57 protein-coding genes (1 of these 57 cut by a window edge) are annotated in these 54,949 nt (G+C 69.4%); 32 read left to right on the forward strand and 25 right to left on the reverse strand.

The window, feature by feature from the left end; translation table 11 throughout:
- Positions 1-157: 157 nt before the first annotated feature.
- The 11 genes from tal (at position 158) to xylB (ending at position 12,971) form a co-directional block, all read left to right on the forward strand.
- Entirely contained in the window at positions 158-1,108 is a 951-nt protein-coding gene (tal, locus tag A9977_RS17275; protein WP_183026107.1) for a transaldolase, read from the forward strand.
- The gene (gene pgi / locus A9977_RS17280) at positions 1,105-2,658 is read left to right on the forward strand and encodes a glucose-6-phosphate isomerase (protein ID WP_183026108.1); all 1,554 of its coding nucleotides are present in this window, start codon (positions 1,105-1,107) and stop codon (positions 2,656-2,658) included. The genes tal and pgi overlap by 4 nt, the downstream gene beginning before the upstream one ends.
- A gap of 228 nt (positions 2,659-2,886) precedes the next feature.
- Positions 2,887-4,197 carry a sugar ABC transporter substrate-binding protein gene (locus A9977_RS17285; protein ID WP_183026109.1) on the forward strand — a complete coding sequence of 437 codons (1,311 nt, stop codon included), beginning with the start codon at positions 2,887-2,889 and terminating at the stop codon, positions 4,195-4,197.
- 144 nt (positions 4,198-4,341) lie between these two features.
- The gene (locus A9977_RS17290; RefSeq protein ID WP_183026110.1) at positions 4,342-5,199 is read left to right on the forward strand and encodes a carbohydrate ABC transporter permease; all 858 of its coding nucleotides are present in this window, start codon (positions 4,342-4,344) and stop codon (positions 5,197-5,199) included.
- A gap of 136 nt (positions 5,200-5,335) precedes the next feature.
- A complete protein-coding gene (locus A9977_RS17295; protein WP_183026111.1) occupies positions 5,336-6,157 on the forward strand; it encodes a carbohydrate ABC transporter permease in 822 nt (273 codons plus the stop codon).
- A gap of 14 nt (positions 6,158-6,171) precedes the next feature.
- On the forward strand, positions 6,172-7,203 hold the full coding sequence (locus A9977_RS17300; RefSeq protein ID WP_183026112.1) for an ABC transporter ATP-binding protein: 1,032 nt from the start codon (positions 6,172-6,174) through the stop codon (positions 7,201-7,203).
- A gap of 72 nt (positions 7,204-7,275) precedes the next feature.
- Positions 7,276-8,661 (forward strand): D-arabinitol 4-dehydrogenase, encoded by a 1,386-nt coding sequence (gene dalD / locus A9977_RS17305; protein WP_183026165.1) that lies wholly within the window; start codon positions 7,276-7,278, stop codon positions 8,659-8,661.
- A gap of 3 nt (positions 8,662-8,664) precedes the next feature.
- Positions 8,665-9,627 carry a carbohydrate kinase gene (locus A9977_RS17310; RefSeq protein ID WP_183026113.1) on the forward strand — a complete coding sequence of 321 codons (963 nt, stop codon included), beginning with the start codon at positions 8,665-8,667 and terminating at the stop codon, positions 9,625-9,627.
- Positions 9,624-10,424 (forward strand): L-iditol 2-dehydrogenase, encoded by an 801-nt coding sequence (locus A9977_RS17315; protein WP_183026114.1) that lies wholly within the window; start codon positions 9,624-9,626, stop codon positions 10,422-10,424. Before A9977_RS17310 ends, A9977_RS17315 begins: the two co-directional genes overlap by 4 nt.
- A 25-nt stretch (positions 10,425-10,449) precedes the next feature.
- Positions 10,450-11,373: an AraC family transcriptional regulator gene (locus A9977_RS17320; protein ID WP_183026115.1), complete on the forward strand. Its 924-nt coding sequence runs from the start codon at positions 10,450-10,452 to the stop codon at positions 11,371-11,373.
- A gap of 140 nt (positions 11,374-11,513) precedes the next feature.
- Positions 11,514-12,971, forward strand: coding sequence for a xylulokinase (gene xylB / locus A9977_RS17325; RefSeq protein WP_183026116.1), 1,458 nt, complete (start codon positions 11,514-11,516; stop codon positions 12,969-12,971).
- A 12-nt stretch (positions 12,972-12,983) separates the two neighbouring features.
- Here xylB and msrA read toward each other — a convergent pair whose 3' ends face one another.
- The 4 genes from msrA to A9977_RS17345 form a co-directional block, all read right to left on the reverse strand.
- Positions 12,984-13,712: a peptide-methionine (S)-S-oxide reductase MsrA gene (gene msrA / locus A9977_RS17330; RefSeq protein ID WP_183026117.1), complete on the reverse strand. Its 729-nt coding sequence runs from the start codon at positions 13,710-13,712 to the stop codon at positions 12,984-12,986.
- Between the two features lie 409 nt (positions 13,713-14,121).
- Complete coding sequence (gene groL, locus A9977_RS17335) at positions 14,122-15,774, reverse strand: chaperonin GroEL (RefSeq protein WP_183026118.1); 1,653 nt, start codon at positions 15,772-15,774, stop codon at positions 14,122-14,124.
- Between the two features lie 51 nt (positions 15,775-15,825).
- Positions 15,826-16,116 (reverse strand): co-chaperone GroES, encoded by a 291-nt coding sequence (locus tag A9977_RS17340; protein ID WP_183026119.1) that lies wholly within the window; start codon positions 16,114-16,116, stop codon positions 15,826-15,828.
- Positions 16,117-16,292: 176 nt separating this feature from the next.
- Positions 16,293-17,252 carry a DMT family transporter gene (locus tag A9977_RS17345; RefSeq protein WP_183026120.1) on the reverse strand — a complete coding sequence of 320 codons (960 nt, stop codon included), beginning with the start codon at positions 17,250-17,252 and terminating at the stop codon, positions 16,293-16,295.
- A 90-nt stretch (positions 17,253-17,342) separates the two neighbouring features.
- Between A9977_RS17345 and A9977_RS17350 the strand changes: the two genes are divergently transcribed.
- Complete coding sequence (locus A9977_RS17350) at positions 17,343-18,260, forward strand: LysR family transcriptional regulator (RefSeq protein ID WP_310936155.1); 918 nt, start codon at positions 17,343-17,345, stop codon at positions 18,258-18,260.
- A 21-nt stretch (positions 18,261-18,281) separates the two neighbouring features.
- Here A9977_RS17350 and A9977_RS17355 read toward each other — a convergent pair whose 3' ends face one another.
- From A9977_RS17355 to A9977_RS17380, 6 genes are all read right to left on the reverse strand, one after another.
- Positions 18,282-20,213, reverse strand: coding sequence for a S8 family serine peptidase (locus A9977_RS17355; protein WP_220811868.1), 1,932 nt, complete (start codon positions 20,211-20,213; stop codon positions 18,282-18,284).
- A 244-nt stretch (positions 20,214-20,457) separates the two neighbouring features.
- Entirely contained in the window at positions 20,458-21,060 is a 603-nt protein-coding gene (locus A9977_RS17360; RefSeq protein WP_310936156.1) for a 2OG-Fe(II) oxygenase, read from the reverse strand.
- Positions 21,061-21,062: 2 nt separating this feature from the next.
- Positions 21,063-22,151, reverse strand: coding sequence for a bifunctional DNA-binding transcriptional regulator/O6-methylguanine-DNA methyltransferase Ada (ada, locus tag A9977_RS17365; protein WP_183026121.1), 1,089 nt, complete (start codon positions 22,149-22,151; stop codon positions 21,063-21,065).
- An 85-nt stretch (positions 22,152-22,236) separates the two neighbouring features.
- On the reverse strand, positions 22,237-22,887 hold the full coding sequence (gene alkB, locus A9977_RS17370; protein ID WP_183026122.1) for a DNA oxidative demethylase AlkB: 651 nt from the start codon (positions 22,885-22,887) through the stop codon (positions 22,237-22,239).
- Positions 22,887-23,600, reverse strand: coding sequence for a 2OG-Fe(II) oxygenase (locus A9977_RS17375; protein ID WP_183026123.1), 714 nt, complete (start codon positions 23,598-23,600; stop codon positions 22,887-22,889). Before A9977_RS17375 ends, alkB begins: the two co-directional genes overlap by 1 nt.
- A 73-nt stretch (positions 23,601-23,673) precedes the next feature.
- Complete coding sequence (locus tag A9977_RS17380; protein WP_183026124.1) at positions 23,674-24,321, reverse strand: ABATE domain-containing protein; 648 nt, start codon at positions 24,319-24,321, stop codon at positions 23,674-23,676.
- 182 nt (positions 24,322-24,503) lie between these two features.
- On the opposite strand from A9977_RS17380, the gene A9977_RS17385 reads away from it, so the two are divergent.
- Genes A9977_RS17385 through A9977_RS17405 form a run of 5 tightly spaced genes read left to right on the forward strand, consistent with a single transcriptional unit; the run spans position 24,504 to position 29,132 of the window.
- Complete coding sequence (locus A9977_RS17385) at positions 24,504-25,334, forward strand: ABC transporter permease (protein ID WP_183026125.1); 831 nt, start codon at positions 24,504-24,506, stop codon at positions 25,332-25,334.
- 37 nt (positions 25,335-25,371) lie between these two features.
- Positions 25,372-26,247 (forward strand): ABC transporter substrate-binding protein, encoded by an 876-nt coding sequence (locus tag A9977_RS17390; RefSeq protein WP_183026126.1) that lies wholly within the window; start codon positions 25,372-25,374, stop codon positions 26,245-26,247.
- Between the two features lie 17 nt (positions 26,248-26,264).
- Entirely contained in the window at positions 26,265-27,389 is a 1,125-nt protein-coding gene (locus A9977_RS17395) for an LLM class flavin-dependent oxidoreductase (RefSeq protein WP_183026127.1), read from the forward strand.
- Entirely contained in the window at positions 27,386-28,420 is a 1,035-nt protein-coding gene (locus A9977_RS17400) for an ABC transporter substrate-binding protein (RefSeq protein WP_183026128.1), read from the forward strand. Before A9977_RS17395 ends, A9977_RS17400 begins: the two co-directional genes overlap by 4 nt.
- The gene (locus A9977_RS17405; protein ID WP_183026129.1) at positions 28,404-29,132 is read left to right on the forward strand and encodes an ABC transporter ATP-binding protein; all 729 of its coding nucleotides are present in this window, start codon (positions 28,404-28,406) and stop codon (positions 29,130-29,132) included. The genes A9977_RS17400 and A9977_RS17405 overlap by 17 nt, the downstream gene beginning before the upstream one ends.
- 1 nt (position 29,133) lies before the next feature.
- On the opposite strand, the gene rutD is transcribed toward A9977_RS17405, so the two are convergent.
- The 9 genes from rutD to A9977_RS17450 form a co-directional block, all read right to left on the reverse strand.
- Positions 29,134-29,919, reverse strand: coding sequence for a pyrimidine utilization protein D (rutD, locus tag A9977_RS17410; RefSeq protein WP_183026130.1), 786 nt, complete (start codon positions 29,917-29,919; stop codon positions 29,134-29,136).
- Entirely contained in the window at positions 29,916-30,701 is a 786-nt protein-coding gene (locus A9977_RS17415) for an ABC transporter ATP-binding protein (protein ID WP_183026131.1), read from the reverse strand. The genes rutD and A9977_RS17415 overlap by 4 nt, the downstream gene beginning before the upstream one ends.
- A complete protein-coding gene (locus A9977_RS17420) occupies positions 30,698-31,522 on the reverse strand; it encodes an alpha/beta fold hydrolase (protein ID WP_183026132.1) in 825 nt (274 codons plus the stop codon). Before A9977_RS17420 ends, A9977_RS17415 begins: the two co-directional genes overlap by 4 nt.
- Positions 31,523-31,532: 10 nt before the next feature.
- A complete protein-coding gene (locus tag A9977_RS17425; RefSeq protein WP_183026133.1) occupies positions 31,533-32,369 on the reverse strand; it encodes an ABC transporter permease in 837 nt (278 codons plus the stop codon).
- 31 nt (positions 32,370-32,400) lie between these two features.
- Positions 32,401-32,787 (reverse strand): Rid family hydrolase, encoded by a 387-nt coding sequence (locus tag A9977_RS17430; RefSeq protein ID WP_183026134.1) that lies wholly within the window; start codon positions 32,785-32,787, stop codon positions 32,401-32,403.
- Between the two features lie 45 nt (positions 32,788-32,832).
- Positions 32,833-33,519, reverse strand: a complete 687-nt coding sequence (locus tag A9977_RS17435; RefSeq protein WP_183026135.1) for an isochorismatase family protein — start codon at positions 33,517-33,519, stop codon at positions 32,833-32,835.
- Positions 33,520-33,536: 17 nt separating this feature from the next.
- A complete protein-coding gene (locus tag A9977_RS17440; RefSeq protein ID WP_183026136.1) occupies positions 33,537-34,613 on the reverse strand; it encodes an ABC transporter substrate-binding protein in 1,077 nt (358 codons plus the stop codon).
- A gap of 133 nt (positions 34,614-34,746) precedes the next feature.
- The gene (locus tag A9977_RS17445; protein ID WP_183026137.1) at positions 34,747-35,670 is read right to left on the reverse strand and encodes a LysR family transcriptional regulator; all 924 of its coding nucleotides are present in this window, start codon (positions 35,668-35,670) and stop codon (positions 34,747-34,749) included.
- 222 nt (positions 35,671-35,892) lie between these two features.
- Positions 35,893-36,504, reverse strand: coding sequence for a hypothetical protein (locus A9977_RS17450; RefSeq protein WP_183026138.1), 612 nt, complete (start codon positions 36,502-36,504; stop codon positions 35,893-35,895).
- Between the two features lie 124 nt (positions 36,505-36,628).
- Between A9977_RS17450 and A9977_RS17455 the strand changes: the two genes are divergently transcribed.
- A complete protein-coding gene (locus tag A9977_RS17455; protein WP_183026169.1) occupies positions 36,629-37,636 on the forward strand; it encodes a tripartite tricarboxylate transporter substrate binding protein in 1,008 nt (335 codons plus the stop codon).
- On the opposite strand, the gene A9977_RS17460 is transcribed toward A9977_RS17455, so the two are convergent.
- Complete coding sequence (locus tag A9977_RS17460) at positions 37,633-38,646, reverse strand: sensor domain-containing diguanylate cyclase (protein WP_183026139.1); 1,014 nt, start codon at positions 38,644-38,646, stop codon at positions 37,633-37,635. The genes A9977_RS17455 and A9977_RS17460 overlap by 4 nt on opposite strands.
- Positions 38,647-38,883: 237 nt before the next feature.
- On the opposite strand from A9977_RS17460, the gene A9977_RS17465 reads away from it, so the two are divergent.
- Positions 38,884-39,870, forward strand: coding sequence for a glycosyltransferase (locus A9977_RS17465; RefSeq protein WP_183026140.1), 987 nt, complete (start codon positions 38,884-38,886; stop codon positions 39,868-39,870).
- A 15-nt stretch (positions 39,871-39,885) separates the two neighbouring features.
- On the opposite strand, the gene A9977_RS17470 is transcribed toward A9977_RS17465, so the two are convergent.
- The 3 genes from A9977_RS17470 to A9977_RS17480 form a co-directional block, all read right to left on the reverse strand.
- On the reverse strand, positions 39,886-40,245 hold the full coding sequence (locus A9977_RS17470) for an HPF/RaiA family ribosome-associated protein (protein ID WP_183026141.1): 360 nt from the start codon (positions 40,243-40,245) through the stop codon (positions 39,886-39,888).
- A 155-nt stretch (positions 40,246-40,400) separates the two neighbouring features.
- Entirely contained in the window at positions 40,401-41,228 is an 828-nt protein-coding gene (locus tag A9977_RS17475) for a MetQ/NlpA family ABC transporter substrate-binding protein (RefSeq protein WP_183026142.1), read from the reverse strand.
- A 112-nt stretch (positions 41,229-41,340) separates the two neighbouring features.
- Positions 41,341-42,267: a LysR family transcriptional regulator gene (locus A9977_RS17480; protein WP_183026143.1), complete on the reverse strand. Its 927-nt coding sequence runs from the start codon at positions 42,265-42,267 to the stop codon at positions 41,341-41,343.
- A 133-nt stretch (positions 42,268-42,400) separates the two neighbouring features.
- Between A9977_RS17480 and A9977_RS17485 the strand changes: the two genes are divergently transcribed.
- The 10 genes from A9977_RS17485 (at position 42,401) to A9977_RS17530 (ending at position 50,927) form a co-directional block, all read left to right on the forward strand.
- On the forward strand, positions 42,401-42,808 hold the full coding sequence (locus A9977_RS17485; RefSeq protein WP_183026144.1) for a Rid family hydrolase: 408 nt from the start codon (positions 42,401-42,403) through the stop codon (positions 42,806-42,808).
- A gap of 40 nt (positions 42,809-42,848) precedes the next feature.
- The gene (locus tag A9977_RS17490) at positions 42,849-43,628 is read left to right on the forward strand and encodes a tRNA-uridine aminocarboxypropyltransferase (protein WP_183026145.1); all 780 of its coding nucleotides are present in this window, start codon (positions 42,849-42,851) and stop codon (positions 43,626-43,628) included.
- A 102-nt stretch (positions 43,629-43,730) separates the two neighbouring features.
- The gene (locus A9977_RS17495) at positions 43,731-44,606 is read left to right on the forward strand and encodes a methionine ABC transporter ATP-binding protein (protein WP_183026146.1); all 876 of its coding nucleotides are present in this window, start codon (positions 43,731-43,733) and stop codon (positions 44,604-44,606) included.
- Positions 44,599-45,261 carry a methionine ABC transporter permease gene (locus A9977_RS17500; RefSeq protein WP_183026147.1) on the forward strand — a complete coding sequence of 221 codons (663 nt, stop codon included), beginning with the start codon at positions 44,599-44,601 and terminating at the stop codon, positions 45,259-45,261. Before A9977_RS17495 ends, A9977_RS17500 begins: the two co-directional genes overlap by 8 nt.
- 143 nt (positions 45,262-45,404) lie before the next feature.
- The gene (locus tag A9977_RS17505) at positions 45,405-46,229 is read left to right on the forward strand and encodes a MetQ/NlpA family ABC transporter substrate-binding protein (RefSeq protein ID WP_183026148.1); all 825 of its coding nucleotides are present in this window, start codon (positions 45,405-45,407) and stop codon (positions 46,227-46,229) included.
- A gap of 12 nt (positions 46,230-46,241) precedes the next feature.
- A complete protein-coding gene (locus A9977_RS17510) occupies positions 46,242-46,823 on the forward strand; it encodes a hypothetical protein (RefSeq protein ID WP_183026149.1) in 582 nt (193 codons plus the stop codon).
- Between the two features lie 144 nt (positions 46,824-46,967).
- Positions 46,968-47,879: a TauD/TfdA family dioxygenase gene (locus A9977_RS17515; protein WP_183026150.1), complete on the forward strand. Its 912-nt coding sequence runs from the start codon at positions 46,968-46,970 to the stop codon at positions 47,877-47,879.
- Between the two features lie 141 nt (positions 47,880-48,020).
- The gene (locus A9977_RS17520; RefSeq protein ID WP_183026151.1) at positions 48,021-49,031 is read left to right on the forward strand and encodes an ABC transporter substrate-binding protein; all 1,011 of its coding nucleotides are present in this window, start codon (positions 48,021-48,023) and stop codon (positions 49,029-49,031) included.
- Entirely contained in the window at positions 49,031-49,942 is a 912-nt protein-coding gene (locus tag A9977_RS17525) for an ABC transporter ATP-binding protein (protein ID WP_405054690.1), read from the forward strand. Before A9977_RS17520 ends, A9977_RS17525 begins: the two co-directional genes overlap by 1 nt.
- A gap of 115 nt (positions 49,943-50,057) precedes the next feature.
- On the forward strand, positions 50,058-50,927 hold the full coding sequence (locus A9977_RS17530; protein WP_183026152.1) for an ABC transporter permease: 870 nt from the start codon (positions 50,058-50,060) through the stop codon (positions 50,925-50,927).
- Here A9977_RS17530 and A9977_RS17535 read toward each other — a convergent pair.
- Both A9977_RS17535 and A9977_RS17540 read right to left on the reverse strand, forming a co-directional pair.
- Positions 50,896-51,891 carry a CysB family HTH-type transcriptional regulator gene (locus tag A9977_RS17535; RefSeq protein WP_183026153.1) on the reverse strand — a complete coding sequence of 332 codons (996 nt, stop codon included), beginning with the start codon at positions 51,889-51,891 and terminating at the stop codon, positions 50,896-50,898. The two genes, A9977_RS17530 and A9977_RS17535, sit on opposite strands and share 32 nt — an antisense overlap.
- A 146-nt stretch (positions 51,892-52,037) precedes the next feature.
- Positions 52,038-52,280, reverse strand: coding sequence for a hypothetical protein (locus A9977_RS17540; protein WP_183026154.1), 243 nt, complete (start codon positions 52,278-52,280; stop codon positions 52,038-52,040).
- A gap of 244 nt (positions 52,281-52,524) precedes the next feature.
- Here A9977_RS17540 and A9977_RS17545 point away from each other — a divergent pair, with 244 nt between their 5' ends.
- From A9977_RS17545 to A9977_RS17555, 3 genes are all read left to right on the forward strand, one after another.
- A complete protein-coding gene (locus A9977_RS17545) occupies positions 52,525-53,502 on the forward strand; it encodes a PA2169 family four-helix-bundle protein (protein WP_183026155.1) in 978 nt (325 codons plus the stop codon).
- Between the two features lie 156 nt (positions 53,503-53,658).
- The gene (locus tag A9977_RS17550; RefSeq protein WP_183026156.1) at positions 53,659-54,204 is read left to right on the forward strand and encodes a (2Fe-2S)-binding protein; all 546 of its coding nucleotides are present in this window, start codon (positions 53,659-53,661) and stop codon (positions 54,202-54,204) included.
- Positions 54,201-54,949, forward strand: partial view of a xanthine dehydrogenase family protein subunit M gene (locus A9977_RS17555; protein WP_183026157.1) — the 5' portion only. It continues 286 nt past the right edge of the window; only the first 749 of its 1,035 coding nucleotides appear in the window; it begins with the start codon at positions 54,201-54,203; its stop codon lies beyond the right edge, outside the window. The genes A9977_RS17550 and A9977_RS17555 overlap by 4 nt, the downstream gene beginning before the upstream one ends.

Consider the following 54,949-nt stretch of genomic DNA (forward strand, 5'->3'; position numbering starts at 1 on the left):
CGTCCGGGGAGGGGGGCGAAGGGGCATGGAGTTCTCCAAAGGCGGTCCTCGACCCTAAGCCGCATCGTGGGCCGCGTCCGTCAGCCATGGACCACAGGCGCTGTAGTTTGGGCGGAGAGTACCGATACCGTCGTTTTGCAGCGGGATAATGGCCGGTATGAACCAACTCGATGCCCTCCGCCAATGGACCACCGTGGTTGCCGACACCGGTGACTTTCATCAGCTCGCCCAGTTCAAGCCGCAGGATGCGACGACCAACCCGTCGCTGATCCTCAAGGCCGTGCAGAAGCCCGACTACCGGCCGCTGCTCGACGAGGCCGTGCGCGCCCACAAGGGCCGCCCGGTGGACGAGGTGATCGACCGGCTGCTGGTGCGCTTCGGCACCGAGATCCTGTCGCTGGTGCCCGGCCGCGTGTCGACCGAGGTCGACGCCCGCCTGAGCTTCGACACCGCCGCCACGCTGGCCCGCGCCGACCGCATCGTGGCGCTGTACCGCGCCGAAGGCATCGACCCCGAGAAGCGGCTGCTGATCAAGATCGCCGCCACCTGGGAAGGCATCGAGGCCGCCAAGCAGCTCGAGCAGAAGGGCATCCACACCAACCTCACGCTGCTGTTCTCCTTCGCCCAGGCCGTGGCCTGCGGCGCGGCCGGCGTGAAGCTGATCTCGCCCTTCGTCGGCCGGATCTACGACTGGCACAAGAAGTCCGCCGGCAGCGCCTGGAACGAGGCCGCCAGCGCTGGCGCCAAAGATCCCGGCGTGCAGTCGGTGCGCCAGATCTTCGACTACTACAAGCACCACGGCATCGCGACCGAGGTCATGGGCGCGAGCTTCCGCAACGTCGGCCAGATCGCCGCGCTCGCGGGCTGCGACCTGCTGACCATCAGCCCCGACCTGCTGGCCGAACTGGCCGCCAGCGACGCGCCGCTGGCCCATGCGCTGGACGCCGAGGCCGCCAAGGCGCGCGAGATTCCGCGCGTGGTGCTCGACGAGCCGGCCTTCCGCTTCGCGCTCAACGAGGACGCGATGGCGACCGAGAAACTGGCCGAGGGCATCCGCGCCTTCGCCGTCGACGCGGTCAAGCTCGAGAAGCTGATGGAGGCGCAATGAGCGCCCGCACGGGCACGCGTTGCGACCGCACCGCGGCCTGGAAGCAGCTGCAGGCGCACTACGCCGAGACCGGCCGTGCCTTCGACGTGCGCGAAGCTTTCGCCGCCGAAGGCGCGGCGCGCTTCGAGGCGCTGAGCGAATCGGCACCGCACGTCTTCGCCGACCTGTCGAAGAACCGCATCGACGCGCGCACCGAAGAGCTGCTGCTGGCGCTGGCGCGCGAGTCCGGCCTCGAAGCCCACCGCGACGCGATGTTCGCGGGCGAGCCCATCAACGGCACCGAGGACCGGGCCGTGATGCACTTTTTGCTGCGCGCGCCGGCCGATGCCGTGACCACGCGCAAGGCCGAACTGGCCGAGGTGCACGCCACGCTCGACGCGATGCTGGCGTACGCCGAAGCGGTGCGGGCCGACCACACGATCACCGACGTGGTCAACATCGGCATCGGCGGCTCCGACCTGGGCCCGCAGATGGCGGTGCTGGCGCTCGATGCCTTCACCGCGCCGGGCAAGCGCTTCCACTTCGTCTCCAACGTCGACGGCCATGAACTGGCCGGCGTGCTCAAGGGTCTGGCGCCCGAGCACACGCTGTTCGTCATCGCATCCAAGACCTTCACCACCGCCGAGACGCTGGCCAATGCGCAGTCGGCCAAGCGCTGGTTCACGCAATCGGGCGGCGTCGACGTGGCACGGCACTTCGCCGCGCTCACCACCAACGTCGAGGCCGCGCGTGCCTTCGGCATCGAGAAGACCTTCGGCTTCTGGGACTGGGTGGGCGGGCGCTACTCGCTGTGGTCGGCCATCGGCCTGCCCATCGCGCTGGCGATCGGCGCCGAGGGCTTTCGCCAGATGCTGGCCGGCGCGCATGCGATGGACGAGCATTTCCGCACCACGCCGCTGGCGCAGAACCTGCCGGTGCGCCTGGGCCTGCTCGACGTCTGGTACCGCAACTTCCACGGCTTCACCAGCCGCAGCATCGCGCCGTACCACAGCGCCCTCAAGCGCCTGCCGGCCTACCTGCAGCAGCTCGAGATGGAGAGCAACGGCAAGCAGGTCGACGCCAGCGGCGCGCCGTTGCCCTTCGGCACCTCGCCGGTGCTGTGGGGCGAGCCGGGCACCAACGGCCAGCACGCCTACTTCCAGATGCTGCACCAGGGCACCGACGTGATCCCGCTGGAGTTCGTCGCGGTGCGCGAGGCCACGCACGATCTCGAAGGGCATCACGCCAAGCTGCTGGCCAATGCGCTGGCGCAGGCACAGGCGCTGATGGTCGGCCAGGTGGATGAAGGCGGCCACAAGAATTTTCCGGGCAACCGGCCCAGCACCTTCTTCGTGCTGGACCAGCTCACGCCGGCCTCGCTGGGGGCCTTCCTCGCGATGTACGAGCACCGCGTGTTCACCAGCGGCGCGCTGTGGGGCATCAACAGCTTCGACCAGTGGGGCGTGGAGCTGGGCAAGGTGCTGGCGCGCGACATCGAGCCGCGGCTGGCTTCGGGCGACGTCGCGGGGCTCGATCCGTCGACCGCGGGGTTGCTTCAGCGCCTGCGCTGAGGCGTTTCCGAACGTTCCCGAAGAGGCCGCGACAGCGGCCTTTTTTGCGTCTGCCGCCTGTGCTGTCTCAGCGCCGATTCAATGCTGTCTTGCTGGATATAGGGAATCCACTAGCCTTTCGATGCATAAAAGTATCAACAGCCTTCTTTGGCGTACCGATACCGACGCGCCGTCTCTCCAGAATCGGCTTCGGCGGCAGACGGCCGCGAGAACCACAGGAGACAAGTCATGAAGCGTTGTTATCTCAAGGCGGGCGTTGCGCTCGCGATCGCCGGCGCGGGCTTCGCCCACGCCGCCACAGAGCTGGTCATCGCCACCGTCAACAACGGCCACATGATCGAGATGCAGAAACTCACGCCCTTCTTCGAGAAGGCCAACCCCGACATCAAGCTCAAGTGGGTCACGCTGGAGGAGGGCACGCTGCGCCAGCGCGTGACCACCGACATCGCCACCAAGGGCGGCCAGTTCGACGTGATGACCATCGGCCTGTACGAGGCGCCGATCTGGTCGAAGAAGGGCTGGCTCAAGCCCATCGCCACCGATGCGGCCTACGACGTGGACGACCTGCTGCCCGCCATCCGCAACGGCCTGTCGACCGACGGCAAGCTCTACGCCGCGCCCTTCTACGGCGAGAGCTCGATGCTCATGTACCGCAAGGACCTGGCCGACAAGGCCGGCATCAAGTTCTCCGACCAGCCGACCTGGGCGGAGGTCAAGGCCTTCGCCGACAAGGCCAACGACCCAAAGGCCGGCGTCTACGGCATGTGCCTGCGCGGCAAGCCGGGCTGGGGCGACAACATGGCCTTCCTGAGCACGCTGGTCAACACCAACGGCGGCCAGTGGTTCGACATGCAGTGGAAGCCGCAGATCGACACCAAGGCCTGGAAGGACGCGATCACCTTCTACGTCGACCTGATGAAGAAGGACGGCCCGCCCGGCGCCTCGGCCAACAGCTTCAACGAGAACCTCGCGCTGTTCAACGAAGGCAAGTGCGCGGCCTGGGTCGACGCGACCATCGCGGCCTCCTTCATCAGCGACCCCAAGCAGTCGAAGGTGGCCGACAAGGTGGCGTTCGCGCAGGCACCGACCGCCAGCACGCCCAAGGGCGCCAACTGGCTGTGGTCGTGGAACCTGGCGATCCCGGCCAGCTCGACCAAGGACGAGGCGGCGCAGAAGTTCATCAAGTGGGCCACCTCCAAGGACTACATCAATCTCGTGGCCAAGGAAACCGGCTGGGCCTCGGTGCCCACCGGCACGCGCAAGTCGACCTATGCCAACCCCGAGTTCCAGAAGGTCGCGAAGTTCGCCGAGGCCGAGAAGAAGGCCATCGACAGCGCCAACCTCACCGACAGCACCCTGCCCAAGTCGCCCTACGTCGGCGTGCAGTACGCGGCCATTCCCGAGTTCCAGGCCATCGGCGTGGCGGTGGGCCAGCAGATGAGCGCGGCCCTGTCGGGCAAGGTCACGGTCGACCAGGCGCTCAAGACCTCGCAGACGGCGGCGGAGCGGGAGATGAAGAAGGCCGGGTACTACAAGTAAGTCGTCCCTCTCCCTCCCCCGCCGGGGGAGGGCCGGGGTGGGGGCCCGCGGCGCATCGATCGCTGCAGTGATCGATGGGGAGCCCCCATCCCCGCCTTCCCCCAAAGGGGGAAGGAGCCCGAGACAACAAGAAGGGACCTGCTCATGAACCGACTCCTGCCCCGCGCCCTCATGGCGCCCGCGGTGCTCACGCTCCTGCTCTGGATGATCGTGCCGCTGGCGATGACGATCTACTTCTCCTTCGTCAGCTACAACCTGATGCAGCCGGGCGAGCACCCCTTCGCCGGCTTCGAGAACTTCCACTACTTCGTGACCGATCCGGACTTCTGGCCGGCGGTCTCGAACACCCTGCTGCTGATCGGCAGCGTGATCGTCATCACCGTGGTGGGCGGCGTGCTGCTGGCGCTGCTGGTCAACGAACCCTTCCCGGGCCGCGGCATCGTGCGGGTGCTGCTGATCTCGCCCTTCTTCGTCATGCCGGCGGTCAACGCGCTGCTGTGGAAGCACATGATGATGAACCCGATCTACGGCGTGCTGGCCGACCTGTGGCGCTTCTTCGGTGCCACACCGATCGACTGGCTCACCGACGTGCCGCTGCTGTCGGTGATCATCATGGTGGCCTGGCAGTGGCTGCCCTTCGCCTGCCTGATCTTCATCACCTCGCTGCAGTCGCTCGACCGCGAGCAGATGGAGGCCGCGCGCATGGACGGCGCCTCGGCGCCGCAGCGCTTCTTCTACCTCACCATCCCGCACCTGGGCCGGCCGATGGCGGTGGTGATCATGATCGAGATGATCTTCCTGCTCAGCGTGTTCGCCGAGATCGCCATCACCACCAACGGCGGTCCGGGCAACGAGAGCACCAACCTCACCTACATGATCTTCAAGCAGTCGCTGATGAACTTCGACGTGGGCGTGGCCTCGGCCGGCGCGCTGTTCGCGGTGGTGCTGGCCAACATCGTGGCGGCCTTCCTCATCCGCATCGTCGGCAAGAACCTGGATTAGACATGGCTCTCCCCCAGTCTTCGCGCACTTCGTGTCGCTTCGCCAACCCCCTCGCCGGGGGCAACACCAGCGGCCCGGCAAAGCCGGTTCCGCGGTGTTCCACGAAGGTGCTCCGGCGCCATTGAAAGGCTCTGTCATGCAACCCAACCCCCTGCTCCAGAGCCTGCGCACCCTCGGTGCCTGGGCCGCCGCGCTGCTGCTGTTCTTCCCGCTGGGCTGGCTGTTCCTCACGGCCTTCAAGACCGAGCTGCAGGCCATCGCGGTGCCGCCGCTGTTCGTGTTCGAACCCACGCTCGACAACTTCGCCGAAGTGCAGCGCCGCAGCGACTACCTGCTGTACGCGCGCAACTCGCTGATCACCAGCCTGGGCTCGACCGTGCTCGGCCTGCTGATCGCGGCACCGGCCGCGTACTCGATGGCCTTCTTCCGCACCAGGCGCACGCGCGACATCCTGATGTGGATGCTCTCGACCAAGATGATGCCGGCGGTCGGCGCGCTGGTGCCGATCTACGTGCTGGCGCAGAGCGCGGGCCTGCTCGATTCGCTGAGCGCGCTGACCCTCGTGTTCACGCTGTCGAACCTGCCGATCATGGTCTGGATGCTCTACACCAGCTACAAGGACATCCCCAACGAGATCCTCGAGGCCGCGCGCATGGACGGCGCCAGCCTCTGGACCGAGTTCCGCCACGTGGTGCTGCCACTGTCGGTGGGCGGGCTCGCGTCGACCGGCCTGCTGTGCCTGGTGCTGAGCTGGAACGAGGCCTTCTGGGCGCTCAACCTGGTCTCGGCCAAGGCCGGCACGTTGGCCACGCTGATCTCGCAGTACTCGAGCCCCGAAGGCCTGTTCTGGGCCAAGCTGTCCGCGGCCTCGCTGATGGCCATCGCGCCGATCGTGGTGTTCGGCTGGTTCAGCCAAAAACAACTGGTGCAAGGCCTGACCTTCGGCGCCGTCAAGTGATCAAGGAGCATTGAATGGCCTACCTCGAACTCAAGAACATCCAGAAGAGCTTCGGCGACGCGAACATCATCCGCGGCGTGAACCTCGAGATCCAGAAGGGCGAGTTCATCGTCTTCGTCGGGCCCTCGGGCTGCGGCAAGTCGACGCTGCTGCGGCTGATCGCCGGGCTCGAGCCCACCACCAGCGGCCAGCTGATGCTCGACGGCAAGGACATCACGAACCTGGCCTCGGGCAAGCGCGACCTGGCGATGGTGTTCCAGAGCTATGCGCTCTATCCGCACATGAGCGTGGCCGACAACATGTCCTTCGCGCTCAAGCTGGCGGGCGTGCCCAAGGACGAGATCCGCAGGAAGGTCGCGCATGCGGCCGAGCAGCTCAACCTCACGCAGTACCTCGCGCGCACGCCCAAGGAACTCTCGGGCGGCCAGCGCCAGCGCGTGGCCATCGGCCGCGCGATCGTGCGCGCGCCCAAGGTCTTCCTGTTCGACGAGCCGCTGTCCAACCTCGACGCGGCGCTGCGCGGCAACACGCGGGTCGAGATCCACAAGCTGCACGTCGCCCTGGGCGCGACCAGCATCTACGTGACGCACGACCAGGTCGAGGCCATGACGCTGGCCGACCGCGTGGTGGTGCTCAAGGACGGCGTGATCGAGCAGGTCGGCACGCCGATGGAGCTCTACGACCACCCGGTCAACCGCTTCGTCGCGCAGTTCATCGGCATGCCCTCGATGAACATGGTGCCGGCCGCGGCCATCCCCAGCTTCTCTTCGAAGACCGGCGGCCGGCTGCCGACCGACGGCTTCCTCGGCGTGCGGCCCGAGGGCCTGCAGGTGCACCCGGGCCACGGTGCGGGCGTGCCCGGCCGGGTCGACCTGGTCGAGGCGCTGGGCGCCGACACGCTGATCCATGTCGACGTCGACGGCGTGCCGCTGATCGCGCGCCAGAACGAGCGCACGCCGCTGCGCGTGGGCGACGACGTGGGCGTCGAGCTCGACCCCACGGTGCTGCACCTGTTCGACCGCCAGGGCCAGGCGCTCGCGGCCTGAATTCCTTTTGTCTTCTTCTTCATCCGAAAGCTCGACGTGACACTTGCAACCGTGCCGGACACCGACCTCGTGGTGCTGCACCTGGGGCTGGGCTCCTTCCACCGCGCCCACCAGGCGGTCTACCTGCAGCGGCTCATCGACCAGGGCGACACGCGCTGGTCGCTGGTCGGCGCCAACCTGCGCGCCGACATGGCCGAGGTGCTGGCCGCGCTGCAGGCCCAGGGCGGCGCCTACACGCTGGAGACCGTGACACCGGCCGGCGCCTACCACTACGAACGCATCACGGCGATCCGCCGCGTGCTGCCTTACGAGCCCACGCTGGCCGCGGTGATCGCCTGCGGTGCCGATCCCGCGACCCGCATCGTCTCCTTCACCGTGACCGAGGCCGGCTACTACCTCGATGCCAAGGGCGCACTGGACCTGTCCTTCGCCGAGCTGGCCGTCGACATCGAGCGCGCGCGCCGAGGCGAAGCCGGCCAGACGGTCTATGGCGCGCTCTGCGCGCTGCTGCGCGCGCGCCGCGCGGCCGATGCGGGCCCGCTCACGCTGCTCAACTGCGACAACCTGCGCCACAACGGCGAGCGCTTCCGCCACGGCCTGCTCGAGTTCATCGCGCGCAGCGGCGACACCGCCTTGCGCGACTGGGTGCAGGCGAACACCACCTGCCCCAACGCGATGGTCGACCGCATCACGCCGCGGCCACCGCCCGAGCTGCGCGAACGCGTGCGCACGGCCACGGGCATGGACGATGCCGCACCGGTCACGGCCGAGAGCTTCATCCAGTGGGTGATCGAGGACGACTTCGCAGCGGGCCGGCCCGCCTGGGAGCGGGTGGGCGTCGAGCTGGTGGCTTCGGTCCAGCCCTACGAGGAGGCCAAGATCCGGCTGCTCAACGCCACCCACAGCTGCATCGCCTGGGCCGGCACCCTGGTCGGCCTGCAGTTCATCCACGAAGGCACGCACCGGCCCGCGATCCGTCGGATGGCCTACGACTACGTCACCGACGACGTGATCCCGGTGCTGGGCGCGCCCGACGCACCGAGCCCGGTCGACCTGCCGGCCTACCGCGACGTGGTGCTCGAGCGCTTCGGCAACCCCGCCATCCGCGACACCAACCAGCGCGTCGCGATGGACGGCTTCTCGAAGATCCCCGGCTTCATCGCGCCCACGGTGCGCGAGCGGCTCGCGCGCGGCGAGACCATCGACAGCGTGGCCATGCTGCCCGCGCTGTTCCTGGCCTTCCTGCAGCGCTGGCATGCGGGGCAGCTGCCCTACGTCTACCAGGACCAGGGCATGGACCCGGCGCTGGCGCACGCGATCTGCAATGCGGCCGACCCGGTGGCCGCCTTCGGCGCCGACCGCGCGCTGTGGGGCCCGCTGGCCAGCGACCCGCGGCTGGTCGATGCGCTGCGGCGCGCGAGCCGGCGCGTGGACGCCTTCGTCGCGCAGGAGGGCTGAGCCATGCGCATCGCATTCGTGGGCGAGGCCCTGATCGATTTCACCGCCATCGAAGGCCTGCGCTTCGAAGGCCACGAGGGCGGCGCGCCCGCCAACGGCGCCATCGCCGCGGCGCGCCTGGGCGAGCCCACGGGCTTCATCACGCAGCTCTCGACCGACCTGTTCGGCGAGCGGCTGCTGCAGCACCTGGAGCGCAACGGCGTCGACACGCGCTTCGTGCTGCGCAGCGACGCGCCGTCGACGCTGGCCTTCGTCGAACGCACGCCAGAGACCAACCGCTACGCCTTCTACACGCAGGGCACGGCCGACACGCGCTGGGCGCCCGATCCGCTGCCCGCCTTGCCCGACAGCTGCCGCTACCTGCACTTCGGCGCCATCTCGCTGCTGACCGAACCCGCGGCCGGCCGCATCACGGCGCTGGTCGAGGCCCAGCGCGGACAGCGCATCGTGCTCTTCGATCCCAACGTGCGGCCCAGCCTGATCCCCGACATGGCGGGCTACCGTGCCCAACTGCCGCGCTGGGTCGCGGCCTGCGACCTGCTCAAGCTCAGCGACGAGGACGCCGCGCACATCGCGCCGGGCCGCGCCCCGGGCGATGCGGCCGCGAGCCTGCTGGCATCGAACGAGAGCCCGCGCGCGGTGCTGCTCACGCGCGGCGGCGAGGGCGTCACCCTGTACCGCGCGGGCCGGGCGCCGATCGACGTCCGGCCGCCTTCCGTGCAGGTGGTCGACACCATCGGCGCGGGCGATGCCTTCGCGGCCGCGCTGTCGGTCGCGTTGCTGGCGCAAGGCGTCGAACACGCCGCGCAGCTCGATGCGCTGGGCGACGAAGCCTGGCACACCGTGCTGCGCTTCGCCGTCACCGCGGCCGCGCTCAACTGCACGCGCGCGGGCGCGGCGCCGCCCACGCGGGCCGAACTCGACGCGGCACTGAATCACTTTTCCAACAAGGAACAACAGGCATGACGAATTCCCCCATCGGCCGCCTGGCCGGCCGCCACGTGCTGGTGACCGGCGCGGGCGGCGGCATCGGCCTCGCGATCGTGCAGGCCTGCCTGGCCGAAGGCGCGCGCTGCAGCGTGGTCGACCGCGAGGCCGAAGCGCCCGCGGCGGTGCGCACGCTCGCGGCCAGCCATCCCGACACGCTGGCCTACATCGCGGCCGACGTGACCGACCGCGCGGCCGTGGCCCGCATGCTGGCCGCCGCGCAGGCCCGCTTCGGCGCGCTGCACACGCTGGTCAACAACGCGGCGGTGTTCGACATGGCGCCGCTGCTCGAGAGCGACGAAGCCTCCTTCGACCGGCTGTTCGCCGTCAACGTCAAGGGCATGTTCTTCACCATGCAGGCGGTGCTGCAGCACATGGTCGAGGCCGGCACGCCGGGCGCGTCGGTGGTCAACCTGGCCTCGCAGGCCGGGCGCCGCGGCGAGGCGCTGGTGTCGCACTACTGCGCGACCAAGGCCGCGGTGATCAGCTACACGCAGAGCGCGGCGCTGGCGATGGCGCCGCACGGCATCCGCGTCAACGGCATCGCGCCGGGCGTGGTCGACACGCCCATGTGGGCCGGCGTGGACGCGCTGTTCGCCCGTTACGAGAAGCTGCCGCTGGGCGAGAAGAAGCGCCAGGTCGGCCTGGCGGTGCCGCTGGGCCGCATGGGCACGCCCGGCGACATGGCGGGCGCGGTGGTGTTCCTGGCCAGCGACGAGGCCCGCTACATCACGGCGCAGACACTCAACGTCGACGGTGGTAGTGTGATGAGCTGAGCACGGCCCGGCAGCCCCGCAACCTATGCGATCCCTTCCCCGTCAGCGCGAACCCGAACTCGAGCATGACCTCGCGCGCTCGCCGGCGCTCGGCTACGAGGCGCCCGCGGAAGCCGGCTGGGTGCGCTGCCTGGCGCACGGCTACCCCAGCCCGCTGGCGCGCTGGCACTGCCACGACGAGTACGAGCTGCACCTGATCACCTCGACCTCCGGCAAGGCCTTCGTCGGCGACTGGATCGGCCCCTTTCAGCCCGGCCACCTGGTGCTGTGCGGGCCGCGGCTGCCGCACAACTGGATCTCGCTCGACACGCCCAATGCCGGCGTGCCCACCCGCGACCTGGTGATCCAGTTCCGCCACGACCCGGTGGCCGAGGCCGCGCGCCAGATTCCCGAGCTGGGCGAGGTGCAGCTGCTGCTCGAGCGCGCGCGGCACGGCATCGAGTTCTTCGGCGTGTCGGAGCAGGCCGAGCGTCACTGGCACCAGGTCAAGGCCACGCACGGCCTGCGCCGGCTCGCGGCCTTCTGCGAGTTCCTGGCCGACCTGGCCGACTGCACCGACTACCGGCTGCTGTCGAGCGTGCAGATGAAGGGCGCGGAGGGCGACGCCGAGGTCGATCGCATCAACGCCATCGTCAACCGCATCACCGACAACGTGGCCGAGCCGATCGCGATGGCCGAGGTGGCGGCCGAGCTGGGCATGAGCGAGAGCCGCTTCAGCCGCTACTTCCGCCGCGCCACCGGCAACAGCTTCACCGACTTCGTGAACCGGGTGCGCATCAACAACGCCTGCCACCTGCTGATGCAGACCGACCACTACGTGACCGACATCTGCTACCAGGTGGGCTTCAACAACGTCGCCAATTTCAACCGGCGCTTCCTCGAGGTGAAGGGCATGACGCCGAGCGAATTCCGTCGCCAGGCGGACAGCCGCTTCGGCGGCAACACTTAGCCCGCCCCCGAGGGCTCGGGCACTGCGTGTCGCTTCGCCTTCCCCCGTCCGGGGGCAACACCAGCGGGCCGGCGGAGCCGGACCCGCGGTGTTTCACGAACAGACAGGATGACAGGGCCCCGGTGGCCCAAGGAATTTCGATGTACCTGGGACTCGACCTCGGCACCTCCGAGCTGAAGGCGCTGCTGCTCGCGGACGATCACCGCATCGTCGGCGTGGCGCGCGCACCCTTGACCGTCAGCCGGCCGCAGGCGCTGTGGTCGGAGCAGGACCCTGCGCAATGGTGGGACGCGCTCGAGACCGTGATGCAGGCGCTGCGCGCCGCGCATGCCGAGGCGCTGGCGCAGGTGCGCGCGATCGGCCTGTCGGGCCAGATGCACGGCGCCGTGCTGCTCGATGCGGCCGGCGAGGTGCTGCGCCCCGCGATCCTCTGGAACGACGGCCGCAGCGCCGCGCAGTGCGATGAACTCGCCGCCGCGGTGCCGCGGCTGGGCGAGATCGCGGGCAACCTCGCGATGCCCGGCTTCACCGCGCCCAAGCTGCTGTGGGTGCGTGCACACGAGCCCGCGCTGTTCGCGCGCACCGCACACGTGCTGCTGCCCAAGGACTGGCTGCGCTGGCGCCTGAGCGGCGAAATGGTGAGCGACATGTCCGACGCGGCCGGCACCTTGTGGCTCGACGTGGGCGCGCGCGACTGGTCGGACGAACTGCTGGCCGCGACCGGGCTCACGCGCGCGCACATGCCGCGGCTGGTCGAAGGCAGTGCGGTGTCGGCCGTGCTGTCGCCCGACCTGGCCGCGCGCTGGGGCCTGGGCCCGCAGGTCGCGATCGCCGGTGGCGCGGGTGACAACGCGGCCAGCGCGATCGGCATGGGCCTGGTGGCACCGGGGCAGGGCTTCGTCTCGCTGGGCACCTCGGGTGTGATCTTCGTCGCCACCGATCGCTTCGCGCCCAACCCGGCACAGGCGGTGCACGCCTTCTGCCATGCGCTGCCGGGCCGCTGGCACCAGATGTCGGTGATGCTGTCGGCCGCCAGCGCGCTGAGCTGGGCGGTGCGCGCCTTCGGTTTCGCCGACGAGGCCGCGCTGCTGGTGTCCGCGGCCGGGCTCGATGCACCCGCGCGCGCCGCGGCGCCGCTGTTCCTGCCCTACCTCTCGGGCGAGCGTTCGCCGCACAACGATGCGCAGGCGCAGGGCCTGCTCTTCGGCCTCACGCATGCGCATGGCCCGGCCGACATCGCCTACGCGGTGGCTGAGGGCGTGAGCTTCGGCCTGCACGACGGCCTCGACACGCTGCAGCCGCCGCAGGGCGACCTGGCGCTGGTCGGCGGCGGCGCGCGCAGCGCCTGGTGGGCGCAGCTGCTGGCCGACATCCTCGAGGTGCCGCTGGCGCTGGGCGAAGGCGGCGAGGCCGGCGGCGCCCTCGGTGCCGCGCGGCTGGCCTGGCTGGCCGATGGCGGCCGCGTCGAGGCGGTGTGCCGTGCGCCCGAACTGCGCCAGCGCTTCGTGCCCGAGGCCGCGCAGCTGGCAGGGCACCGCGCGCGGCATGCGCGCTTCCAGGCGCTCTACCGCGCGCTCAGGCCCTGCTTCCCGCGCTGAGCCAGAAGAGGCTCAGGCGCTCCTACCGACCAGCGCGGGTTGCGCGCGGTAGGCCTGGGGGAACAGTCGCTTGAGATCAGCGATCTTCGGCAGGTCGTTGGTCACGATGTAGGGATCGTCGGGGTGCCGCGTCAGGTAGTCCTGGTGGTAGGCCTCGGCGGGGAAGAAGCGCTTCTGCAGCTCGATGGTGGTCACGATCGGCAGGTTGCCGAAGGTGCGGGCCTGCGTCAGCTGCGCGATGTAGGCCTGCACGATGCGCGCCTGCTCGAGGTTCTGCGCGAACACGGTCGAGCGGTACTGCGTGCCGGTGTCGGGCCCTTGCCGGTCGAGCTGCGTCGGGTCGTGCGCCACCGAGAAGAAGATCTGCAGCAGCCGCGCGAAGCTGATCTGGCGCGGGTCGTAGCGGATGCGCACCGCCTCGGCATGGCCGGTGTCGCCCAGGCCCACGGCCTCGTACTTGGCCGTGTGCTCCGCGCCGCCCGCATAGCCCGACACCGCGCTGCTCACGCCCTTGACGCGCTGGAACACCCCCTGCACCCCCCAGAAGCAGCCGCCCGCCAGCACCGCGACCGCCTCGGTGTCGCCCGAGGCCACGGCCGGGTCGGTGGTGGGCGCCGGCACCACGGTCGCGGCCTCAGCGGCCAGTGCCGCCCGCGCGACCAGCCAGCCCGCGCCGCCGGCGAGCAGCACGGTCAGCAGGGACCGGCGAAGTGGAAGCGAAGGAAGGGTTCGGGTGCGCATGCGTGTCTCCGTCGTTGGAATGCGAAGTGTCCCGCAAGCCGACGCCCGATCCGCGCGCCCATGAAAAAAGCCCTGCAGCTTGCGCTGCAGGGCTTTCGGATCGCTAGGACCGCAATAGCTGCCCCCTTTTTCGTGGAACACCGCGGAACCGGCTTTGCCGGGCCGCTGGTGTTGCCCCCGGAAGGGGGAGGGCGTAGGCGACACGAAGTGCCGCGCTCGCCTTGGCGATGACCAAAGAAAAAGCCCTGCAGCTTGCGCTGCAGGGCTTTCGGGTCGGAAGACCGCAATCAACTCATCCCCCTTCGTGGAACACCGCGGAACCGGCTTCGCCGGGCCGCAGGTGTTGCCCCCCGGTAGGGGGGAGGGCAAGGCGACACGAAGTGCGCCGCCGCCTCGGGGGGCGAGCCAATCACATCCCCATGCCGCCCATGCCGCCCATGCCACCCATGTCGGGCATGCCGCCGCCGGCGCCAGCTTCGTCCTTCGGTGCTTCGGCGACCATGGCTTCGGTCGTCAGCAGCAGCGAGGAGACCGAAGCTGCGTTCTGCAGTGCGGTGCGGGTGACCTTCGTCGGGTCCAGGATGCCCAGTTCGAGCATGTCGCCGTAGGTGTCGTTCGCAGCGTTGAAGCCGTAGTTGCCCTTGCCGGCCAAGACAGCGTTCACCACCACCGAAGCTTCGCCACCGGCGTTATTCACGATTTCGCGCAGGGGTGCTTCGACGGCCTTGAGCACCAGCTTGATGCCGGCGTCCTGGTCGGCGTTGTCGCCCTTGATCGAGTCGCCCACGGCTTGCTTGGCACGCAGCAGTGCCACGCCGCCGCCAGCCACGACGCCTTCTTCCACTGCAGCGCGGGTGGCGTGCAGGGCGTCTTCGACGCGAGCCTTCTTTTCCTTCATTTCGACTTCGGTGGCAGCGCCGACCTTGATCACTGCCACGCCGCCGGCCAGCTTGGCCACGCGCTCTTGCAGCTTTTCACGGTCGTAGTCGCTCGAAGCTTCTTCGATCTGGATGCGCACTTGCTTGACGCGGGCTTCGATGTCACCGGCAGCGCCAGCGCCGTCGATGATGATCGTGTTTTCCTTGCCCACTTCGATACGTGCAGCCTGGCCCAGGTCGGCCAGCGTGACCTTCTCGAGCGTCAGGCCGACTTCTTCGGCGATAACCTTGCCACCCGTCAGGATGGCGATGTCTTCCAGCATGGCCTTGCGGCGGTCGCCGAAGCCAGGCGCCTTCACAGCCACGACCTTCAGGATGCCGCGGATCGTGTTCACAACCAGGGTCGCCAGGGCTTCGCCTTCGACTTCTTCGGCAATGATCAGCAGGGGACGGCCCGACTTCGCGACTTGTTCCAGCGTGGGGAGCAGGTCACGGATGTTGCTGATCTTCTTGTCGTAGAGCAGCACGAAGGGGTTGTCCAGAATCGCCGATTGCTTTTCCGGGTTGTTGATGAAGTAGGGCGACAGGTAGCCGCGGTCGAATTGCATGCCTTCGACGACGTCCAGTTCGCTGTCCAGCGACTTGCCGTCTTCGACGGTGATGACGCCTTCCTTGCCGACCTTGTCCATCGCGTCAGCGATGAGCTTGCCGATGGTTTCGTCGCTGTTGGCCGAGATCGAGCCGACTTGAGCGATTTCCTTCGACGTGGTCGTGGGCTTCGAAGCCTTCTTCAGCTCGGCGACCAGGGCCGTCACGGCCTTGTCGATGCCGCGCTTCAGGTCCATCGGGTTGATGCCGGCGGCCACGTACTTGAAGCCTTCGCGCACGATGGCTTGAGCCAGGACCGTCGCGGTCGTGGTGCCGTCACCGGCGTTGTCGCTGGTCTTCGAAGCCACTTCCTTCACGAGCTGGGCGCCCATGTTCTGCAGCTTGTCCTTGAGTTCGATTTCCTTGGCGACGGACACACCGTCCTTGGTCACCGTGGGGGCGCCGAACGAACGCTCCAGCACCACGTTGCGGCCCTTGGGGCCCAGGGTCACTTTGACTGCGTTGGCCAGGATGTTCACACCCTCGACCATGCGTGCGCGGGCTTCGCCGCCGAAGACGACGTCTTTTGCTGCCATGTTGTATTACTCCGAATGGATTGAATGAATGGAAAGAAGGAAAGGAGAGGCTCAGCTCGCGACAACCGCGAACAGGTCGTCTTCCTTCATGACCAGCAGCTCGTCGCCGCCGACCTTGACGGTCTGGCCGCTGTACTTGCCGAACACGACGCGGTCGCCGACCTTGACGGTCAGGGCGATCAGTTCACCCTTGTCGTTGCGCTTGCCCGGGCCCACGGCCAGGACTTCGCCCTGATCGGGCTTCTCTGCGGCTGCGTCGGGGATGACGATGCCGGAGGCGGTCTTGGTTTCGCTGTCAACACGCTTGACGATCACGCGATCGGCCAAAGGACGAAGGTTCATTGCATCTCCTGGAGGGATATAGAAACGGGGGTTGTGGAGGGCGACGGCCTGGGCCGGGTACCCCATTCGCCTGGAAAGCGCGTTGTTAGCACTCGGTCTTGGCGAGTGCTAATGATAAGGGCTTTTGCGGGGGTTTCAAGGGCGAATGCCTGGCCGACTGCCGGACGTGCCGAAGATCAGGCGGCGTTCCTGCCGGCTGGCCGCGCCACCCAACCCGCCGAGGCGACGATCAGCAGGCCGCCGATCCAGCCCTGCACGGCCATCCGTTCGCCCATCCAGAGCACGGCGATCAGCGCGCCCCACAGCGGTTCGCTGCCCATGAGCAAGGCCACGCGCGAAGGGCTGGTGCGCGAGGCGGCGAGGTTCTGCACGAAGAACGCGAACAGCGTGCACAACAGCACCAGGAACGCCATGGCCGACCAGAACGAGGCACTGCGTGGCAGGGGCGGCCAGGCGGTGCCGTGCACGGCCAGCATCAGGCCCGCCGAGCCCAGCGTCATCACGCCCATCAGCACCGCCGTCACCGTGAGCGCGGGCAGGCCGTGGCGCTGGCCGTGGCGGCGCGTCAGGCAGACCATGACGCCGCGCAGGAAGGCCGCGAGCACCATCAGGCCGTCGCCCCAGGCCAGGCCGTGGTGCGCGCCATGCTGGAACGCCAGCAGCCCGGCGCCGAGCAGTGACAGGCCCGCGGCCGCCAGCACCGCGCCGCTGGGACGGGCCTGGAGCAGCCACCACTCGCACAGCGGCGTGAAGGCGACGCAGAGGCTGATCAGGAAGGCTGCGTTGGAGGCGGTGGTCAGGGACACGCCGAAGGTCTCGCAGGCGAAGATGGCCAGCAGGTTGATGCCCAGCATCGACGCCCCCCACAGCGCCGCCGGCCATGAGGGCACCGCCAGCCCGCGCAACGCGGGCAGAAGGATGAGGAAGGTCAGGCCGAAGCGCAGCGTCAGGAACTGCAGCACGGGCATCTGGCCGGTGGCGAGCTTGGCGGCGCTGTAGCTGCCGCCCCAGATCACGGCCACCAGCAGCAACAGCCATTCGAGCGGGCCGAGCAGCGGCCAGGACCGTCCGCCTGACTTTGCGCTTTCGTCCCTGGCGTCAAGGGTGTCGATGCTGCGGGTTCCGGGCAAGGGCATGCCGTTCTCTCTTCTTGTGGTGGGCTGCCGCATTGTTGGGAGGCCCCCGGCCATTGACTAGACTCGGCGCCAGAACAGGAGCTGTGCACGGTGAGAACAGATGCGTTCGCGACGGTGATGCAGGAGCTGGTGGCCTTCGTTCGCGTGGCGGAGGTGGGCAGTTTCTCGGCCGCCGCGCGGCAGTGCGGCATGACGCCATCGGCCGTGAGCCGGCAGGTCGCGCGGCTGGAAAAAGTGATGGGCCTTTCACTGTTGCAGCGCACGACCCGGCAACTGCGCCTGACCGAAGCCGGCATCGCGGTGCTGGCGCACGGGCGCGAGATGGTCGCGGCGGCCCAGGCCTCGCTGCGGGTGGCCGAGGGACACGTGGGAGTGCCGAAGGGACTGGTCCGCATCAGCGCACCCAAGGCCTTTGCCCGCCATGTGCTGCAGCAACCGCTGCTGTCCTTCCTGCACGCGCATCCCGAGGTGGATGTGCAGGTGCTGGTGGCGGACCGGCCGGTGGACCCCGTGCGGGAGGGCTTCGACCTCGTGATCCGCCTGACCGACGACCCGCCGCAGGGCATGGTCGCGCGCGCCCTGATGCCGGTGCGCCAGTTGGTGCTGGCCAGCCCGGCCTACCTGGCCTCGCACGAGCGCATCCGCGCGCCCGAGGACCTGATGGCCCACAGCTGCCTGTCGATCGGCGAGCAGGAGGGCGACAGCCGCTGGCGCTTCACCCGCGGCGATGACCAGGTGGAGCTGACCGTGACCGGCCGCTACGCGCTCAACCACAGCGAGATGCGCCTGGCGGGGGTCGAGGCGGGCCTGGGCGTGGGCTGCGTGCAGGACTTCGTGGCGCGGGAGGCGCTGGCGGCCGGGCGCGTGGTCCGCCTGTTGCCGGAATGGGCCTTCGACACCAACTACCAGGGCATGGCCTACCTGCTGTTCCCGGCCTCCCGCCACACCGCGCCCAAGGTGCGGGTGCTGATCGACCACCTGGTCGCGGCGCTGGCGCCAGGCCCCTGAACGGCCCGCGGGCGCCCGCGCTCAGCTGCGTTTCGCGTGCCCCGTCACGCGCAACTGGAAGCTGCGCAGCTGAGCCGCGCTGACGGGCTGGCCAGAGACATCGGTCACGCGCAGCACCCACTCTCCCTTCGAGGCTTCGGCGAAGAAGGCATTGCTCGACGACAGGGGGATGCCGAAGTCGCTGCCGCCTTTCAGTGTCGACATCGGCGTCAGCACATGGCTGACCGTGCCCGAGGGCGAGGTCAGCGTGGCCGAGAGGGCGCTCGGCTGGGTGTGGCTGGTGGCCAGGCTGAACTGCACCGATTCGATCGCCAGGTTCGCATCCAGCCGCACCCGCAGCGCGGCCGACGCCGGGGCACCGCCGATGTCCGACGGTTGGTCGGCCGAGGCCGTCCATCCGCTGTCCTGCAGCGGCGGCAGCGTCCGGAAGCCGCGCGCCATGGCCACGGCCGCGCTGGCATCGACCAGGCCGAAGCCGTACCAGTTGCTGAAGCGGTAGCCCGCGGCGTTGGTGATCCAGCCGGATTCGACCGGTGTGCCGCGGACGCTGACGGCGGGCTGGGCCAGGTCCAGCGGGCGGGCGGTGGAGGCCAGGATGAACTTCACATCGCGCTGGCTCAGCGCTGGGTTCGCGTTCAGCATCAGGGCCGCGATGCCCGCCACCATCGGCGCGGCCGAGGAGGTGCCGCCGAAGGCCGCGGTGTAGTGGCAGTCGGGGGCCAGTGGCGTGCCGCCGTCGAGCGCGTTGACGCGTGTCGCCGTGGTGTTCAGGCCCTGCGAGCACCCGCGGATGTCGGTGGTGACGATGCCGGGACCGTAGTCGCGCTGGCCCGGGCCCGCCACGCCCAGCTGCCGGCCGCCTTCGCCGCCCGGCGCCGACACCCAGACCGCGGCGCCGGCGGAGGAGAAGTACGAGCGCGTGCCGCGTGCGTTGACCGAGGCGACGGCGATGGTCTGGCGGAAGTTGGCGGCCGGATCGGTGTTGGCCAGCACGCAGCTCAGGCCTGCCGCGCTGGCACCGCAGCCGGAGAACTGATCGTTCTTCTCGAGGTCCTCGGGCTGCATGAAACCATTGCCGGCGGCATAGACGTAGACCCCGCCCTTGCCCACCCGCGTGCCGCTCATGAGCGCTTCCCAATCCTGGAGTTCGGCCTGCGAGAAGGCGGGGTAGGTGCCGGTGTAGGGCGCGCCCAGGCTGGTGTTGAACACGTCGGTGCCTTTGGCCTCGGCGCCTTCGCCCCAGGCATAGCCAACGTACTTCCGGAAGGCCGTGGCCTGCTCGGCCACCGTGCCGCTGAAGATGAACTCGCCGACGTTGAAGCCCTGCAGGTCGGCCTCGGGCGCCACGCCGCGGCCGCCCCGGCCATTCCAGCCCGCGGCCGCGATGATGCCGGCGACGTTGGTGCCATGGCCTTCGGTATCGCCCAGCGGCTGGGTGTCGTCGAGGAAGTTCTTGTTGCCGCCGGGGACGATGTTGGGCGCCAGGTCTTCGTGTGCGATGTCGATGCCGCTGTCGACCACCGCGACCTTCACGCCCTGGCCGCGCAGGCCCTGCGCATGCAGGCTGCCGATGTTCAGGTCCACGCCGGCGCAGGGCAGCGTGTCGGCGAACACGGCCTGGCCGATGTTCTTCAGGTACCACTGGTCGACGAACAACGGGTCGTCGTTGGCGTCCGTGGCGCTTGTCACGGGCGTGGCCGTCTCGGCGCAGCGGACGGCCAGCGTGTTCCGGTTGGGCGTGGCCGCGACGACATCGCCGTTGCCGTTGCCGTTGCCACTGCTCCCGCCGCCGACATGGGTGCCTCCGCCGCCATTGCCCGTGCCGCCATCGCCGCCTGTATTGCCGCCACCGCCGTTGCCGCCGCCACAGCCGGCCAGCATGGCCAGCGCGACGATCGGCAGCGTGCGGCGCGTGGAGGTCCAAACACAAGACAAATATTTAACTTTCTTCAACGGAAGATCCTTTGGAGGTGAACAAGGAAATCGCGCCCCAGGGGCGGAACGCGCAACCTGCAGGCATCACCTCTAATTCTCTTTTTGTTGTGGAAAGTTCTATTCTTTATGAAATTTCCGTTGAATATTGTTGACAAAGCCGAATGCGGAGAACATGAATTTATTCACGAACCGACGGGGTGATGGTGGTTTTTATCAAATCATTCTTAATCGCAAATGATTGATTTTGAATTGAGGATTAAAATTAACATTTGCAATCCGAAATCAGCAATTCCAGCCCCAGGCGCTCGCCGCTGCGCACGCGGCCGATGCCGTGCCGCAGATGGACCGCGTAGACGCCCCTGCTGCCCACCTGGGGCCGCTGCGCCACCGCGATCACCGCGACGTCGCCCCGGCGCAGCGGCAGGACCAGGGGCCGCGACTGCATGCGCGGGCGCTGTTCGGTCATCACGAAGGCGCCGCCGGTGAAATCCTGTCCGGGCTCGCCGAGCAGGGCCACGAGCTGCAGCGCGAAGCCCTGCGCCTCGGCGTCGCGGTCGTGCAGGGGCTGGTCCTCGCCGGCCCGCAGGCGGCTCAGGCTCGCCTGCGCCGCGTGAAAGACGCCCGGCGTACCGGCCTGGCGCGGTGGCCGTCCCAGGGCTTCGTTCCAGCGCGCCGAGATCGGCGCCAGCCGTGGATGGAAGGCCCGCTGCAGCTCGGCGACCCATGCGGGCCAGCCTGGGCCTGCTGCCAACGCGCGGATCTGCGCCTCGCCCAGCATTGCGGGGATCGCCACGAAGCCTTCCTGGTCGAGCCGGGCTTCGAGGCCGGCCCAGTCCAGCCGGGCGAGCGCTGCGTCGAAGTCCACGCTCAGGCCGCCTCGCGCGCGAGCAGGGCGCGCTTGCGCTCCACGCCCCAGCGGTAGCCCGACAGCGCGCCGTCGGTGCGCACCACGCGGTGGCAGGGGATCGCGACTGCCAGGTGGTTGGCGCCGCAGGCCTGGGCCACGGCCCGCACCGCCTTCGGCTGGCCGATGCGCGCCGCGAGCTGCGCATAGCTCACGGTGGTGCCGGGCGGGATCTCGCGCAGCGCCTGCCACACCCGCTCCTGGAAGGCCGTGCCCTGCACGTCCAGCGGCAGGTCCAGGCCCAGCGAGGGCGCTTCGACGAAGCCCACGACCTGCGCCACCAGCTGCTCGAAGTCGCCGTCGGCACCGATCAGCTCCGCCTTGGGGAACTGGTCCTGCAGCTCGCGCACGAGCCGATCGGGGTTCTCGCCCAGCAGGATCGCGCAGATGCCGCGCGGACTTTGCGCGACCAGGATTGCACCCAGCGCGCACTGCCCGACCGCGAAGCGGATCCGCAGGTCCGGAGCGCCCGCCAGGTAGTCGCGCGCCCGCATGCCCAGCAGGTCGTCGGCGGCCGCGTAGAAGCGGCTGTTGGAGTGGAAGCCCGCGCCGTAGATCGCATCGGTGACGGTGGCGCCGTGCTCGGCCAGTTCGGCGCGCAGACGGCGCCCGCGAAAGGCCGAGGCATAGGCCTTGGGCGTGAGCCCGGTCTGGGCCTTGAACACGCGGTGGAAATGGTGCGGGCTCAGGCCGACCTCAGCGGCGAGCGCATCGAGCGAGGGCGGCGACTCCGAACGCTCGATCAGCCGGCAGGCCTGGGCGACGGTGGCGGCGCGCTGCGCGGCCAAGGCGCTGCGGTCGCCCGCGGCGCGCTGGCTGCTTCGGTAGCCCGCGGCCTCGGCCGCCTGCGCGGTGGCGAAGAACACGGTGTTCTCGCGCTTCGGCAGCCGGGCCGAGGCGCTGGGCCGGCAGTACACGCCGGTGGTGCGCACGGCGTAGACGAAGTGGCCGTCGGCGCGCGCATCACGCGCCTGCACGGCGGCCCAGCGCTGCTCGTCGTCCGGGTAGGCCGCAGTGGCGTCGGCGTCGGGGTGCTTGAGGATGGCATTCATGGTGGTGCTCCAGAGGAGATCCCAGTGTCTTGCGGACTTCGATCGCAAGCACTCCGCTTCTTGCGCCCGAACTGGCGTGCCCGGCTCAGCCCGCCCGGCGGAAGGTGAGGTTGATGCGCTGCAGCCCGAGCTGCGGGTGCGCATCGCCCTGGAGCGGCATCACGCCGTGGTAGCGCAGCCGGTCGGCGCCGCCCCAGACCACCACGTCGCCATGCTGCAGCAGGACCTTCTGCGTGGGCTGCGCGCGTTCGAGGCCGCCGAACAGGAAGCGCGCGGCCATGCCCAGCGACACCGACACGATGGGCGCGCCGTAGTCCTGCTCGTCCTTGTCCTGGTGCAGGGCCAGCCGCGCGCCGGGTTCGTAGCGGTTGACCAGGCAGGCGTCGGGCCGAAAGCCGACGAAGCCCGCGGCCTCGGCGGCGTCCCGTGCCAGCCGCGACAGCAGCTCGGGCATCGCGGGCCAGGGCCGGCCGGTGAGCGGGTCGACGGCCGCGTAGCGATAGCCGCGGCGGTCGGTGGTCCAGCCCAGCGCGCCGCAGTTGGTCAGCGCCACCGACATGGTGAACCCGCCCGGCGTGACCATGCGCCGGAACGGCGACACCGCCGCGATCGCCTCGATGCAGGGCAGCAGATCGTCGACCCGCGGCAACGCGAAGGCGCGCAGCAGCACGGCCTGCGGACCCAGGCGCAGGTCGGGCAGCGGGGCCTCGTCGTCGAAGAGCGCGAGCGTGTGCATCACAGGGCGTCGTGGAAGATCAGGCCCACAGTGTGCCGCTGGCCGCCGTGGACCCGGCTCACGCCGTGGCGCATGGCCAGCCTGCGCGTGCGGCCACTGGGGCCTGTCTCGGGGCGCTGGTTGACCGTGAAGACCACCGCGTCGCCTTGCGTCAGCGGCACCACGTCGGCGCGTTGATGGCCCGTGCGGCTCTCGGTCATCACGAACTCGCCGCCGGTGAAATCGACTTCGGGTCGCGACAGCAGGATCGCGACCTGCAGCGGAAAGACATGCGCGCCATAGAGGTCCTGGTGCAGGCAGTTGTGGTCGCCTTCGCGGTACGACAGGATCAGCGGCGTGGGCCGGCGCTGCCCGGCGCGATGGCAGCGATCGAGGAATTCGGCGAGCGTGGCGGGGTAGCGCACGTCGATGCCGAGCTGCGCGTTCCAGCGGTTCGCGATCGGCACCAGCCGCGGGTAGAGCGCGTGCCGCAGTCGTTCCAGCAGCGGCGGCAGCGGATAGGCGAAGTACCTGTATTCGCCGCGGCCGAAGCCGTGGCGCGCCATCACGACGGTGGAGCGGTAGAGGGCCTCCTGCGTGTAGAGGCCGGCCAGTTGCCGGCACTGGTCGGGCGTGAGAAGGCGCGGCAGCAGCGCATGGCCTTCGGCGTCGAGCGCGGCCGCGAGGGCGGCATCTTCGGACGTGTCGGGCGATGGCGTGAAGAGGTCGTGCATGGCCGCCTCAGTCTAGGCCGGGGCCATGCCGCATGGCACTCCGAAGCTTGCGTTCGAATTCCTCGCCTGCGCTTCAGGCCACTTCTTCCTCGGGCACCGGGAACAGCCGCCGCCGGTAGCGCGCCGAGGCCAGCCGCGCGCCGCAGGTCGGCGAGCACCAGATGCGTTCGCCGCGCCGCGAGCGGTCGAGGAACATCACGGGGCAGGTCGGGCTCGCGCATTCCTTGATGCGGCTGCGCGCCTCGCTCGAGAACAGCGCGATCGCGTCGCGCGCCAGCAGGGCCAGCACATGGGCGTTCGACACCTCGGCCAGCGGCTCGAGCGCGGTGCCGGTGCCGTCGAGCAGGCGCGGCAGCGGCGTGTGGCAGGCCCAGGCATTGATCTGCGTGATGGCGTCGTGCTGCGGCGCGCGCTGGCCGCGGATGGCCTGCGCCGTCTCGTAGATCGCGGCACGCAGCACGCGCATGTCGGCCAGGCCTTCTTCACCTACCGGCAGTTGCGGCACGGGCAGCTTCATCTTGCGCAGCCAGCCGTGCCAGAGGCCTTCGTTGCGCACGCGTTCGTAGCGCCGGCCGGTCCATTCGCCCAGCGTCTCGACCAGCAGCAGGCAGGGCACGCCGGCGCGGAACTTGAAGGAGAAATCGCCGGCCTTGAGCGGGCGCACGGCGACGTGCGCGCGCGGCGTCGCCTCGGGGATGTGGGGTCTGCGTCCGCTTTGCACGCGGGGCAGTTTAGGAGCGTTGCCGTTCGCGGTCCGCGTCGGTGATCGCATATGGATATCTGTTTTCCTTCCTTGGTCGACTCAGGGTCGACCCTTAGATTCGTCATTGGTATGACCCATGACGACGAACTCCAGGCGGCCCTCGCGGCCGCCGCACCACCTCCCCACGGGACGGCCCGCGCATGAGCGACGACAGCAGTGCAGCGCTGCAGGCCGAACGCATCGCGGGCCGCCGGCCCAGGCTGGGTGTGTGGACAGCACTGGCCGGCCTGCGCAGCTGGCTGTCCATCCTCGTGTTCCTGCTCGCCTGGTATGCGGCCTCCGCGGCCGGCTGGCTCAACCCGCGCACGCTGCCCGGCCCGGACCGCCTGCTGCTCACCGCCTGGACCATGGTGCAGGACGGCTCGCTGCCCCATGCACTGCTGGTGAGTCTGTCGCGCGTGGTGCAGGGTTCGCTGCTGGGCCTGGCCGTGGGCCTGGCGACCGGTGTGTTCGCGGGCTTCTCGCGGCTGGGCGAGGACCTCGTCGACAAGCCCATGCAGATGCTGCGCACCATCCCCTTCACCGCGCTGGTGCCGCTGTTCATCCTCTGGTTCGGCATCGACGAAACGCCCAAGGTGCTGCTGGTGGCCTTCGGCGTCGCGGTGCCGATGTACATCAACACCTTCGGCGGCATCCGCAATGTCGACGCCAAACTGGTCGAGGTGGCGCGGGTCGCGCGCATGGGCCGCTTTGCGATCGCGCTGCAGGTGCTGCTGCCCGCGGCCCTGCCCAGCCTGCTGGTGGGCCTGCGCTTCGCGCTGGGCCTGGCCTGGGTGGCCGTGATCATCGCGGAGACCGTCGGTGCCGACTCCGGCATCGGCTTCCTGCTGACCAATGCGCGCCAGTTCGTGCGCACCGACATCATGCTGGTCTGCGTGGCGGTCTATGCGCTGCTGGGCCTGGCGACCGATTACGGGGTGCGCCTGCTGGAGCGCCTTCTTCTTTCCTGGCGCCGTGTCTACACGGGTTGAAGCCAGCGTCTCCTTCGTTTCTTCTCTCTCGCATCCCATGTCCCTGATCGTCGGCGCCCATCCGCAGAACCCTTCGCTGTCCATCCTCGCCCGCCGGTCCGCCCTGCGCGCCTCGCTCAAGGCGCAGGGCATCGACTTCTTCATCCACGGCGCCGGCGCGCAGACCATCCCCTTGATGGAACTCGACGTGCTGCAGCTCATGGGCACGGGCGCGACGCCGCCGATCCTGGCCAAGGCGCGCGAGCTGCCGGTGGTGGTGTTCGGCATGTCCGGCCCGCGCGCCGAGCGCGGCGGCGTCGTGGTGCGCGCCGACTCGGACCTGCACAGCCTGGCCGACCTCAAGGGCCGCGGCATCGCGCTGATGCCGGTCTCGTGGCACACGCAGTTCCTGGCGGCCGAGCTGCACGCCGCGGGCATCGATTGGCGCGAGGTCAACGCGGTCGAGCTACTGCCCGCGACCGCCAAGGACGCCTTCGAGGCCGGCCTGCTCGATGCCATCGTCGCGACCGATCCGCTGCTCTCGAAGATCGAGTCCACGGTGCCGGTGCGCGTGCTGGCGCAGCCCGGCAGCAGCTTCTCGAACCGCTCGGTCTACTGGGCGCGGCAATCCACCGTGGCCGCGCAGCCGCAGGCGGTGCAGGCGCTGGTCGATGCCATCGCCGAATCCGACCGCCTCACCGCCGCCGACCCGCAGGCCGCCGCGCAGCTGCTGGAGGGCGTGAACGGCAACACGGCCGCGCAATGGCTGCCTTCGCTGCAGTCGCGCCCCTGGGGCATCGAAGTGCCCGACGCCGGCTTCGCGGCCGAGCAGCAATCGCATGCGGACATCTTCGCGCGCTTCGGCCTCATCCCTTCGCCGCTCGACGTGAGCGACACCGTGACCGCCGCCTTCCCGGCCGGCCGCGCGCACTGACTTCAAAGGAATCGATCATGGAAGTTCTCTGGTACCTCACCGGCCCCGACGGCCGCTACCCCTGGCGCGCCGACGGCGCCCGCGCGCTCACCTATCCCTACTTCCAGCAGCTCGCGCGTGCGGTCGACCATCTCGGCTACACCGGCGCCCTGCTGGCCACGGGCTCGCACGATGCCTGGGTGCAGGGCGCGTCGCTGATTCCCTACACCGACAACTTCCAGCACCTGATCGCGGCCCATCCGCCCCTGCTGTCGCCGGTGCTGCTGGGCAAGATGATCAACACCTTCGACCAGTTCTCGAAGGGCCGGCTGCGCGTCAACATCGTGAACGGCGACGCCAAGCTGATGGCGCAGTACGGCGTGCACCTGAGCCATGACGAACGCTATGCCTACACCGACGAGTACCTCACGGTGCTGACGGCGCTGCTGCGCGGCGAGACCGTGACCTTCAAGGGCAAGTACATCCACGTGGTCGACGCCGGCATCCCGCTGCCGCCGTACCGCCAGCCCGCGCCGCTGTGGTTCGGCGGCTCCTCGCCGGCCGCGCACGAGGTGGCGGCCAAGCACATCGACACCTACCTCTCGTGGGGCGAAACGCCGCAGCAGGCCGAAGAGAAGATCCGCGAAGTGCGCGCGCTCGCGGCCAAGCACGGCCGGGCCGACAAGATCCGCTTCGGCATCCGCTTGTACGTGATCGTGCGCGAGACCGAGGCCAAGGCCTGGGAAGCGGCGGCTGACCTGTACGAGCACATGGACGAGCGCTCCATCGCCGGCGCGCAGTCGTACGTGGCCGGCATCGATTCGATCGGCCAGCAGCGCATGTCCGCGCTGCATGGCGGGCGCAAGCCGCGCGACCTGCGCGAGCTCGAGATCGCGCCCAACCTCTGGTCGGGCATCGGCCTGGTGCGTCACGGCCCGGGCACTGCGCTGGTCGGCAGCCCCGAGCAGGTGCTCGCGCGCATCCAGGACTACCGCGATGCCGGCATCGAGGTGCTGATCGTCTCCGGCATGCCGCTGCTCGAAGAGGCCTACCGCTTCGCCGAGCTGGTGCTGCCCCATCTGCCCGTCGACCGTGCGGTCGACCCGGGCGTCACCTCCGCCTGGACCAAAGAAAGGGATACGGCATGGAAAAAGCAAGCATGAAATCTTCGGACCTGAACAACAGCGGCCGCCGCGCGGCCCTGGGCCTGATCGGCGGCGGCGTGCTCGCCACGCTGCTCGCGGCCTGCTCGCGCGAATCCACGCCGGCGCCTGCCGCCGCGGGCGCCGCACCGGCCGCACCCGCTGCCGCCGCCGCCGCCAAGGTCGCGCGCATCGCGCCGCTGCAGGCCTTCAACTTCCTCACGCTGGCGCAGCTGAGCGGCGGCATCGAGAGCTCGGTCCAGGCCGCGGGCGGCTCGGTGGTGTGGAAGCCGCCGTTCCCGGCCTACGTGCCCACGGCCGAAGCCCTGCGCGGCGGCGCGATCGACATCGGCAGCGGCAGCGCCACCTCCTTCCTCACGGCCTCGACCGCCGACAAGGACCTGGTGGTGTTCGCGGCCGAGAAGAGCTCGGGCAAGGACCAGGGCATCGTCGCGACCGGCGCCAGCGGCATCCGCACGGTGGCCGACCTGGTCGGCAAGAAGATCGCGGTCAACAAGGGCGGCACCGGCGAGTACCTGCTGCGGCTCGCGCTGGCGCGCCACGACATCCCGGTCGAGAAGGTGACCGTGGTCTACCTGGGCCCGACCGATGCCTCGACCGCCTTCGCGCAGGGCCATGTCGACGCCTGGGCCGTGTGGGAGCAGTTCTTCGCGGCCGGCCAGGCCGAGCCCGGTGCGCGCGTGGTGGTCTACGGCGGCGACATCGGCTCGCTCAACCGCAACGTGCACGTCACGACGCGCGCCTTCGCGCAGGCCCACCCGGACCTGGTGAAGGCCGTCTACGAGGCCTTGCGCAAGGAGGCCGAGGCGGTGCAGGCCACGCCCGGCCGCGTGGCCGACCTGAACGAGAAGCAGGGCGTGCCCAAGGCGGTCGCGGACATCATCCGCCAGGTGCCGCCCTCGACCGTGGTGCCGGCCGACGACGCGCTGCTGCGCGAGTTCCAGGAGATCGCCGACTTCTATGCGAAGCACGGGCTGACGGCCCAGCCGATCGACGTCAAGGGAACCACCGTCGATGTCGCGACCACCTGACCGCGACGACCGCCGCGTGCAGCTGCGCGGACTGACGCGTCGCTTCGGCGATGCGCCGCCGGTGCTGCACGGCCTGTCGCTGGACATCGCGCCGGGCCAGTTCGTGGCCCTGCTGGGCCGCAGCGGCTCGGGCAAGTCCACGCTGCTGCGCGTGCTCGCGGGCCTGGACGGCGGCCAGGAGGCCGAGCGGCTGCAGGTGCCGGCCTCGGTGTCGGTGGCCTTCCAGGAGCCGCGGCTCTTTCCGTGGCTGCGCGTCTGGCGCAACGTGGTGCTCAACCTCGGCGGCGACGACCGCCGTGCGCTGGGCCTGGCGGCGCTGGCCGAGGTCGGCCTGGCCGACAAGGCCGAGGCCTGGCCGCAGACGCTCTCGGGCGGACAGGCGCAACGCGTGTCGCTGGCGCGCGCGCTGGCCCGCGAGCCCGCGCTTCTGCTGCTCGACGAGCCCTTCGGCGCGCTGGATGCGCTGACGCGGCTCACGATGCAGCGCCTGGTGCTCGACCTCTGGCAGCGCCACCAGCCGACCGTGCTGCTGGTGACGCACGACGTCGACGAGGCCCTGCTGCTGGCCGACCGCATCCTGGTGCTCGACCAGGGCCGCATCGTGTCGGACCTGGCGCTGGACATCGCGCGGCCGCGGCGCATGTCGGATCCGGGGCTCGAGGCGCACAAGGTCGATCTGCTGCAACTGCTGGGCGTCGAGGTCGACGCCTGATTCAATCGGCCTGCAGGAAGTCCAGCAGCGCCGCGTTGAAGGCCGCGGCCTCGGTCGCGCTGAACGCGTGGCCGCCCTCGGGCACCAGGTGCAGGCGCGCCTGCGGCAGGCCCTCGGCGAGGCGCTGCGAGCGCGTCCACGGCACCAGCACGTCGTCGCGCGAGGCCATCACCAGCGTGGGCGCCTGGATCTCCCGCAGCCGTTGCGAAACATCGAAGCCACGCAGCGCGCCGATGCGAGCCAGCAGGTTCTCTCGGCCCTGGAAGTGCGTGATGCCGTGCGCCACCTCGGCCTCGACCCGCTCGGCGTTCGCCGACAGCCAGGCGGCCGGGTAGAGGAAGATCGGCTGCGCTTTCACATAGGCCGCGGCGCCGCCCGCGTCGAGCACATGCAATCGGGCCTCGAAGCAGCGCGCGGTCTGGCTGTCGAGCGTGTCCCAGGCATTGACCAGCACCAGGCGCTCGAGCCGCTGCGGATCGCGCAGGCCGAGTTCGAGTCCGACCAGCCCGCCCAGCGCATGGCCCATGAAATGCGCGCGCTCGATACCGGCCGCGTCGAGCAGGCCCGCCACCTCGTCCGCCATGTCGGCGATGCGGTACCCCGCGGGCAGCGCGCCGGCGTTGCGGCCGGTGCCGCGGTGGTCATAGAGCATCACGCGGAAGCGTGCGGCCAGCGCATCGAATTGCGGTTGCCAGAAGCCGGCACCGCCACCCAGGCCGGCCGACAGCACGACCGTGGGGGCCGCCGCATCGCTGCGGCCGACGAGCTCGTAGCGCAGCGCACTCATGCGGCCATCTCGATGCCGAGCTCGCCCCAGATCTGGTCGTAGAGCGCGTTGAACAGCGGCAGCTTGCGGATCTTCAACGGGTGCCGCATCTCGGCCGCGATGTCGATGTCGTGTACCGCATGCACCCGGCCGGGCCGGCTGCTGATGACCACGATGCGATCGGCCATGGTGATGGCCTCGCCCACGTCGTGCGTCACCAGCACCACGCTGCACTGGCGCTCGCGGATGATGCGCAGCATGTCGCCCTGCAGGATCAGCCGGGTCTGGCTGTCGAGCGCGGAGAAGGGCTCGTCGAGCAGGATCACGTCGGGGCTGAAGGCCAGCGTGCGCATGAAGGCCACGCGCTGGCGCATGCCGCCCGACAGGCCCGAGGGCAGGCTGTTCTCGAAGCCTTTCAGGCCGTAGGCCTCGATCAGGCCGCGTGCGATCTTGTCGGCCTCGGCGCGCGGCACGTTGCGCACCTGCAGGCCGATGATCACGTTCTCCAGCACCGTGCGCCAGGGCAGCAGCAGGTCCTTCTGCAGCATGTAGCCGACGTGGCCGGTGGCGTCGTGCACCGGCTTGTCGTTGACCAGGATGCTGCCCTGCGTGGGCTGCAGCAGGCCCGAGATGATGTTGAACAGCGTGGTCTTGCCGCAGCCCGAGGGGCCGACGATGGCGACCACCTCGCCGCGCTTCACCTCGAAGCTGATGTCGTCGATGGCCGTCACCGCCTTGGGCGTGCCCTGGTTGAAGGTCATGCCCACGTTGCGGGCGGACAGCACGGTGTCTTGGGAGTTCATGGCGTGGCCTCGGTGGTCTCTGTGGAATGCTGCGCCAGGAAGGCGAGCACGGTGTCGTTGAAGAAGGCCGGCTCGACGCGCGAAAGCGCGTGCGCGCCATGCGGCGTGCGCACCAGCCGTGCGCCGGCGATGCGCTCGGCGAGCAGCCGGGACGAATCCGGTGGCGTGAGGATGTCGTCGTCGGCCACCAGCACCAGGGTCGGGCACTGGATGCGCGGCAGGTAGGGCAGGCCGTCGAAGGCCATGATGCCGTCGACCCGGCTTTCGAGGATGCTGGCCGAGGGCGAGCCCGCGGTGGCCGCGGCGATGTCGCGTTCCAGCAGGTCGTGGTGCGCGCAGACGTGGTCCGGCGGATAGAGGAAGACAGGCGTCGCGCGGTGGTATTCGGCGATGCCCGCGCTGCGCAGCAAGGTGCGTCGCAGCGCGAGGCAGCGTGCCATCTGCGCATCGAGCCTGGCCCAGCTCGCGTACAGCACCAGGCTCGCGACGCGTTCGGGCTGCGTGGCGGCAAGCACCTGGCCGATCGCGCCGCCCGTCGAATGGCCCACCAGGTGGGCGCGTTCCACGTCGAGCGCGTCCATCAGCCGCAGCAGGTCGGTGGCCATCAGCTCGACCGAATACGGCATCTCCGAATGCGTGCTGCGCCCGGTGCCGCGGTGGTCGTGCAGCAGCACGCGGTGGCGCGCGGCGAAGGCCTCGAGGTTGGGCTGCCAGTAGCCGGCCACGCCGCCAAGGCCGGCGACGAGCAGCACCGGCGTGCCCTCGTCGCGGCCGACGATCTCGTAGTGGAGGCTGGCGTCGCCGATGTTCGCGAGCGGCATGGCGACCGCCTCAGCGCCAGGCCAGCCGGCGCTCGACCCAGCCGACCAGCGTGTCGAGCACCAGGGCCAGCGCCATCAGCGCGAAGATGCCGACCCACACCCCGTTGAGGTTGTAGAGCGTGCCCGCGTAGTAGACGTGGTAGCCCAGGCCCTTCTCGGCCGAGATGTACTCGCCCACCACCGCGCCGATCATCGCGAAGCCCACGTTGAGGCGCAGCGCCGAGCTGATCCACGGCAGCGAGCCCGGCACGATGACCATGCGGAAGATCTGCCAGCGCTTGGCGCCGATGGCCTTGAGCATGCGCACGTAGTCGTGGTCGACCTCCTGGCTGCCGGTGAAGCTGGTGAGCATCGAGACGATGAAGGTGATGGACGCGGCCACCGCGATCTTCGACTCCATGCCGATGCCGAACCACACGATGATCAGCGGCGCGAGCGCGATCTTGGGCAGGCCGTTGAGCGCCACCATGATCGGCCGCAGGATCGCGGCCACGGTGGGCGACAACCACAGCAGCAGGCCCGAGACCGAGCCCAGGATGCTGCCGATCAGGAAGCCCAGGATGGCTTCCTGCGCCGTCACCCAGGTGTCGCGCAGCAGCGCGCCCGAGCCCAGGCCCGAGACGAACTCGCGCCAGATGCCCGTGGGCTGTCCATACGAGTAGACCGGCAGCCATTCGCGCCGGATCGCGAGTTCCCACAGGGCGAACAGGCCGCCCACCAGCAGCACCTGGCCTGCGAGGATCAGCAGCTTGCCGGGGCTGCGCGGCGCGGCCTTGCGCTTCGGGGCCTTGGCCGTGGCGGTGACCGATGCGGCGGGCTTCGAAGCGACGGGGCGATGCGATGGCATGGCGGAGGCGAGGTCGGTGTGTGCCATGGCCTCAGGTGCCGACGTAGGCAGTGGTGGCCAGCTCGACCAGGAACTCGGGCCGGACCATGTCGGCCTTGATGCAATAGCGCGCCGGCGGCTGCTCGGGGAAGTACTCCTTGTAGACCGCGTTCATGGCGGCGTAGTCGGCCAGGTCCTTGAGGAAGATCTGGTTGAACACCACGCTCTTCATCGTGCCGCCCGCGGCCTCGATGACGGACTTGATGCTCTCCAGAACGATGCGCGTCTGCGCCGTCACGTCACCGACCGCCAGCGTCTCGCCGTCGGGGCCGATGGCCAGCGTGCCGGACACGTAGACGAAGCCGCCCGCCTTGATGCCGGGGCTGTAGGGCGCGAGCGGCGGCGCGGAGCCTGGGGGAACGATCACTTCGATGGACATGGGGTCTCCTTGCGTTGGCGTTGGGGGGATCGGGATGCGGGTGGCTCAGGCCACGGCCGGTTCGGCGCAGGCTTCGACCAGTTCGTCCACGGTGGTGGTCCAGCCGAAGAAGCGCTCGACGTTGTAGACCGTGGCTTCCTGGATGAAGGCCGGGCCGGCCTGGAAGCAGGCGTCGCGCACCAGCACCGGGAAGTACTCGTGGAAGAAGGCGTCGCGGATGGTCGACTCCACGCACACGTTGGTCGCCGTGCCGCAGACCAGCAGTGTGTCGATGCCGCGGCTGCGCAGCATGCTGTCGAGCGCGGTGCTGGTGAAGCCGCTGTAGCGCGGCTTGGGCAGCACGATGTCGTCGCCGCCGGGCTGCAGCGCATCGACGAAGGCGTAGTCCCAGGTGCCCTTGGTGAGCAGCTGGCCCGCGAGTTCGGGCCGCTCGCGCATCAGCTTGAGCGAGTTGCCCTTGCGCTGGTTGACCGAGCCTTCGCCGCCGGCTTCCTTCTGCGCGACGTCCCAGCCGTTCTGCAGCCAGATGACCTGGATGCCGCTGGCGTGCGCGACGTCGAGCGCGCGCTGGATCGCGGGGTAGACGGTGGCGGTGGCCGAGAGGTCGACGCCCAGGTGGCTGAAGTAGCCGCCGGGCGAGCAGTAGCCGTTCTGCATGTCGACCACGATGAGTGCGGTGCGTGCGGGGTCGAGGTCGAAGGCTTCGGGGCGGGCGGGGAGCTGGATGGACATGGTGGATGCGGGTGGGTTCACGACGATTTCTTGGCGGCGGCGAACTTGGCGGTGGCGCGTTCGGCGAAGCGGTTGTCCACCATCTCCTCGTAGGACCGCGGCGACTTGACCGAGCCGCCGGCCATCTCGAAGGCCATGTTGGTGTCCCACTCGGCCTTGGAGATCGTCGGGTTCTTGGGGATCGCGGTCGACTTGGTCAGCAGGTTGTCGGCCGCGGCGCGGATCACCGCCTGGTCGATCTGCGGGAACTCGGCGAAGGAGGCCTTGAGGAACAGTTCGCGGTCGACCTGCAGCGCGGCCTGCGCTTCGGCGATGGCGTCGCAGAAGGCCTGCACCAGCGCCGGGTCCTTCTCGACCAGCGCCTTGGTGGCGATGGCGGTGGTCCACGACAGCGGGCCGATGATGTCGGCGAAGGCGAACACCGGCTCGAGGCCGAACTTCTGCTTGGCGATGCTCACGTCCCACTCGAACATCGTGGCCACGTCGGCGCGGCCATCGAGCACGGCCTGGGCCTGGGCACCGGCGGGCAGCTGCAGGAACTTCACGCCCGCGCTCTCGGGGTCGAAGCCGCCGCGTTCCTTCATCGCGAAGGTCGGCGTCTGGATGCTCGAGGAGGGGAAGCGCAGCGTGGCGATGGTCTTGCCGCGGAAGTCCTCGAGCTTCCTGATGTTCGTGCCCGGCTTGGCCACGGCCCACATCGCGACACCGCCCACGATCTTGGCGATGTTGACCAGCTTGGCGCCTTCGTTGGTGGCGTTGACCGACATGCCCGCACCGGTGATGGCGAAGCTGGCGTTGCCCGACAGCACCACCGGCACCGCCAGCGCGATGCCGCCGGCCGAGCTCACGGCCACGTCCAGCCCGTGCTTCCTGAAGTAGCCGCCATGGACCGCCGCGTACACCGAGGCGTACATGCCCAGGTGGATGGCCTCGGAGATGCGCACGGGCTTGAGCCCCTGCGCGATGGCCGGGCTGCCCAGGCTGCCGAGCAGCGCGCCGAAACCGGCGGCGCCGGCACCGACCAGCACCTGGCGGCGCGTGCGCGTGAGGACCGCGGGAGCGGCGGGGAATGGGTCTTTGGCCGGGTGGGTCATGCGGGCTCCTGTGTGTGGATGGCGCAAATTTAGGTCGCGCCCCGTGTTCTGTAAATTACCGAATCTGTCATGTGGCGGTGCGCAAAAGGCAACACGTTGGACGTGCGGAAACCGATGCCGCCGGCCAGCGTTCTCAGCGTTTGCGGATCGCCTGGATGCGCTCGGCCGCGGCCTGGCTTTCCTCGGTCAACAGGCGCAGGAAGGCGCGCGCCGCATGCGGCAGCGGGCGGTCGCGGTGCACGCTGACGCTCGATCGCGCGGCCGCGAATTCAGGTTCGTCGACCGGGATCACCAGCAGCGAACCTGTCTCGACCTCGTGCGTGACCGTGAGCGCCGGCATGAAGGCGATCACCTGGCCGGTGGCGGCCATGGTCTTGGTGAGTTCCAGCGAGTTGGTGGTGACGACCACGTTGGGCTTGTAGCCGCGCTTGCGCACCGCGCGCTCGAACACCTGCCGCAGGCCGAAGCTGTGCTCGGGCAGGGCCAGCGGCTGCTTGCAGATGTCGGCCATCTTGAGCTGCTTGCGGCCCGCATAGGCGTGCGTCTTCGACACCAGGCAGGAGATCGGCTCGACGAACTCGCCCACCACCTCGATCTCGGCGCGCGGCGCGGCGTTGAAGGTGATGCCGATGTCGGCCCAGTCCTCGAGCAGGGCCTCGATGATGCGGTCGGTGGGCGCGGTCTGGACGTTGAAGGTGACGTCGGGATAGCGCTGGTTGAAGGTGGCGATGATGCGCGGCAGGAAGCCCGACACCAGGCCCTCGAGCAGCCAGATCACGATCTCCCCGCGGCGCAGGCCGCGCAGGTCGTCGAGCGCGGTGCGCGCGCGGCTCAGGTCCTGGAAGATGCGGCGGGTCTCGCGCTGCAGCACCTCGCCCGCGGCCGTGAGCTGCACGCCGATCTTCGAGCGCTCGAACAGCACCGCGTCGAGCTCGGTCTCGAGTTGCGCGATCTGGCGGCTGACGGCCGAAGGCGCCACGTGCAGCCGATCGGCCGCGCGCCGGATCGAGCCGAGCTTGGCCACCTCGTGGAAGTAGCGGATGGTCAGGAAGCGCATGCGGGACTCGATGCGCGGGGAAGGGAAGAGACGGCGCCGGAAGGGCGGCGCGGCAGGACAACGGAACGCACGGGAACAGACTCCATCGGGACGCTGGGAATCGGTCCGGCGTGCCGGACCGGAAGACGGATCGCAGGGGCGAGCATCTTCCAGTGCGTCCTTGCAGGAATCGGGCCCAACCCTCGGATGCGACCCGAGCTGGGTGAGCGCCGGGCGGCTGCGCTACTCCGACCAGGCGTCCGCCAGGATCGTGCGGCGCGGGTCGTCGGGGTCCGGGTGCAGCCAGGTGCCGCCCATTTCGCTGGTGCGGGTGTAGCTGCCGCCATTGCCCTCGTCGGCCAGGGGTTCGCACAGGCCCTCGACCACCACCGTCGTGCCCGCGCGCGACAGGCAGCGCGCCTTGACATAGGCGCCGAGCACGGCGGCTACTTCGGCATGGGGCGCGTCCAGCACGTACTGGGTGTCGCCGTGCGCCCACGATTCGCTCAGGCGCAGCGCCAGCACCGGGATGCCGCGCAGGGTCGCGGCGCCGGGCCGCAAGGTGGCCACGGACTCGGTGCTCGCATCCGGCTCCTTGTCGACGCCGGCCATCGGCGAGCACTGCATCGTGATCGTGCGCACCAGCCCGCGCCAGGGCTGCGGCAGTTCCGTGGGCCGGCGCGCGCGCACCGCGCGACAGCCCTGGCCGCTGGCCTTGTCGGCCCCGTGCACCCAGCTCGGGAGATCCATGCCGGCGAGTTCGACCGGCGCTGCGCCCGCCGAGGCCACGGACGCGAGGCCGCCGAGGGCGGCGAGGCAGGTGAGGGAGATCCAGAGGCGATGGAGCGGCTGCATGCGCCACAGCATACGGGCGGCGGCAAGCGTCGTGGCAGCCGGTGTGCAGACGAGGCATTTCGTCTACTTGCGCGCCATTGCTGCAGTGCGGTAACGTTGTGTAACATTTTTAACAACGCCGATGATGACGATCACCAAACGCCGCGCGCTCGAAACCATGGCCCTTGCCCTCTGTGCGCCCGGCGCCTGGGCCCAGGGCAGCGCGCGCGCCGCCGCTGCGCCGTCGTCCGGCGGCTGGCCCAGCAAGCCGGTGCGGCTGCTGGTGGGCTTCCCGGCCGGCGCCTCGCCCGATCTCGCGGCGCGGGCCATCGCCGAGCCGCTGTCGCGGCTGCTGGGCCAGCCGGTGACGGTGGAGAACAAGCCCGGCGACAGCGGCAACATCGCGGCCAACCTGGTGGCCAAGGCGCAGGACGACCACACCATCGGCGCGCTGATCAACGGCAACCTGACGATCGCGCGGCTGCTCAATCCCAAGACGCCTTTCGATCCCGAGAAGGACTTCGCGCCGGTCAGCCTGATCGGCACCGCGCCGCTGGTGCTGGCGGCGAGCGCGCAGGCGGTGGGCGCCAACCCGGTCGAGCTGCTGCTGTGGGCGCGCAACCTCAACGACAAGGGGCGCTACGGCACGCCCGGGGCCGGCACGGTCGGGCACCTGGGCATGGAACTGCTCAAGAGCCGCAGCGGCATCCTGGCCACGCACGTGCCCTTCAACGGCAACCCGCAGGTCATCGCCGCCATGCTGGCCGGCGAGATCCAGCTGGCGCTGCTGCCGCCGGGTCTGGTCAAGCCGCACATCCAGTCGGGCAAGCTCAAGGCCATCGGCGTCACCTCGGCGGTGCGCAGCCCGCTGTACGAGGAGCTGCCCACCTTGCGCGACGCCAACGTGCACGGCGCCGACCTGGAGATCTGGACCGCCATCGCCGCGCCCGCGGGCATGCCGGCCACGGCGGTCGCGAAGCTCAATGCGGCGCTGTCGGAGGTGGTGCGCGCGCCCGAGGTGCAGCAGACCCTGCTCAAGGCCGGCTGGCAGGCGCAGTCGGGCACGCCCAAGGCACTGAGCTACCGCATGCGCCAGGACACCTCGCTGCTCGGCGGCGTGATCCTGATGCGCGGCATCAAGACGGACGCCTAACGCGACGCGCCGGAGCGCCGCCGGTGCTTGACCTGGTACATCGCGGCATCGGCCTGCTTGAGCGCATCGTTCACGGTGCTGGTCTTCGGGTCGACTGCGACCACGCCGACGCTGGCGCCGCCGTAGGAAATGGTGCGTTCGCGCAGCGCGATGTCGCCGGTGCTGGCCAGGCTCAGGCGCGCCTCGAGCGCCTGCACCGCCGCCTCCGCCGCGGGGCCGGGCAGCGGGCCCGGGCCGACCACCACGAACTCGTCGCCGCCCAGGCGCGCCAGCGTGTCGCCCGCGCGCAGCGTGGCGTTGAGGCGGCTCGCGATGGCGCGCAGGAAATCGTCGCCGCAGTCGTGGCCATAGCTGTCGTTGATGGCCTTGAAGTCGTCGAGGTCGACGAAGCCGACCAGCACCGTGGCGCCGCTGCGCGCGCCGCGGGCCAGCAGCTGGCCCAGCTCCTGCACCAGCAGCCGGCGGTTGGGCAGGCCGGTCAGCGCATCGGTCAGCGTGCTGGTCACCAGCTGTGCGTTGGCGATCCGCAGCTGCGTGAGCAGGCGCTCGCGCTCCATGTGCTGGCCGATCAGGCGCGAGAACAGCTGCAGCACATGCTGCGCGTTGGGCGGCAGCGGCAACTGGGCCGAGCTGGCGGCGCACAGCGTGCCGTAGAGGTCGCCGTCGGCCCGCACCGGGGTGCTGACATAGGTGCGAATGCCCAGCTGGCGGGCCGCATCCGAGTCGCCCCAGCATCCGGCGACGTCGTCGGTGTAGGGCCGTCCTTCGTCGAGCGCACGCTTGCACAGCGTGTCCTCCCAGGGCACCGACAGGCCCTCCGGAATCTGGAGCTGCTTGGTGTTGCGCGCGATCACGATCTGCTGCACGCCGCCTTCGAGGTCGATGGCGGTCAGGTAGGTCGACTCGCAGCCGGTGACAGCCTCGAGCATCTCGAGCATGGGGCGGGCCAGTTCTTCCAGCGTCTGGGCCGAAGAAACCGATTCGGAGAGCTGAGCGATCAGTGAATCCATGACCTATTGTGTCCTGTGTCGCATGTCCTGCCGCCGAGGGGGGCGGGCCGCCGGCGCCCGATCGAAGATGTTTCGTTGGGCCGGTCCGATTTGCATTCAGAATCACGCCCTGACAGCTCCCGCTTCGACGGAGCGCCAGAGGAAAGCGACTCTCATGACCTGGTCTTCTCACGATCCCCATGCAGACCCTGCCATGGCGTGGATCCCCGATGCGCTGCGGCTGTCACGGAGGTCGTCATGCATGTGATGATCGCCAACAACTCGCCCATTCCGGTGTTCGCCTACGGCGGCACCGAACGCGTGATCTGGGACCTGGGGCGCAAGCTGGTCGAGATGGGCCACCAGGTCACCTACCTGGTGCCCGAAGGATCGCGTTGCGATTTCGCGCGGCTGCTGCCGATCCGCCCCGATCGCCCGTGGCATGAACAGGTGCCCGACGATGTCGACCTGGTGCATTTCCAGTTCGACCCGCGCCTGGGTTCCGACGATGCGCTGGGCAAGCCCTTCCTGTTCACCGAGCATGGCAACAGCCACCGCGCCCGCCCGCTGCCGCGCAACACCGTCTTCCTCACGCGCAACCATGCGTCGCGTTACGGCTCGAGCGAGTTCGTCTACAACGGACTCGACTGGTCGGCCTACGGGCCGGTCGATTTCGATCGGCCGCGCAACTACGCGCACTTCCTGGGCAAGGGCGCCTGGGGCGTCAAGAACCTCAAGGGCGCGATCCGCGTGGCCCGGCTGGCGGGCATCGAACTCGAGGTGCTGGGCGGCGAGCGCTTCAACTTCCGGCGCGGCATCCGCATGACCTTTTCGCGCCGCGTGCGCTTCCACGGCATGGTGGGGGGCCAGCAGAAATGCGAGCTGCTCAACGGTTCGCGCGGCATGGTGTTCCCGGTGCGCTGGCACGAGCCTTTCGGGCTCGCGGTGATCGAGAGCCTCTACTTCGGCTGCCCGGTGTTCTCCACGCCCTACGGCTCGCTGCCGGAGCTGGTGCCGCAGGATTGCGGCGTGCTCGCGGCCGATGCGCCCACGCTGGCGGATGCGCTGCAATCGTCCCGCTTCGATGCGCGTGGCTGCCATGCGCACGCGGTGCGGCATTTCAGTTCGGACGCCATGGCCCGGGGCTACCTGCGCTACTACGAGCGCGTGGTGGCGGGCGAGTTGCTCAACCCCGTGCCGCCGGCCATCCAGGGCGCGGCGCGTTCGCTGCCCTGGCGCGGCTGAGGGCGGGCGAAGGGGCTAGACGCCGTCGGGCTGCTGTGTGCGGATCGAGGTGTGGTCGCGGCGCTCGTGGAGCTTGCCGACCACCGTATCGAGTGCACGCCGGGCCTTGGCTTCGGCGCCCCGGAAGGCTTCGTCCAGGCTCGAGGCCTGGTGCGTCACGGCCACCGGTGGCAGCGAGGTCACATGGGCCTCGATCACGCAGCGCTTGTCGTCGGCGCCGCCCTTGGTGCCGCTGTTCTCGTCGGAGAGATGGACCTCGACGCGGCGCACGTCGTTCGAGAAGCGGCCCAGCGTGCGGCGGATCTCGCCGTCGGCCCAGCTTTCCAGCGTTTCCTTGTTGTCCATGCCGTTGCCGGTGTTGATGTGGATTTCCATGCGGGTGTGTGCTCCATGTTCGGCGCTGCACGTCGGCAGCGAGGCCGCTCGCCGCGCGTGCGAGCGCGGCGGCGGTTCGAAGTCACAGCATGGCGCCACCCGCGGCGCCGCGGCGTAGGCCAAGGGAGCCTCTTGCCGCCTGCGTCAGGGGAGGGTCAGAAGGCCGGGATCAGCGCACCGTTGAACTTGGTCTCGATGAACTGGCGCACCTCGGCCGACTGGTAGGCCGCGACCAGCTTCCTGGCCCAGGGCGCGTCCTTGTCGGCACGGCGCACCGCGATCAGGTTGGCATAGGGGCTCTTGGCGGATTCCTTGATCACGGCGTCCTTGTTGAAGGACAGGCCCGACTTCTCGGCGTAGTCGTTGTTGATCGAGGCGATCGTCAGGTCGTCGAGCGAGCGCGGCAGCTGCGCGGCGTCGAGCGCGACCAGCTTGAGCTTCTTGGGGTTGGTCACCACGTCCAGCGGCGTGGCCGTGTTGTTCTTCACGGCCTCGGGCTTGAGCGTGATCAGGCCCGCGGCCTGCAGCAGCAGCAGCGAGCGGTTGCCGTTGGACGGGTCGTTCTGGATGCCGACCGAGGCACCGTCGGGCAGCGCGTCGATGCTCTTGATCTTGCGCGAGTAGAAGCCCAGCGGCGCCGTCACGGTCAGGCCGGCCGACACCAGGTCGAAGCCGCGCGACTTGATCTGGTTGTCGAGGAAGGGCTGGTGCTGGAAGGCGTTGGCGTCCAGGTCGCCCGCCGACAGCGCGGCGTTGGGCAGCTGGTAGTCGTTGAACACCACGACATCGATGGTCAGGCCGTCGCGCGCGGCGACCTTCTTCACCACCTCGAAGATCTGCTCGGCATTGCCGACCGAGATGCCGACCTTGATGCGGGACTTGTCCTGGGCGTGCACCGGCGCGCTCGCGGCGAAGGCGGCGGCGAGCACGGTGGCGGACAGGGCGGCGAGGGCGCCACGACGGCGAAGGGCGGAGAACAGCATGGCGACGAAAGGAATGAAGAGAAGAGGGGGGCGACTGTGCCCGTGCCGCGCCCTTTCGCGAACGAACAAATCCTCATGTCTATATGCCCGCGCCCGGCGCGGCCGGCCTCGATCAGGCGCCGCGAGGCGGCGCGACCGGCGCATGCAGCGCCATCAGTTCGACGATCCAGTCGATGAACACGCGCAGCTTGGCGCTCACGTGCCGGTTCGGCGGGAACGCCAGGTACAGCGGCATCGGATCGAGCTGCCAGTCGGTGAACAGCGGCACCAGTTCGCCGCGCGCCGCATGCGGGCGGGCCATGTAATCCGGCAGCCAGAGGATGCCGAGGCCGGCCAGGCCGGCCTCGAGGTAGGCATTGCCGTCGTCGAACGCGAACGCATGGCGGCCCTGCACTTCGAGGCGTTCGCCGGCGCGCTGCATCGCATACGAAAGGGCCTTGCCGGTGCGGGCCCACCGGAAGCCCACGATGCGATGGTGCGTGTCTTCCAGCGCCTGCGGGCGCGTGGGCGTGCCCTCGCGTTCGAGGTAGCCCGGCGCCGCGTAGACGCCGAGTTGGAGGTCGCCCACGCGGCGCGCGATCAGCGACACATCGGTGATCTCGCCGCCGCGCACCACGCAGTCGACGTTCTCGCCGATCAGGTCGACCGGGCGGTCGCTCACGCCCATGTCGAGCTGGATGTCGGGGTAGCGCGCATGGAAGGCGGGCAGGGCGGGCACCAGGATGATCCGGGCCAGCGGGCTCGGCACGTCCACGCGCAGCCGGCCGCGGGGCGCGGCCACGGCGCTGGACAGGCTGGTCTCGGCATCGTCCATGTCGGCCAGCAGCCGCACCACGCGCTCGTAGTAGGCCGCGCCATCGGCCGTGACGTTGACCTTGCGCGTGGTGCGGTGGAGCAGCTTCACGCGCAGCCGCGCTTCGAGCTGCTGCACCAGCTGCGTCACGGTGGTCTTGCTCAGGTGCAGCGTCGCGGCGGCCTGGGTGAAGCTGCGCGTCTCCACCACGCGGACGAAGGCCTGCATCGCGTCAATCCGGTCCATCGTCGTGCCCGCGTCTTCGAAGATTGTTTGGGTTCTGCAAACAGTGATTGTCGATCTGGCCTGTTTATCCGCGCGGCGGGCGTCCCTAAAGTCCCCTCATCGTCATCTTCGACGCCATCACCCAAGGCCTTCCATGACCACTCGCGACGTCGTTTTCCCGCCCGGGCGCCAGGCGCTCTACGAAAAGAACCGGTACTCACCGGCGATCCGTTCCAACGGCTTCCTGTTCGTCTCGGGCCAGGTCGGCAGCCGCCCCGACGGCTCGCCCGAACCCGAACTCGAGGCACAGGTGCGGCGCGCCTTCGACAACCTGAACGCCGTGCTCGCCGCGGCCGGCTGCAGCTTCGACGACGTGGTTGACGTCACGGTCTTCGTGGTCGACCCCGAGGCGAACTTCGAGACCATCTGGAAGATCGTGCCCGAGTACTGGGGTGAGGCGCCGCACCCGACACTGACCGGCGTGGGCGTGACCTGGCTCTACGGCTTCCAGTTCGAGATCAAGGTGATCGCGAAGCTGCCGGACGCTGTGCAGCCGGCCTGAGCCGGCGCGGCCGGTTCCTCCGGGGACGGACAATCCCCGGATGCCCCACGCCGTCTCCCTGCTGCGCGCCACTCGTCTCGCGGGCAGCACCAAACCCTTTCTGTCCCGTGGCGGCTTCAAGCGCGAGCGCTGCGCCGGCTGCCGCCTGCTGCCCAGCCATTGCCTCTGCGCGCTGCGCCCGTCGATGGACACGCGCGCCGGCGTGTGCCTGCTGATGTCGTACATCGAGCCGCTCAAGCCCACCAACACCGGCTGGCTGATCGCCGACGTGGTGGCCGACACCTTCGCCTTCGGCTGGGCGCGCACCGAGGTCGATCCCGCATTGCTGACACTGCTGGCCGATCCGCGGTGGCAGCCTTATGTGGTGTTCCCGGGCCAGTACGCGGAACCGGAGCGGGTGGTGCACCAGGTGGACCCCGCGCTGGCCGCGGCCGGCAAGCGCCCGCTGTTCATCCTGCTCGACGGCACCTGGTCCGAGGCGCGCAAGATGTTCAGCCGCAGCCCGTACCTGAATGCGCTGCCGGTGCTGAGCCTGCAGCCCGACCAGGCCACGCAGTACCGGCTGCGCCGCTCCGGCCGCGACGACCACCTCTGCACCAGCGAGGTGGCCGCGCTGTGCATGGACCTGATCGGCGAACACGCGCTGGCGCAGACCCTGGACGCCTACCTGGCGCTGTTCACCGAGCGCTACCTGCTGGCGAAGAACCAGCAGCCCGTGGTGGAGGACAGCCCCGCGCACCAGCGCCTGCAGGCGCTTCGTGCAGAGGGTGAAACGCACATTCCAGCCGTGCCCGGTGCGCCTTATACGGAATCCGAATAAGCAGATCGCGATTCAGTCGTTCCATCCGGTGTGGTTCATTTGCCATACTCGCGTCCTTTTCCTCTGTCCGATGGCCGCGTGGCCCCCGGCGATTCCGTCGCGATGACCCTTTCTTCGACCGATGCGGCACAGGCGCCGCCCCTGAAACCTCCGGTGATCCGTCTCCAGGGCGTGCAGAAATCCTTCGCCCTGCCGAGCGGCGAGGTGTTCGACGCCGTGCGCGCGCTCACGCTCGACATTCCCGAGGGCGAGATCTTCGGCCTGATCGGCAAGAGCGGCGCCGGCAAGTCCACCTTGCTGCGGCTCATCAACCTGCTCGAGCGGCCCGATGCCGGCCAGGTGCTGGTGGGCGGACGCGACCTCACGACGCTCTCGCGCCGTGAACTGCGCGACACGCGCCAGAACCTCGGCATGATCTTCCAGCAGTTCAACCTGCTGCAGAACGCGAGCGTGTTCGACAACGTCGCCTTCCCGCTCAAGATCCATGGCCGCCATTCGCGCGCCGAGATCGACGCCCGGGTGCGCGAATGCCTCGCGCTGGTCGGCCTGTCCGAGAAGATCGACACCTACCCCGCACAACTCTCCGGCGGCCAGAAGCAGCGCGTGGCCATCGCCCGCGCGCTGGCGCCGCGCCCGCAGGTGCTGCTGTGCGACGAACCCACCTCGGCGCTCGACAGCGAGACCACGCGCTCGCTGCTCGAGACGCTGCGCGACATCAACGCCAAGATCGGCGTGACCATCGTGATCGTGACGCACGAGCTGTCGGTGGTCGAGGTGCTGTGCCGCCGTGTCGCCATCCTCGAGAAGGGCCAGCTGATCGAGCATTTCGCGGTCGACGAGGCGCCGCAGGCCGAGCGCCTGACCGCGCTGGGCCGCGAGATCGATGCCCTGGTGCGCCGCCGCGAACGCGATGCGCGCGAAGCCGCCAACACCCCCCTGTCGGCTGCCGCCGCGCCCCGAGGACTCGCCCATGCCTGAGAACATTGCCGCCATCCTGCCCGAGCTCTGGCTCGCCGCGGGCCAGACCTTCCTGATGCTGGGCATCGGCCTCACGGCCGCGGTGCTGATCGGCGGGCCGCTGGGCATCCTGCTGTTCCTGCTGGGCCCGGGCCAGTCGCTGGACAACAAGCCGGCCTTCCTGATCCTGAACTGGATCGTGAACACCGTGCGCTCCTTCCCCTTCATCATCCTGTTGGTCGCGCTGGTGCCCTTCACGCGGATCATCGCGGGCACCTCCATCGGCCCGCTGGCGGCCGCGGTGCCGCTGTCGGTGGCGGCCATTCCGTACTTCGCGCGCCTGGTCGACCAGTGCCTGCGCGAGGTGCCGCGCGGCGTGATCGAAGCCGCCCATGCGATGGGCGCCTCGGAACTGCAGATCGTCTGGCGCGTGCTGGTGGTCGAGGCCCGCTCGGGCCTGGTGCTGGCGCTCACCGTGCTGTCGGTCAGCTTCCTCTCCTACTCGGCGATCGCCGGCGTGGTGGGCGGCGGCGGCATCGGCGACCTGGCGATCCGCTACGGCTACTACCGCTTCCAGACCGACGTGATGGTCTTCACCGTGGTGCTGCTGGTGGTGCTGGTGCAGATCCTGCAATTCGTGGGCAACACAGCCGCCCGCCGCCTCGACAAACGCTAGGACTTGGCCCACCCCCGAAGCGGCGCACTGCGTGTCGCCGCCTCCCCCTCAAGGGGGCGCACTCGGCGGCCTGGCGAAGCCAGTTCCGCGCGTGCCCTGGCTCAAGTACCGCTTTCTTTTTTGTTCCCTGATCTCTCTCCGACATGAAAACCTCTGCCCTGCGCCGTTCCTTCCTCGCCCTGTCCATCGCGGCCCTCGCCTTCGGCGGCTTCACGCTCGACGCCCAGGCCCAAGCCGCCAAGAAGAACCTGGTGATCGGCGGCACCGCCGGCTCGAACATCGACCAGCTGAAGCTGGGCATCGTGCCGATCCTCGAGAAGAAGGGCTACACGGTGAAGCTGGTCGAATTCAACGACTACGTGCAACCCAACCTGGCGCTGGCCCAGGGCTCGCTCGACGCCAACTTCTTCCAGCACCTGGTCTACCTGAAGAAGTTCGCGGCCGACCAGAAGCTCGACATCGTCGAACTGGTGCAGGGCCCGATCGCGCCGCTGGGCGTGTATTCCAAGAACCGCAAGAGCCTGACTGAAGCCAAGGACGGTGACCGCGTCACGCTGCCGAACGACCCGAGCAACCTGGCGCGCGCGCTGGTGCTGCTGGAGCAGAACAAGCTGGTCACGCTCAAGACCGGCATCGATCCGCTGCGCGCTTCGGAGAAGGACATCGACCAGAACCCGCGCAAGCTCAAGTTCATCCCGCTCGAAGCCGCGCAGCTGCCGCGTTCGATCGGCGACACCGAGTACGCGATCATCAACGGCAACTTCGCGATCTCGTCGGGCCTGAAGCTCACCGAGGCCGTGGCGCTCGAGAAGACCCCCGACCACTACCTGAACGTGGTGGCCGTCAAGCGTGCAGACAAGGACACGGCCTGGGCCAAGGACATCGCCGAGGCCTACCGCTCGAAGGAATACAAGGCCGTGGTCGACAGCAAGTTCCAGGGCTACGCCAAGCCCAGCTTCCTGCAGTAAGCCGAGAACACCATGGCCGCGCTGGTCTGCTTCGACGCCGAGGGCCGCTGGCAGGACACGCTGGTGTGCGACCACCTGATCGGTCGCGCGCTGGCGCAGGCCGGCGTGGCCTGGGGCCGCTGGCCGGTGCGCGAGGTCGACGGCAGCGATGCCGCCGCCGTGCGCGCGGCCTATGGTGAGGAGATCGCGGCGCTGCCGGGCCACTTCGAGGTGCGCAGCGCCGACCGCGTGCGCGTGGCGCCCGGGCAGCCGGGCTGGCCCGCGCTGCGCGCGCAGTTCCTCACCGAACACACGCACGCCGACGCGGAAATCCGCTTCTTCCTCGAAGGCGCGGGCCTGTTCTATGTGCGCAGCGGCGAGGGCTACGCGGGCCTGCTGTGCGAGGCCGGCGACTGGGTCGCGCTGCCGGCCGGCACCACCCATGCCTTCGATGCCGGCGCCGAGCCGGACTTTGATGCGCTGCGGCTGTTCGCCGACCCGCAGGGCTGGGTCGCGCAGCCCACGGGCCACGTGCTGCCCGCGGCGCTGCCGCTGTTCGACGACTTCGTCGAGCGGCTGCTCGAGATGACCGGACACGAAGCCGAAGTCGACTGACGCCGGGCGCCGACGGCGCCTAAAGACGTTTCACGCATAAGCAAGCAACGATTCAGTCGTTCCTTGTGGGGTCGTGCTTCCCTAGAGTCGTGCTCTTCGCCGCGGGGCCCTGGGCCTGCGGCACTTCACAGAAGAGTGGCTCGCATGACCGTCATCACCCCCACCGATATTGAGAACGCCGCGGCGCAGGCTGTCGCCGCACCGCAGGACTTCGAGGTCCGCCCCTTCGACGCGCCCGTGGGCGCCGAGGTCGTCGGCCTCGACATCTCCAAACCCATCAACGCCGCCGACTTCGCGCGGCTGCATCGCGCGCACCTCGACCACCACGTGGTGGTGTTCCGCGACCAGCGCGTGTCGCCCGAGGACCATGTGGCCTTCAGCCGCCGCTTCGGGCCGCTGCAGATCCATGTGCTGCACCAGTTCCAGCTCCAGGGCCATCCCGAGGTGCTGATCGTCTCCAACATCAAGGAAAACGGCGAGCCCATCGGCCTGGGCGATGCCGGCGTCTACTGGCACTCGGACCTGTCGTACAAGGAAACGCCCAGCCTGGGCTCGCTGCTGCATGCGCAGGAGCTGCCCAGCGAGGGCGGCGACACGCTGTTCGCCGACCAGCACCTGGCCTGGGAAACGCTGCCGCCCGCGCTGCAGCAGCGCATCCTGCCGCTCAAGGCCGAGCACAGCTACCTCGCGAAGTACGAGGAGCTGCGCGCCAAGAACCCGTGGCGGCCCAAGCTCTCGCAGCAGCAGGTCGACCAGGTCGCGCCGGCCGTGCACCCGATCGTGCGCACCCATCCCGAGACCGGCCGCAAGGCGTTGTTCGTGAGCGAACATTTCACGACCCGCATCGTCGGCCTGCCGCAGGACGAGAGCGATGCGCTGCTGGCCGAACTGTTCGCGCACAGCGTGCAACCGGCCTTCGTCTATAGGCACGAGTGGAAGCCGCACGACCTGGTGTTCTGGGACAACCGCTCGCTGATGCACCTGGCGGCGGGCACGCCGGACCATCTGCGGCGCAAGCTGTTTCGCACGACGATCGAAGGCGATCGGGTTTTTTGATCACCCCCGAAGCGCCTGCGGCGCTTCCCCCTCAAGGGGGCGACACCGGTGGCCCGGCGAAGCCGGTTCCACGGTGTCCCACGTGAAGACATCGCCCCTCTCCGCCTCCTTCTTCTTTCTTTCTCTTCTCAAGGCCTCGTCATGAACCGCATCCTCCGCAAGACCGCCACGACCATCGCCGGCCTGGGCCTCGTCCTCTCCAGCCTCGCGGCGCATGCCGAAGGGCAGATCCGCATCGCCGAGCAGTTCGGCATCGTCTATCTGCTGCTCAACGTGGCGCAGGACCAGAAGCTGATCGAGAAGCACGCCAAGGCCGCGGGCATCGATGCCAAGGTCGAATGGGTCAAGCTCTCGGGTGGCTCGGCGGTCAATGATGCGCTGCTGTCGGGCAACATCGAGATCGCGGGCGCGGGCGTGGGGCCGCTGCTGACCATCTGGGACCGCACCAAGGGCCGGCAGAACGTCAAGGGCGTGGCCTCGCTGGGCAACTTCCCCTACTACCTGGTGACCAACAACCCCAACGTGAAGACGATCGCCGACTTCACCGACAAGGACCGCATCGCGGTGCCGGCCGTGGGTGTGTCGGTGCAGTCGCGCGTGCTGCAACTGGCCTCGGCCAAGTTGTGGGGCGACAAGGAGTTCGCCAAGCTCGACAAGATCAGCGTGGCGGTACCGCATCCCGACGCGGCCGCGGCCATCATCAAGGGCGGCACCGAGATCAGCGGTCACTTCGGCAACCCGCCCTTCCAGGAGCAGGAACTCGCCGGCAATCCGCAGGCGCGCATCGTGCTCAATTCCTACCAGGTGCTGGGCGGCCCGGCCTCGGCCACGGTGCTCTACGCGACCGAGAAATTCCGCGCCGAGAGCCCCAAGACCTACCAGGCCTTCGTCGAAGCCCTGAACGAAGCGGCGCAGTTCGTCACCGCCAACCCCGAGAAGGCGGCCGACATCTACATCAAGGTCAGCAACGCCAAGATCGACCGCGAGCTGCTGCTCAAGATCATCAAGAACCCCGAAGTGCAGTTCAAGACCACGCCGCAGAACACCTACGCGCTGGCCGAGTTCATGCACCGCGTGGGCGCGATCAAGAACAAGCCGGCCTCGGTGAAGGACTACTTCTTCGACGACGCGCAGAACGCGGCGGGGAACTGATGCGGACGGCCGAGGGCGTGGACGCCTTGCCACTCTGGGGTAAGGCCGGGGTGGCCGAGGGCGCTCGCACGGCCATGGCGCATGAAGCGGATCGACGGCCGTCGGCCCCCACCCCGTCCCTCCCCCAGGGGGGGAGGGAGACAGACACGGCGGCGCTGCTTGAGGTCGACCAGGTCAGCCTCGAATACCGCACGCCCGAGCGCGTGGTGCGCGCCACGCACCGTGTGAGCTTCGACGTGCATGCGGCCGATCGCTTCGTGCTGCTGGGCCCTTCCGGCTGCGGCAAGTCGACGCTGCTCAAGGCGGTGGCCGGCTTCATCGCGCCGGTCGAAGGCGAGATCCGGCTCGAGGGCCGGCGCGTGCAGGCACCGGGCCCGGACCGCATCGTGGTGTTCCAGGAGTTCGACCAGCTGCCGCCGTGGAAGACGGTGAAGCAGAACGTGATGTTTCCGCTGCTGGCCTCGAAGACGCTGGGCCGCAAGGAAGCGGCCGAGCGCGCGCTGCACTACCTGGCCAAGGTCGGCCTCGAAAAGTTCGCCGACGTGCATCCGCACCAGCTCTCGGGCGGCATGAAGCAGCGCGTGGCCATCGCGCGCGCGCTGGCCATGCAGCCGCGCGTGCTGCTGATGGACGAGCCCTTCGCCGCGCTCGATGCGCTCACGCGCCGCAAGATGCAGGAAGAGCTGCTCGAACTCTGGGACGAGGTGCGCTTCACGCTGCTGTTCGTCACCCATTCGATCGAGGAGGCGTTGGTGGTGGGCAACCGCATCGCGCTGCTGTCGCCGCACCCGGGCCGCATGCGCGCCGAGATCAACAGCCATGCCTTCGGCCAGCACAGCCTGGGCGGCGCCGAGTTCCAGGCCACGGCCACGCGCATCCACGACATGCTGTTCGAGGAAGAACACGCATGACGGCGGTCTTTCTCCCTCCCCCGCTGGGGGAGGGCGGGGGTGGGGGCCTGCAGCCTGTCCACCGCCGCTTGCCCCCATCCCAGCCTTCCCCCGGAGGGGGAAGGAGCCATACCCCATGAGCACTCTCACACCGCCCATCCGCCCCGAATACGAACGCACGCTGCAGCCCTTCACCGAGCTGCCGGTCGAGCGTGCCCTGCCTTTCTCGACGCGCCTCTGGGCGCAGGGATGGCTGCGCAAGGGCCTGATCCTGGTCGCGATCGCGCTGCTCTGGGAACTCGCCGCGCGCTGGCAGGACAACGACCTGCTGCTGCCCACCTTCAGCGCCACCGCGCGCGCGCTGGTGGAGGGCCTGGCCAGCGGCGAGCTGGTCGAGAAGGTGCGTATCTCGCTGGCCGTGCTGCTGCAGGGCTACGTGGCGGGCGTGCTGCTGGCCTTCGGGCTCACCACGCTCGCGGTGTCGACGCAGATCGGCCGCGACCTGCTGGACACGCTGACCTCGATGTTCAACCCGCTGCCCGCGATCGCACTGCTGCCGCTGGCGCTGCTGTGGTTCGGCCTCGGCCGCGGCAGCCTGGTCTTCGTGCTGATCCATTCGGTGATGTGGCCGCTGGCGCTCAACACCTATGCGGGCTTCCAGGGCGTGCCCGAGACGCTGCGCATGGCCGGGCGCAACTACGGCCTCACGGGACTGCGCTACGTGCTGCAGATCCTGGTGCCGGCCGCGCTGCCGGCGATCCTGTCGGGGCTGAAGATCGGCTGGGCCTTTGCCTGGCGCACGCTGATCGCGGCCGAGCTGGTGTTCGGCGCGTCCTCGGGCAAGGGCGGCCTGGGCTGGTACATCTTCCAGAACCGCAACGAGCTCTACACCGACCGCGTGTTCGCCGGCCTGGCGATGGTGGTGCTGATCGGCCTGCTGGTGGAAAGCCTGGGCTTCGCCACCCTGGAGCGGCTCACTGTGCGACGCTGGGGTCAGCAGCGCTAGCGCTCAGCGCGAAGCCCCCGGGCCGGCGCGCGGCGGGCGCCACCGCATCGGCGCCCAGCGCCGCGTCCACCACCTCGCGCGTCAGCGTGGGGGCGAAGGCCTCGATGAAGGCGTAGACGTAGCCGCGCAGGTAGTTGCCACGGCGCACCGCCAGCTTGGTGAGGTTGATGCCGAACAGGTGGCCGGCGTCGATGGCCCGCAGCTGCGTGTCGCGCTCGGCCTCGTAGGCGATGCCCGCGACGATGCCCACGCCCATGCCCAGCTGCACATAGGTCTTGATCACGTCGGCGTCCATCGCGGTCAGCACGATCGAGGGGTCCACGCCGCTGTCGGTGAAGGCATCGTCGATGCGCGTGCGGCCGGTGAAGCCGGTGTCGTAGGTGATCAGCGGGTGCTGCGCGAGCCGCTCCAGCGTGAGTGGTTCGTCGAGCAGCGGATGGCCGGGCGGCACCACCACCGAGTGAGTCCAGCGGTAGCAGGGCAGGGCCACGAGCTGCGGGTAGTCGCCCAGCGCTTCGGTCGCCACGCCCACATCGGCTTCGCCTTCGAGCAGCATCTGCGCGATCTGCTTGGGCGAGCCCTGGTGCAGGTGCAGCTTGACCTGCGGGAACAGCGCGCGGAATTCCTGCACCGCCACCGGCATCGCATAGCGGGCCTGCGAGTGGGTCGCGGCCACCGAGAGCATGCCGTCCTGGCGCGCGGCGAACTCCTGGCCGGCCTGGCGCAGGTTGCTGCTCTCCAGCAGCACGCGTTCGATGATCGGCAGCACATGGCCGCCGGGCTCGGTCAGCCCGGTGAGCCGCTTGCCCGCGCGCACGAACAGTTCGATGCCGAGTTCATCCTCGAGCTCGCGGATCTGCCGGCTCACGCCGGGCTGGGAGGTATGGAGCGTGTGCGCGGCTTCGGTCAGGTTGAAGCCGCAACGAACGGCCTCGCGCACCGAGCGCAGCTGTTGGAAATTCATGGCAGGAAACTTCGCGGCATAAGGCGCCGTGGATGGCGCAGGCCGCGATTTTCCGGCGCATGCCGCCAACAAGGAACGACCGTTTCGTTGGTTCCAAATGAGCCAATCGTCTATGAGCGCAGCGAAGGACCTGCTGCGCGACGCGCTCAGCGACGCGCGCCCGAGACGGCACGCACCAGCCGCTCGAGCCCGCCGCGGCCGGTGGCGGCGCGGCCGACCAGTGCGCTGCCCAGCGTGCCGGCCACGGTGCGGCCGATGAAGCAGCGGCCGCGGCTCGCGGCCAGCAGCAGCAACAGGCCGGCACCGAGCACCACCCAGTGCTCGCCGGGCAGGTCGTCACGGCGGTCGTCCGCGACGCGGGCCTTGTGGATGAAGTTCTTGGCGTCCAAGGGGCGCTCCTTTTGTCGGTGGAAGAAGAACTGCGTTGATAAAGCGGGCGGCGATCGCGCCGTGTAGGCCAGGCCCCTCGATGCGCGGCGCATCGCATCGCAGGCCGCGCAGGCCAAGCCCTACACACAGGGTGGGGCAGGGCCGACCCGATGGGCACGGCACGCCGCCGACAGTGGGTTTTCGCAATGCCCGCGGCGCTCGACGCCCAGGCCCTCCAACCTTCACCATCCAAAGGAGCCCCTCATGGCCAACGACAGAGACCTCACGCCACCGACCGACCTCCACCGCGATCCGATCACCGGCACGCCGGGCGCTCATCCCGTGGGCACTGGCCTGGGCACCACCGGCGGGGCACTTGCGGGTGCCGCGGCCGGTGCATTGGCAGGCCCGGTGGGCGCCGTGGTCGGCCTGGTGGCCGGCGGCGTGGCCGGTGGCCTGGGCGGCAAGGCCGTCGCGGAAGCTGTCAACCCGAGTGCCGAAGACGCGCACTGGCGCGACGCCTACAACCGCGAGGCCTACTACGAGGCCGGCCGCCCGTACGACGACTACCGGCCGGCCTATGAACTGGGCTGGTCGAGCCGGGCCGCGCGCAACGAATCCTTCGACACGCTCGAGCCCGCCTTCGCAACCGAATGGGACCGGCTGCGCGGCAGCTCCAGCCTCGACTGGGAACGCGCCCGCCCCGCCACGCGCGCGGCCTGGGACCGCGTCGATCGCGACTATTTCAGCGCGGGCGAGAACCGCGCGGTCTCGACCACCGGCGACGGCCTGGCCGACGACGAGGTGGTGGACGTGCTCAACGACCTGCTGGAGAACTCGCGCGATGGCGAATACGGCTTCCTCGCCTGCGCCGAGGAAGTGGAAAGCGCGCACCTGCAGCAGCTGTTCGGCGAGCGCGTGGCGAGTTGCCGGGTCGCGGCCAACGAACTGATGCACCTCGTGACGCAATACGGCGGCATCCCGGCCGAAGGCGGCACGGCCAGCGGCGCCATGCACCGTGGCTGGGTGCATGTGAAGGGCGCGGTCGGCGCCAACAGCGAGAAGTCCATCCTCGAGGAATGCGAGCGCGGCGAGGATGCGGCCCTCGCGCGCTACCGCAAGGCGCTCAAGCAGACGCTGCCGGCCGCGGTGCGCACCGTGATCGAGCGCCAGGCAGAGGGCGCGCAGCGCAACCACGACCAGATCCGCGACCTGCGCGACGCGGCCCGCGCTGCCGCCTGAACCGCCGCGGGCGGACACGCGCAGACAGACAGCCGCCTTCGGGCGGCTTTTTTTCGGGCCCGGGGCATGGCACGCTCCGATACCGCCCTTGTCTTACACGCCGGCGCCGGCCGCTGACCCATCTTGAAGCCCCTCACGATCGCCACTGGAACCGCCATGGACACCTCCGAATCCCCCGCGCGCACGGTGCCGCGCCACGCGCTCTCGCTGAGCGTCAACGGCCAGCCGCACACGCTGGAGGTCGAAACCTGGGTCACGCTGCTCGACCTGCTGCGCGATCGGCTCGCGCTCACGGGCACCAAGAAGGGCTGCGACCACGGCCAGTGCGGGGCCTGCACCGTGCTGGTCGATGGCCGCCGCATCAACGCCTGCCTCACGCTGGCCGTGATGCAGCAGGGCCGCGAAGTCACCACGGTCGAAGGCCTGGCCGACGGCGATGCCCTGCATCCGCTGCAGCAGGCCTTCATCGCGCACGATGCCTTCCAGTGCGGCTACTGCACGCCCGGCCAGCTGTGTTCGGCCGTGGGCCTGATCAACGAAGGCCATGCCCGCACGGCCGACGAGGTGCGCGAACTCATGAGCGGCAACGTGTGCCGCTGCGGCGCCTATCCGCAGATCGTGCAGGCCGTCGGCGAGGTGATGGGCCTGGCGGCGCCAGCGGATGCGCAGCGCCGCATCGTGATCGGGACGGTGCCCGCATGACGCCCGTTGCCTATGAGCGGGCCGGCGACGTCCAGGCCGCGCTCGCTGCGCTCTCGGCCGCGGACGACGGTGCCCGCTGCATCGCCGGCGGCACCAACCTGATCGACCTGATGAAGGAGAACATCGCGCGGCCCGAGCGCCTGGTCGACATCAACGGCCTGCCCTTCGACCGCATCGAGACCACCGAAGACGGCGGCCTGCGCCTCGGGGCGCTGGCGCGCAACGCCGACACCGCCTACCACCCGCTGGTGCGCGAACACTGTCCGCTGCTGGGCGCGGCGATCCTGGCCGGCGCCTCGCCGCAGATCCGCAACATGGCGAGCAACGGCGGCAACCTGCTGCAGCGCACGCGCTGCCATTACTTCTACGACGTGGGCGTGCCCTGCAACAAGCGCGAGCCGGGCTCGGGCTGCCCGGCCATCGGCGGCCTCACGCGGCAGCACGCGATCCTGGGCGCCAGCGACCATTGCATCGCCACGCACCCGTCGGACATGTGCGTGGCGCTGGCCGCGCTGGACGCCACCGTGCAGGTGCGCTCGCAGCGCGGGGAGCGCAGCATCGCCTTCGCCGATTTCCACCGGCTGCCCGGAGACCGGCCGTCGCAGGACACCACGCTCGCGCCGGACGAACTCATCACCCACATCGTGGTGCCGCCCGCGGCCGCCTTCCGCGCGCATTCGGCCTACCTCAAGCTGCGCGACCGGGCGTCGTATGCCTTCGCGCTGGTGTCGGTGGCCGCCGCGCT

It is taken from the genome of Variovorax sp. UMC13, assembly GCF_014170375.1.
Lineage (GTDB): Bacteria > Pseudomonadota > Gammaproteobacteria > Burkholderiales > Burkholderiaceae_C > Variovorax.

Bases quoted from the DNA above. Each gene is read 5' to 3' on its own strand.
- A9977_RS17520 (WP_183026151.1), top strand. From the start codon at position 48,021: ATGAACCGCATCCTCCGCAAGACCGCCACGACCATCGCCGGCCTGGGC.
- A9977_RS17300 (WP_183026112.1), top strand. From the start codon at position 6,172: ATGGCCTACCTCGAACTCAAGAACATCCAGAAGAGCTTCGGCGACGCG.
- A9977_RS17445 (WP_183026137.1), bottom strand. From the start codon at position 35,670: ATGCGCTTCCTGACCATCCGCTACTTCCACGAGGTGGCCAAGCTCGGC.
- alkB (WP_183026122.1), bottom strand. From the start codon at position 22,887: ATGCACACGCTCGCGCTCTTCGACGACGAGGCCCCGCTGCCCGACCTG.
- A9977_RS17295 (WP_183026111.1), top strand. From the start codon at position 5,336: ATGCAACCCAACCCCCTGCTCCAGAGCCTGCGCACCCTCGGTGCCTGG.
- ada (WP_183026121.1), bottom strand. From the start codon at position 22,151: ATGAATGCCATCCTCAAGCACCCCGACGCCGACGCCACTGCGGCCTAC.
- A9977_RS17545 (WP_183026155.1), top strand. From the start codon at position 52,525: ATGGCCAACGACAGAGACCTCACGCCACCGACCGACCTCCACCGCGAT.
- A9977_RS17505 (WP_183026148.1), top strand. From the start codon at position 45,405: ATGAAAACCTCTGCCCTGCGCCGTTCCTTCCTCGCCCTGTCCATCGCG.
- A9977_RS17320 (WP_183026115.1), top strand. From the start codon at position 10,450: ATGCGATCCCTTCCCCGTCAGCGCGAACCCGAACTCGAGCATGACCTC.
- A9977_RS17385 (WP_183026125.1), top strand. From the start codon at position 24,504: ATGAGCGACGACAGCAGTGCAGCGCTGCAGGCCGAACGCATCGCGGGC.
- A9977_RS17485 (WP_183026144.1), top strand. From the start codon at position 42,401: ATGACCACTCGCGACGTCGTTTTCCCGCCCGGGCGCCAGGCGCTCTAC.
- A9977_RS17535 (WP_183026153.1), bottom strand. From the start codon at position 51,891: ATGAATTTCCAACAGCTGCGCTCGGTGCGCGAGGCCGTTCGTTGCGGC.
- A9977_RS17525 (WP_405054690.1), top strand. From the start codon at position 49,031: ATGCGGACGGCCGAGGGCGTGGACGCCTTGCCACTCTGGGGTAAGGCC.
- A9977_RS17500 (WP_183026147.1), top strand. From the start codon at position 44,599: ATGCCTGAGAACATTGCCGCCATCCTGCCCGAGCTCTGGCTCGCCGCG.
- A9977_RS17510 (WP_183026149.1), top strand. From the start codon at position 46,242: ATGGCCGCGCTGGTCTGCTTCGACGCCGAGGGCCGCTGGCAGGACACG.
- A9977_RS17475 (WP_183026142.1), bottom strand. From the start codon at position 41,228: ATGCTGTTCTCCGCCCTTCGCCGTCGTGGCGCCCTCGCCGCCCTGTCC.
- A9977_RS17285 (WP_183026109.1), top strand. From the start codon at position 2,887: ATGAAGCGTTGTTATCTCAAGGCGGGCGTTGCGCTCGCGATCGCCGGC.
- A9977_RS17390 (WP_183026126.1), top strand. From the start codon at position 25,372: ATGTCCCTGATCGTCGGCGCCCATCCGCAGAACCCTTCGCTGTCCATC.
- A9977_RS17405 (WP_183026129.1), top strand. From the start codon at position 28,404: ATGTCGCGACCACCTGACCGCGACGACCGCCGCGTGCAGCTGCGCGGA.
- A9977_RS17450 (WP_183026138.1), bottom strand. From the start codon at position 36,504: ATGCAGCCGCTCCATCGCCTCTGGATCTCCCTCACCTGCCTCGCCGCC.
- msrA (WP_183026117.1), bottom strand. From the start codon at position 13,712: ATGCGCACCCGAACCCTTCCTTCGCTTCCACTTCGCCGGTCCCTGCTG.
- A9977_RS17290 (WP_183026110.1), top strand. From the start codon at position 4,342: ATGAACCGACTCCTGCCCCGCGCCCTCATGGCGCCCGCGGTGCTCACG.
- A9977_RS17470 (WP_183026141.1), bottom strand. From the start codon at position 40,245: ATGGAAATCCACATCAACACCGGCAACGGCATGGACAACAAGGAAACG.
- A9977_RS17435 (WP_183026135.1), bottom strand. From the start codon at position 33,519: ATGTCCATCCAGCTCCCCGCCCGCCCCGAAGCCTTCGACCTCGACCCC.
- rutD (WP_183026130.1), bottom strand. From the start codon at position 29,919: ATGAGTGCGCTGCGCTACGAGCTCGTCGGCCGCAGCGATGCGGCGGCC.
- A9977_RS17495 (WP_183026146.1), top strand. From the start codon at position 43,731: ATGACCCTTTCTTCGACCGATGCGGCACAGGCGCCGCCCCTGAAACCT.
- A9977_RS17455 (WP_183026169.1), top strand. From the start codon at position 36,629: ATGACGATCACCAAACGCCGCGCGCTCGAAACCATGGCCCTTGCCCTC.
- tal (WP_183026107.1), top strand. From the start codon at position 158: ATGAACCAACTCGATGCCCTCCGCCAATGGACCACCGTGGTTGCCGAC.
- xylB (WP_183026116.1), top strand. From the start codon at position 11,514: ATGTACCTGGGACTCGACCTCGGCACCTCCGAGCTGAAGGCGCTGCTG.
- A9977_RS17425 (WP_183026133.1), bottom strand. From the start codon at position 32,369: ATGCCATCGCATCGCCCCGTCGCTTCGAAGCCCGCCGCATCGGTCACC.
- A9977_RS17310 (WP_183026113.1), top strand. From the start codon at position 8,665: ATGCGCATCGCATTCGTGGGCGAGGCCCTGATCGATTTCACCGCCATC.
- A9977_RS17490 (WP_183026145.1), top strand. From the start codon at position 42,849: ATGCCCCACGCCGTCTCCCTGCTGCGCGCCACTCGTCTCGCGGGCAGC.
- A9977_RS17315 (WP_183026114.1), top strand. From the start codon at position 9,624: ATGACGAATTCCCCCATCGGCCGCCTGGCCGGCCGCCACGTGCTGGTG.
- A9977_RS17340 (WP_183026119.1), bottom strand. From the start codon at position 16,116: ATGAACCTTCGTCCTTTGGCCGATCGCGTGATCGTCAAGCGTGTTGAC.
- A9977_RS17430 (WP_183026134.1), bottom strand. From the start codon at position 32,787: ATGTCCATCGAAGTGATCGTTCCCCCAGGCTCCGCGCCGCCGCTCGCG.
- A9977_RS17550 (WP_183026156.1), top strand. From the start codon at position 53,659: ATGGACACCTCCGAATCCCCCGCGCGCACGGTGCCGCGCCACGCGCTC.
- A9977_RS17460 (WP_183026139.1), bottom strand. From the start codon at position 38,646: ATGGATTCACTGATCGCTCAGCTCTCCGAATCGGTTTCTTCGGCCCAG.
- A9977_RS17400 (WP_183026128.1), top strand. From the start codon at position 27,386: ATGAAATCTTCGGACCTGAACAACAGCGGCCGCCGCGCGGCCCTGGGC.
- A9977_RS17480 (WP_183026143.1), bottom strand. From the start codon at position 42,267: ATGGACCGGATTGACGCGATGCAGGCCTTCGTCCGCGTGGTGGAGACG.
- pgi (WP_183026108.1), top strand. From the start codon at position 1,105: ATGAGCGCCCGCACGGGCACGCGTTGCGACCGCACCGCGGCCTGGAAG.
- A9977_RS17465 (WP_183026140.1), top strand. From the start codon at position 38,884: ATGCATGTGATGATCGCCAACAACTCGCCCATTCCGGTGTTCGCCTAC.
- A9977_RS17375 (WP_183026123.1), bottom strand. From the start codon at position 23,600: ATGCACGACCTCTTCACGCCATCGCCCGACACGTCCGAAGATGCCGCC.
- A9977_RS17420 (WP_183026132.1), bottom strand. From the start codon at position 31,522: ATGCCGCTCGCGAACATCGGCGACGCCAGCCTCCACTACGAGATCGTC.
- A9977_RS17440 (WP_183026136.1), bottom strand. From the start codon at position 34,613: ATGACCCACCCGGCCAAAGACCCATTCCCCGCCGCTCCCGCGGTCCTC.
- A9977_RS17345 (WP_183026120.1), bottom strand. From the start codon at position 17,252: ATGCCCTTGCCCGGAACCCGCAGCATCGACACCCTTGACGCCAGGGAC.
- A9977_RS17395 (WP_183026127.1), top strand. From the start codon at position 26,265: ATGGAAGTTCTCTGGTACCTCACCGGCCCCGACGGCCGCTACCCCTGG.
- A9977_RS17415 (WP_183026131.1), bottom strand. From the start codon at position 30,701: ATGAACTCCCAAGACACCGTGCTGTCCGCCCGCAACGTGGGCATGACC.
- A9977_RS17515 (WP_183026150.1), top strand. From the start codon at position 46,968: ATGACCGTCATCACCCCCACCGATATTGAGAACGCCGCGGCGCAGGCT.
- A9977_RS17530 (WP_183026152.1), top strand. From the start codon at position 50,058: ATGAGCACTCTCACACCGCCCATCCGCCCCGAATACGAACGCACGCTG.
- groL (WP_183026118.1), bottom strand. From the start codon at position 15,774: ATGGCAGCAAAAGACGTCGTCTTCGGCGGCGAAGCCCGCGCACGCATG.